Origin of the sequence: Lysobacter sp. K5869 (assembly GCF_018847975.1) — a bacterium.
GTDB lineage: Bacteria > Pseudomonadota > Gammaproteobacteria > Xanthomonadales > Xanthomonadaceae > Lysobacter.
In genome coordinates, this window is the sequence record NZ_CP072597.1 from 2,668,750 (window position 1) to 2,726,420 (window position 57,671).

Here is a 57,671-nt window from a genome sequence, read left to right on the forward strand (position 1 = left end):
AGGCTGTGGCCGAGCAGATCCAGATGGATCGCCAGCACCTGCCGCGCGCGCGCATCGCCCGCGTCGGCCTGCGCGAACACCGCGCCGGCTTCGGACGCGTCGCCGCCGAAGTGGCGGTACAGCGCGACCAAGCCGCTGCCGGAGACATAACGCTCCACGCAACCGCGCAGACCGCAAGCGCACTCGATCACCGGCAAACCGTGGCGTTGCAGCAGATGCGCCGGCACGCTCCAGTGGCCCCATTCGCCGGCCAAACCGTTGAAGCCGGCGACCAGGCGGCCGTCGAGGCAATAGCCGCCGCCCGCGCCGGTGCCGAGGATCGCGCCGAACATGCTCGGATAGCCTTCGGCCGCGCCGCCGTGCGCTTCGGACAAGGCGAAGCACTGCAAATCGTTGCCGAAACGCAGCGGCCGGCGCAGCCGCGCCTGCAGATCCGCGGCGACGGCGCGGCCGGTCAGCGCCGGCACGTTGGCGCTGAGCTGCAAGCCGCTGCGGCGGTCGCGCACGCCGGGCAGGGCGATGCCGACCGCCGCGTCCGTCTGCGCGAGTTCGGCGTCGGCGTCGGCCACCAACTGTTCCAGCGCGGCCAGGAAACCGTGGTAATCGCCCTGCGGCGTGGCGATGCGGCGGCGATGCCGCACGTCGAGCGTCTTCGCATCGCAAGCGACCAGTTCGATCTTGGTGCCACCGATGTCGATGCCGTAACCGACCGCGGTGCGCGCTGCCTCAGCCATGATGCTCAGCCATGATGGATGGTGACGCCCTTGACCACGCGGTTGACGGTGCCGTCGGGGAAGGGATTGTCCGGGGTCAGGCCGAGCGCGGCCGAACGCTGCAGCGCGTAGATCTGGGCGAAGGTCAGCCACACCGGCGCCAGCCAGCTGTCGTCGAGCGGCGGTACGCGCAGGGTGTGCTCGTCGTCGCCGCCGATGTCCGAATGCGGGCCGATCGCCAGTACCTGCCCCGCCACGCCGTCGCGGCGCAGTTCGTCGAGCAGGTCTTGTTCGTAACGGCGCGCCAACGCGTACGCGCTGCGGATCACCACCACCAGGGTGTCGCCGTCGAGCGTGGACTTGGGGCCGTGGCGGAACCCCAGCGGCGTGTTGGCGAGCGCCAGCACTTGCCCGGCGGTGAGTTCGAGCACCTTCAGCGCGGCTTCGCGCGCGAGCGGCTCCAGCGGGCCGCTGGCGAGGTAGATCACCCGGTCGAACGGACGCTGCGCCAGCGCGCCGGCGGCCGCGTCCCACTGCGCGAGGCCTTCGCGCGCGAGCGCGGCGACTTGGCGCAGATGCTCCAGACGCTGCTCCCACGGCGCGGCGTCGAACACGCTCAGCGCCGTCAACAGCATGCAGCTCAGGCTGCTGGTCATGGCGAAGGCGCGGTCGCAGCTCGCCGCCGGCATCAGCAGGGTGCAGGTGTCCTCGCGCCCGGCGGCGCGGCGCGCGAGTTCGCCGTCGGGATTGCAGGTGATGTCGAGGAAACGCGCGTGTTCGACCTGCGCGCGCACCAGTTCGACCGCGGCCACGCTCTCCGGGCTGGAACCGCTGCGCGCGAACGACACCAGCAGGGTGGGGCGGTCGCGCTGCAGGTATAGCGCCGGATGGGTGAGCAGGCTGGTGGTGTGCACCGCGCGCACGTCGGCCGGCCATTGCGCGTTGATGCGGTCGGCGACCAGGTCGGCGATGAAGCCCGAGCTGCCGGCGCCGGTGAACAGCACGCGCTGGTTCGGGTCGTTGAGGCGGTCGCCGAGGAAGGCGTGCACGCGTTCGCGCGCCTGCGCCAAATCCTGCGCCAGTTGTTCCCACAACGCCGGTTGCTGGGCGATCTCGGCGGCGGTGTCGGCTCCGCCCAGGCGCTGCCAGGCGGACGAATCGGAAAGCGGAGTGGCGTCCATGAAAGATCCCTGTTGAGCGACGGCACGATCAGCGTTTTCTTTCGGAAAGTCAATTATCGAAAGTAAAACAAAAGAAATTGGCCGAACGGGCTTCGTCTGCGAGCCGCTCGAATCAAAGCGAAAGCTGCAGCGGGTTCGGCTTTCGTTGCGGGCTTAACAGGCATTTTCAGCATGTTTAGAAAGTATTGCGCTGCACAATCTTTCGTTTTGACGAAGAAATTCTTCCTTTTTCCTTTCAATTCATTGACAGGTTTCGAAAACCTGCCCTAGAGTCGGCCGCACTCGCTTTTCGTTCTTCGGTTTTCGCCCGCAGCGCGGGCCTTGGGGGCAAGGTGGAATTCCGTGTGCGTCGTCCGCGACTGTCGAGCGCGATCCTCTCCGGCGCCGTGTCGGCCGCGTTGGCCGCGTCGGCGTTGCCGGCGGCGGCCGAGCCGGTCGGCAACCTGCGCGCGGTGCGCGCCGGCGACGGCGCGACGCCGAACTGGGAGCTGAGCACCGATACCGGCAGCGTGCTGCGCATCGAGGTACTCGCCGACGACATCGTGCGGGTGCAGGCCGGCCGCCGCGGCAAGCTCGCGCCCGCCGGCGACAAGGCCGCGCCGATCGTGCTGCCGCAGCCGGCCAGCAAAACCGAGGCCGCGCTGGAAGAAGACGCGAACGAAGTGCGCGTGCGCACCGGCGCGCTGGTGCTGCACGTGCAGCGGCAGCCGCTGAAGCTGAGCCTGGAGCGCATCGACGGCGAACGCCGCGCGCCGCTGTGGCAGGAATTGCAGCCGCTGGATCTCGACGCGAGCCAAAGCGTGCAAGTGCTGTCGTCGCAAGCCGACGAAGCGTTCTACGGCGGCGGCCAGCAGAACGGCCGTTACCAATTCAAAGGCCGCGAGTTGGAAGTCTCGTATTCCGGCGGCTGGGAAGAAGGCGACCGTCCCAGCCCCGCGCCGATGCTGCTGAGCTCGCGCGGCTGGGGCATGTTGCGCAACACCTGGAGCGACGGCAGCTACGATCTGCGCCAGCCCGATCAGGCCACGCTGCTGCATCGCGAAGACCGCTTCGACGCGTATTACTTCGTCGGCGATCTGCCGCGCCTGCTCGAACGCTACACCCGCCTCACCGGCCGCGCCGGCTTGCTGCCGCGCTGGGCGCTGTCCTACGGCGACGCCGATTGCTACAACGACGGCGACAACGTCAAGAAGCCCGGCACCGTGCCCGAAGGCTGGCACGACGGCCCGACCGGCACCACGCCGGACGTGGTCGAGAGCGTGGCGCGGCAGTACCGCGAACACGACATGCCCGGCGGCTGGATCCTGCCCAACGACGGCTACGGCTGCGGCTACAAGCAACTACCCGAAACGGTGAAGGGACTGGCCAAGTACGGCTTCCGCACCGGCCTGTGGACCGAGAACGGCGTCGACAAGATCGCCTGGGAAGTCGGCACCGCCGGCAGCCGCGTGCAGAAGCTCGACGTGGCCTGGACCGGCAAGGGCTATCAGTTCGCGATGGACGCCAACCAATCCGCGTTCAACGGCATCCTGCACAACTCCGACTCGCGCCCGTTCCTGTGGACGGTGATGGGCTGGGCCGGCATCCAGCGCTATGCGGTGGCGTGGACCGGCGATCAGAGCGCGAGTTGGGACTACATCCGCTGGCACGTGCCGACCCTGATCGGCTCGGGCCTGTCGGGCATGGCCTACGCCACCGGCGACGTCGACGCGATCTTCGGCGGCAGCGCCGAGACCTACACCCGCGACTTGCAATGGAAGGCGTTCACGCCGGTGCTGATGGGCATGTCGGGCTGGTCGTCGAACGCGCGCAAGCATCCGTGGTGGTTCGACGAGCCCTACCGCAGCATCAACCGCGATTACTTGAAGTTGAAGATGCGGCTGACGCCGTACATGTACGGCCTGACCCACCAAGCCGCGCAGACCGGCGCGCCGCCGGTGCGCGGGATGATGTGGGATTACCCGCAAGACCCGCACGCGCGCGACGAGGCTTACAAGTATCAGTTCCTGCTCGGCCGCGACTTGTTGGTGGCGCCGGTGTACCGCAGCCAGGCCGCGAGCCGCGGCTGGCGGCGCGGCATCCACCTGCCGGCCGGCCGCTGGATCGATTACTGGGACGGCCGCGCCGTGCAGGCCGGCGCCGCCGGCCGCGACCTCGACCGTCCGGTCGATCTGGCCACGCTGCCGCTGTTCGTGCGCGCCGGCGCGATCGTGCCGATGCACCCGGCGATGCTCTACGACGGCGAGAAGCCGCTCGACGAAATCACCTTCGACGTGTATCCGCAGGGCGATTCGCAGTACGCGATGTACGAGGACGACGGCAACACCCGCCGCTACGAACAAGGCGAGTCGAGCACCCAGCAAGTGCGCATGAGCGCGCCGGCGCAGGGCAGCGGCCCGGTGACGGTGGCGATCGACGCGGTCCAAGGCCAGTACCAAGGCCAGCTGCCGCAGCGCCGCTACGCGCTGCGCGTGCTGAGCCGGCAGGCGCCGCGCGCGGTGTCGCTGGACGGGCGCGCGTTGCCGAAGCTCGCCGACGCCGCGGCGTGGCAGGCCGCGGCGGAAGGCTGGTATTTCGATCCGGCCGAGCGCAAGGGCACCGTGCACGTGCGCACCGCCGCGGTCGATATCCGCAAGCCGCTGCAGTTCGCGCTCGACATCGCGGTCGCCAAGGCCGACGCCGACGACGCGTATCCGGCCGCGCCGGCCTTGGGCCGCGCGCTGCCCGCCGACAGCTTGCTGGTGGTCAACCGTCCGGCCGAAGAGCCCGGCCACGCGCTGGAAAACGCCTTCGACGACGATGCCAAGACGTGGTTCCGCAGCGTGCGCAACCAAGCCGTGCGCACCGGCGCGCACGAATGGACGATTGGTTTCGGCGAACGCAAGCTGATCGACGGCATCGAGCTGGCGCCGCGCAACGACCAACACTGGAAGCATGGTCAGGTGCGCGATTACGAGGTGTACCTGGGCGACAGCAACGGCGAGTGGGGCGAACCGGTCGCGCGCGGCCGCCTGCAGCTCAAGCAGGAGATGCAGCGCATCGACTTCCCGGCGCACGCCGGCCGCTTGCTGCGCTTCCGCGTGCTGAGCGTGCAGAACCCCGAGGGCGACGGCGCCTCCGGCAGCGACCCGATGGTCGTCGCCGCGCAGGGCGGCGCCGCGCGCGCGGTCGATGCTTTACAGCCGCGCGACGTCGGCCCGATCGCTTTGTCCAGCTTCCACATCCTCGAACACCAAGAGCCGGAGCGGCCGGCACAGCAACGCTATCTCTCCGAGCTGCCGTTGCCGGCCGCGCTGGCCACACAAGCGCGCGCCGACCGCGCGTTCCGCGGCGATGCGCCGCTGCGCATGAACGGTTTGCTGTTCCGCCGCGGCCTCGGCGTCGGCGCGAGCAGCCGCATCGATCTGCGCTTGCAGGGCCAGTGGCGTTTGCTGCGCGCGGATCTGGGCATCGACGACGCGTGCCGCGCCGCCGGCGGCCTGCAGTTCCAGGTCTGGGGCGACGGCCGCCTGCTCTACGACAGCGGCTTGGTCAAAGCGCCCGGCGTGGTCAAGCCGGAACTCGACATCCGCGGCCTGTCCGCCTTGAGCCTGCGCACGCTCGGCGCGCAGGGCAGCCAACCCGCCCAGGTCTGCGCCAACTGGGCCAACGCCGTACTGATCGGCCAGGAGGGCGATGCCGCCAGCATCCTCGCGCCATGACCACGACCCGTCCGAATCTTCGCCACCGAACCCGCTGACCCCACGACGCAACGCCGAACACGCACCGCGCAAGACGTAACACCGCTCCTCCCCCCGCCCAAACCGACTGCGGCCGACCGGCCGCGGCCCGGGATCGCTGTTGCCCTTATTCCTGCCATCCGCGCCGCAGTCATCCTGCCAGGAGAGTTCCGATGTTGTCCGCCAGCCGCCGCACGCACCGCCATCGCGCCCATTGTCGTCCCCGCATTTCCAACACCCCGCTGTCGCTGGCGCTGCTCGCCGCGTTGCTGAGCCAAGCGCCTCTCGCCGCCGCGCAGGACGCGCCGGAGGCCAAGGACAAGACCACCGAACTGTCGCGGGTGGAAGTCACCGGTTCCAACATCCGCCGCCTGGACGTGGAAACCGCCTCGCCCGTGCAGGTCATCAGCAAGCAGGACATCGAGAACATGGGCGCGCGCACGCTGCTGCAGGTGCTCGACAACCTGCCCGCGGCGCGTCCGGCGCAGCAGGATTCGCGCTCGCTGTTCACCGGTTCCGACGGCGCCTCGCAGGCCAATCTGCGCGGCCTCGGCGCGCAGGCCACGCTGGTGCTGCTCAACGGCCGCCGCCTGTCGTACTACGGCGCGCCGGCCGGGTTCCAGACCCAGTTCGTCAACATCGACTCGATCCCCGCCGCGGCGATCGAGCGCATGGAAGTGCTCACCGACGGCGCTTCGGCGGTGTACGGCACCGACGCGATGGCCGGCGTCATCAACGTCATCACCAAGCGCAACTACCAGGGGCTGGAGGTCACCGCGACCACCGACACGTCCTCGCGCATCGATTCCTACGGCGAGCATCAGGCCAGCATCACCGGCGGCTTCGGCGATCTCAACGAAGACCGCTTCAACGTCTACGGCTCGTTCAATTTCTATCGCCGCGACGCGATTCCGCTGAGCGATTTCTACGACAAGCGGCCGAACCAGTACTACCTCAACAATCCGAACTACATCAAGAACCTGCGTCTGGGCACCGGCAGCAAGCCGGGCGAGTTCAATCCCGGTACGTATTTCGCCTTCGATCCGGCCACCGGCCGGCGCGTGCAAGAGGCGGCGCCGGGCTGCAACAACGTGCTCACCGGCGAGGCCGCCGGCCCGCGTTGCATCTGGCAGACCTGGATGAACAACGAGATCGACGCCGGCGCGCAGACCGAGCGCATGACCGGCTACGTCAACGCCCACTTCCTGATCGGCGAGAGCACCGAAGGCTTCGCCGAGCTGACCTACACCGACATCGACCTGCGCGCCAACGGCGGCACGCCGCGCGCCTTCAACACCACCACCGGCAATCCGACCAGCTGGTTCTCGCGCGACACCGGCGCCACGGTCAATCAGTTCCTGTATCCGTTCCTCGGCCCGAACAACGAGTACAACCGCGCCAGCCCCGAGCTGCGCGCGATGATGGGCGGCGTGGTCGGCCTGAATTACCTGTTGCAGGACGCCGGCAAGAACTACTTCGGCCAGCGCAACACCGACCAAAGCTATCGCGCCCTGGCCGGCCTGCGCGGCAACTTCGGCGACTGGAACTGGGAAACCGCGTTCGCCACCGCCGGCACGCATTCGATCACTTACCAGACGATCAACGTCAACCTCGACGGCTTCCGCAAGGCGTTCGGCCCGTTCACCGTCGATCCGGGCACCGGCCGCGTCATCATCTCCGATCACCCCGCGTACAAGTTCGGCGAGATCAGCGAGGCCAACGCGGCGCTGCTGCGCGAGGCGTATCCGACCTTCGACATCCAGTCCTGGACCCGCCTGCACACCCTCGACGGCAAGATCGAAGGCCCGCTGGCGCAGCTGCGCGGCGGCGAGATGCGCGCGGCGTTCGGCTTCAACATCAGCCGCGAGACCTTCTACACCCCGGGCAACGAGGACGCCGCGCGCGGCCTGATCACCCAGCAGGGCGGCTCGTGGTTCGACGGCAAGCGCAACACCTATGCGCTGTTCGCCGAAACGGTCGCGCCGCTGACCGACAAGCTCGAACTCGACGCCGCGCTGCGCGTGGACAAGTACCCGAACTTCAGCGCCAACGTCGCGCCGAAGATCGGCATCAAGTACCAGGTGCTGCCGCAGTTGCTGCTGCGCGGCACCTACTCGGAAGGCTTCCGCGCGCCGAGTCTGGCCGAGGCCGGCACCGGCGGCGTGTTCGCCCAGCTCGGCGGCTTCCGCGACGAACAGCGCTGCGCCGAGACCAACGCCATCGCCAATCTGCTGCGCCAGTCGCGCCGCGGCGGCGACGTGGATCTGGGCAATTCGCTGCTCAACGCCGATTGCAGCCGCACGGTCGCGCGCATGACCCAGCCCAACCAGGATCTGAAGCCGGAGAAGGCCAAGATCGCCACGCTGGGCTTCGTGTTCGAGCCGCTGGATTGGCTGTCGGTCTCGGCCGACTACTGGTTCGTGTACCGCCGCAACGAAATCGCCGCGCCGGACTTCAGCAAGATCCAGGACATCTCCGAACTGATCCGTTCGCCGATCACCGACGCCGACCGCGCCGCGGTCGCGGCGCTGGCGGCGATGTGCGCCGACCCGGCCAGCGGCGTGGCCTGCCCGGGCACGCTGCCGGGCTATACCGTCGGCAACGTCGCCAGCGTGGTCGGCCAGTACAAGAACCGCGGCCGCACCCTGATCGACGGTTTCGACATCGACGCGCGCAGCCGCTTCTCGCTGGGCGAGTGGGGCAACCTCAACGTCGGTCTGGCCGCGACCATCGCCGGCCGCAACCGCTCCTACCTCGACGACGAAAACGGCTGGTTCTACGGCGACACCGTCGGCTACTACAACAACCCGCGTCTGCGCGCGACGATCAACGCCGACTGGAACTACCAGAAGTTCACCACCAGCGTCTTCGTCAACTACGTCGGCGGCACCAAGTGGGCGCGCGAGCGCGTGGACGAGTTGGACAATAACGAGCAGACCTGCACCGGCGGCTACCTGCCGGTGCCCAAGCCGCAGTGCGACGGCGCGCCGTCGTGGTGGACGGCGAACCTGAGCCTGAACTGGCGTCCGACCGACAAGATCAACGTCGGCGTCACGGTCAAGAATCTGTTCGATCGTCTGCCGTTTTACGATCCCAACAGCTTCCTCGGCGACTCGCCGGATTACGCCAGCATCTTCGGGCGCAGCTATAGCTTCACCGTCGGCTACAAGTTCTGACGACCCTCGGCGCGCCGGCTTCGGCCGGCGCGTTTTTTTTGCGGGAGATGAGCGTTCGGGTGCATGGCCCGGCGCGGCGGCGGCTTTATCCCGCCGCATTCGCATCGCGGTCGAACTCGCCGCGATGCGCGTTCGCCCACGCTTCGACGCCGGTCGGCGCGAAGCCTTCCAGGCCGCGCTGCGCCGCGAACGGGGCGGCCAGGATCGTCTCGGTTTCTTCGCGATGCCCGGCGAAGTAACGGAACTTGGAACCGACCCGGCGGCCGACGCCCGCGCCTAGGGCGGCGTCGATGTCGCGTTCGAATTCGTCCAGCGGTTGAGCGCGGTAGCGGATCGTCCGGCCCAGGCCGCGGCTCACGCATGCGGCGAATTCCTCGCCGCTCAGGCTGTGCGGCCCTGCGATCCGATGATCGCCGCCGAAGGCGCCGCGTTCCAACAGCATCAGCGCCGCGCGCGCGCAATCGTCGGCGCAGGTCCAGGCGACGCGTTGCGCGGACGGCAGCGGCGGCGCGAACACGCCGTGGCGAACGATGTCCGCGCGCGCCGACGGCTTCAGCAGATTGTCCAGATACAGGGTCGGCCGGACCACGGCGAAGGGCAGGGCGGAGCGTCGCGCTTCGGCTTCGACCGCATCATTGCCGACGAAGCTCGGTTCCGCGCACGGCGGCGGCCGGCTTGCGCTGGCGAGCTTGAGCGCGAAGGCGCGCACGCCGGTCGCGGCGAACGCAGCGAGCGCGTTGCGGGCGCCGTCGCGCATCGCTTCGGGCGCGCCGATGGGCACTTGCAGAACGGCGCGTTCGATGCCGACGCACGCCGCACGCAGCGAAGCGACATCGCGCAGATCGCCCTCGGCCAGTTCGACGCCGGGCGCCGCGAGCGCGGCGGCGCGCGCGCGGTCGCGCACCAGCGCGCGGACCTTGAGCCCGCGGGCGAGCGCGGCGCGCACGACGGCGCCGCCCTGCACGCCGGCGGCGAGGAAGACGAGAACGGGTTTGGACGGATCGAACACGGACATGGGCGGCTCCTGAGAAGCGGCCTGTCGGAACGGCATCGAAGTCGATGGCAACCGATCAGGCCCGGATGCGCGAGGCGCGCGGGACTGTCGGGGATCGCGCGCGGCGCGCGACCAGAGCTTTTCCGGGACGGAAAAGGGCTTGGGCCTACCCAGACCAAGCCTGCCGTTTCGACCGGGCGATTATGCCGGGAGCGGAGCGTGGGTCAACCCGGCGGCGCGCGGCCCTCGCGCGTCGCCTCGTCGCTCACGGCTTGGGCGGCGTGGACGCCTGGCCGCTGCGCCGGCGCAGCGAAATCTCGTAGGCGCGGCTGCGCGCTTGCAGCATCGGGTCGCCGGCCGCTTCGATGCCGGGCGGCAAGCGCGCGGGATCGAACATGATCGCGGCTTGGGCTTGCGGGTCGGCGACTATCCGGTCCAGGGTCAAGGTCCCCAGTTCGATGCTGCGGCGCTGCGCGGGCCACGGCGCGCTGATGTCGTCGAGCGCGTCGCCGTCCCCGGCCAGTTGCAGCATCAGCTTCAGGCGCACTCCGCCCGCGGCGATGCGCTGCGCCAGCTCGCGGCGCAGGAAATCGCGATTCAGAGTCGCGGCTTCTTGCTCGTTCCAACGCTCGACGCCGTTGGCCGGCTCGATCCACAACCGTCCCAACGTTCGCTGGCCGTCCGCGGCGCTCAGCGCCATGGCGTGCATGAAGTAGTAAGGCTGGCTGATGTAGCTCTTCGGCGTCGGCGGAATCGCGGCGAGGAAGCGCTTGGCTTCGGGATTCGCGTCGAGGTGGCGCGCGAACGCGTCCGGGTCGGCCGGTGCGGCGTTGGCGGCGCGCAGGAAGGCCAGGAAACGCTCGGGCGTGCGCGCCGGAAAGCCGTTCGCCGAGTGGCCGACGAAATCGGCCTGGACGACGTCGCCGTCGAGCAAGCGCAGGGCGAGCCCGCGCGGATTGGCGCGCGGGTCGTTGTCGGCGAGGTCGGGATCGCCGCCGAAGTTGGAGAAGCGCAGCAGCGCCGCGACCGGTCGGCCTTGCAGGATCGTCGCGCGGCTCAGCGCGCGCGCCTGCGCGGAGGCGACGAAGCGGCCGGCGAGCAGCACGCCGCGGGCGTGGTTGACGCGCTGTCCGGGGTGTTCGCCGGCGCCGGCGTACAGGGTTTCGACCAGGCGCGTGGGGATAAGGTCTTCGGTGTCGGTCATGGCGGTTCCGGCATGGGCGAGGTTGGCGAAGGCGAGCGCGCACAGCAGCGCAATGCGCGCACTCACGAGCGCCGCCCGTCGAGGCTCCAGCGCCCCGCGCCGGCGACGGCGAGCGCGAGGAAGCCGCCGGCCATGACCAGATTCTTGAGGAACATCAACTGCTGGATCTGATCGCCGAGGTTGGCGTGGAACAACAGCGCGGTGACCACGCAGAAGCCGGCCAGCAGCGCGCCGGTCGCGCGGGTGGCGAAGCCGGCGATCAGCAGCGCGGCGGCGGCCAGTTCGAACGCGACCGTGGGCCACAACAACGCGGCGGGAACGCCGCTGGCCTGCATGTAGGCGGCGACCGCGTCGGGATGGGACAGCTTGGACAGGCCGGAGATCAGGAAGATCGATGACATCAGCAGGCGCGCGAGCAGCAGCGCCGCGGGAAGCAGGTTCGGGTTCATCGGGATATTCGGAATCGTGAGGAAAAAGCGGCCGGCGCCGTGGCGGCCGGCCGAGGAGCGAAACGGGTCCGGCGCCGCGGCGCCGAAGTTCAGAGCCCGGCGCCGGTGGCGACGGTGATGTGCTTGTACTCGATGAAATCGTCGATCGCCGCCGCGCCGTTGAGCCGGCCCAGGCCGGACTGGCGATAGCCGCCTTCCTCGAATTCGTCGTAGATCTTGGCCCAGTCGTTGATCCAGACCGTGCCCGAATCCAGCTCGCGCGCGACCCGCAGCGCGCGGTGCACGTCGCGCGTCCACACGCCGGCGGCGAGGCCGTACTCGCTGTCGTTGGCCAGCTCGATCGCCTGCGCTTCGGTGTCGAACACTTGCAGGGTCAGCACCGGGCCGAAGGTCTCGCGCTGGACGATGTCGAGCTTGGAGTCCTGCACTTCGAGCAACGTGGGGCGATAGAACGCGCCGCGGGCGAGTTCGCCCTCGGCGACGGGGCCGCCGCGCACGATCGCGCGCGCGCCGTCGGCGATGGCTTGTTCGACCAGACGGTCGACTCGGGCGACGTTGGCGCGGTCGATCAGCGGACCCATCTCGCTGCGTTCGTCGGCGGCGGGACCGACGCGCAGTTCGCTCAGGCGCGCGGCCAAGCGTTCGCGCAAGCGTTCGGCGACGCCGCGTTGGACCAGCAGGCGCGACCCGGTCATGCAGAACTGGCCGGCGAACACGGTCAGCGATTTCTCCAGCACCGGCACGGCGGCGTCGAGGTCGGCGTCGTCGAACACCACGTGCGGGGTCTTGCCGCCGAGTTCCAGGCCGAAGCGCTTGAGCCGCTGCGCGCCGACCGCGGAAATCGCCCGGCCGGTGGCGGTGGAGCCGGTGAAGCTGATGACCGGCACCTGCGGCGAGGCGACCAGCAACTTGGAGCCGTCCGCGCCGGATTCGTTGAACAGGTTGACGACGCCGCGCGGCAGCGACGGCGCCTGCGCCATGATCCGCGCGACCAGCGAATTGGTCAGCGCGGTCTGGCCGGGCATCTTGATCGCGACCGTGGCGCCGGCGGCGAGCGCGGGCGCGAGCGAGCGGATCATCAGCACCACTGGCGAGTTCCACGGCACGATGATGCCGGCCACGCCCATCGGCTCGCGCAGCACGATCGACAGCGCATCGGGCTTGGGCGTGCCGCTGCGGCCGTACTCGGTGCGCGCCAGCGCCGCGTTGAAGCGCAGCTTGGACGGCACCATGCTCACCTCGAAGCGGGCTTCGGGCTTGATCTTGCCGTTCTCCAGCGCGAGCTGTTCGATCAGTTCCTCGCTGTGGCGCTCGAAGGCCTGCGCGAGTTCTTCCAGCGCCCGCGCGCGCAGCGCGGCGTCGCGCCGCCACGGGCCGTCGCGGAAGGCGCGCGCGGCGGCGTCGATGGCGGCCTGGGCTTCGGCTTCGCCGCCGTCGGCGTAGCGGCCGATGACCGCGCCGGTGGCGGGGTCGAGGGCGCCGCGGTGTTGCGGCGAATCGATCCATTCGCCGTCGATCCAATGCAATGCGGTGGGGGTATCGGTGTTCATGCGGTGCGTGGCTCTCGGGTTCAGGCGTAACGCCGCGCGATGTGTTCGGCGACGGCGATGGTGGTGATGTTGGTGGCGACCGACACGGTGTCGGGGAAGATCGAGGCGTCGACCACGCGCAGGTGTTCGACGCCGTGCACGCGGCCTTCGAGGTCGACCACGGCGCGCGGGTCGTCGGCGCGCCCCATCGGCGCGGTCGACGTGGGGTGATGGTAGGTGTCGAGCGTGGCTTTGATCGCGGCGTGGATTTCCTCGTCGCTTTGCGCCTGCGGCCCCGGCCCGAGTTCGGAATGGATCAACCCGCTCAACGGCGCGGTCGCGCCGATGCGGCGCGCGAGCTTGACCCCTTCGAGCAGGCGCGCGCGGTCGAGCGGGTCGGCGAGGAAGTTGAGATCGATGACCGGCGCGGCCAGCGGATCGGCGCTGGCCAAGCGCAGCGAGCCGACGGACCGCGGCCGGGTCAGCGCCACCGCCAGTACGAAGCCGAGCTTGGTCGGGCTGAGTTCGTGCGGGAACAGATGGGTGGCGGTGATGTGCAGGTCCAGATCGCCCGGCGCGGCGCTGGAACTGCGCGTCCACAGCTTGGCGCCGATCGCCGGCGACTGCGCGCCGATCAGCTCCGGCCGCGCGGCGTAGGCGTTGTAGTAGAACGGGTGGTCCTTGAGCCCGCGGCCGACCGGCAGGTCGGCGACGCTGGCGATGCCGAGCGCGGCGAGATCGGCGGCCGGGCCGATGCCCGAACGCAACAGGATCGCCGCGCTGCCGTAGCTGCCGGCGCTGAGCACGACCTCGCCGGCATGAATCTCCTCGCCGTCGGCCAGGCGCACGCCGACCGCGCGGCCGCCGTCGAACAGCACGCGATCGACCGCCGCGCCGCCACGGATGCGCAGATTGCCGCGCGCGCGCACCGGGTTGCTGAGGTAGGCCATGCCGGTGTTGACGCGCACGCCGTTGACGATGTTCATCGGATACGCGCCGACGCCGTGCGCGTCGGCGCCGTCGAAGTCGTCGATGGCGCGATAGCCTTGGGCGCGGGTCGCGTCCACGAAGGCGCGCTGCATCGGGGTGAGGTCGTCGCGCAGCAGTTGCCGCACCGGCAGCGGGCCGTCGCGGCCGTGCAGGGCGTCGCTGCCGCCGTCGCGGGTTTCCAGGCGCTTGAACGCCGGCAGCAGGTCGTCGTAGCTCCAGCCGGGCAGGTTCCAGTGGCGCAGGTCTTGCGGCCGCGCGCGCAGCGCGACCGCGCCGTTGATGGCCGAGCTGCCGCCGAGCACCTTGCCGCGGACCGCGTGGATCGGATGGCCGACATAGCCGGGCAGGGTGCGGTAGCCCCATTCGTGTTCGGCGTCGCCGCCGAGGCGGTCGCTGCTGGCGATGACGTTGGGGTAGTCCCAGGCGCGATAGGCGCGGCCGGCTTCGAGCAACAACACGCGGCGGCTGTCGCGTTCGCTCAGGCGCGCGGCCATGACCGCGCCGGCGGAGCCGCCGCCGACGATCAGCACATCGATGTCGTCGCCGGTGCGCTGGCGCGCGCGCGGCGCGGAGGCGGTCCGGGTCGCGGTGGTCTGGGCCGTCGCCGCGGCGGCGGGCGTCGCGCCGAGCGCCAGCGCCGCGGGCGCGGCGGCCAGGCCGGCGACGAGGCCGCGGCGGATCGTGTTCGGCGTTTCGCCGTGGTGCATGGCTGTTCTCCCGGGCGGGCCGGTGCCCGCCTCATGCGCAGCACGTTAGGCACCGCGCCGGGATCGGTACAGATGGCGCGATGCGAATCGCGGGTTCGGTTTTTCCGAACGACGACGGCGGCGCGCGAGCGCTACGCTGGCTCGCGCCGGCGCGGTTCGCTTATCCGGGTTCGCGTGGCGCGACGGGTGCGCCGCGCCGCGACGCGTTCAATCCAACGCGATCAAGCCCGCCTCGGCCAACTGCGCGTCCCAGCGCGCCGGGTGGCCGATTTCTTCGCTCAGGAACTCGGTCAGCGCCTGGATCTTCGACGGCGTGCGCGCGCTCTTGCGGTACACGGTGGCGATGTGTCCGCCCGAGGGCGCGTACTCGCCCAGCACCGGCACCAGTTCGCCGGCCAGCAAGGCGTGCACGGCGAGGAAGCTGGGCAGGATCGCCAGCCCGAGACCGGCGCGCGCGCCTTCGAGCAGCTGATGGGCCGAGTCGGCGCGCAAGCGCGCGCCGATGCGGAAGGACTGCGCGACGCCATCCACCGGCAGGCTCCACATCGCATTGGGTTCGCGGTTGAAGTAGATCAGCCCGTCGTGGTCGCGCAGTTCGTCGGGATGCCGCGGCGTGCCGCGCGCTTGCAGGTAAGCGGGGCTGGCGCAGATCAGATGGCGGTTGACGGTGACGCTGCGCGCGATCAGGTCCGAGTCGGCCAGCCGGCTCATGCGGATGGCCATGTCGAAGCGGCCTTCGCGCAGGTTGGCGAGTTTGTCGTCGGCCTCCACGTCTACGCACAACTGCGGATAACGCATCGCGAAGCGCGCCAGCAGCGGGCCGAGGTGGCAGGCGGTGAAGGCCATCGGCGCGGCGATGCGCAGGCTGCCGCGCAGGCTGGATTGGGCGTCCTGCACCGATTGCTCGGCGCGCTCAAGGTCCATCAGCAACTGCCGCGCTTGCTCGTAGAAGGCATGCCCGGCCTCGGTGGGCTGCAGCGGCCGGGTGCGCCGCAGCAACGCGGCGCCGAGGCGCTTTTCCAACTGGGTCATGCGCTCGCTGACGATCGACTTGGTGGTGCCCAGGCGCCGCGCGGCTTCGGAGAAGCTGGTCGCCTCGACCACGGCGACGAAGGTCTGCAGGTCGGAAAATTTGTTCAAGCGCGGGCCATGGTCGAAGCGGGCAGGGCGCTATCTTACGCCCGCGCCGCGATGGCGCCGGGCGCGCGCAGGCTTGCCTTGCTGCGTCGGGCGCGCCGGCGCGGCGCCCGCGCCAGCGTGCGCGTCCCGGGCGCGCGTTCGCCGGGACGCGCGCGTGCTTCAACCGTCCTTGCGTTTGACCGTGCTCTTGGCGACCTTGGCCGTGTTCGCCTTGCCCGTCGCGGCCGTCGCGGCCGTCGCGGCCGTCGCGGCCGTCGCGGTCTCGGCGGCGGCGATGGCGACGTTCTGAGGCTTCGCCACGTCGCGTCCATTGGTGTCGCGCACGCGCCCCTGCAGCAGGCCGCAGGTGCTGGTCGGATGCACCAGGCAGCGGCACGGCGTCTCGGCGGTCGGGTTGCCGTCGGAATTGGGGCCGACGAAACCCAGCGGCGCGTACTGCGGATCCTCGCCGCGCGGCGGCAGATAGCGCGCTTGCCCGGCGGCGTCTTGCGGCCAATCGATTTTGCCGGTGGTGCGCGCCGCGATCAGCCAGTAGTCGCCGGTGCGGTAATCGCCGTCGGCGAAGCGCACCTGCACGCCGTCTTCCAGATCGATCCAGCCGTAGTCGCCTTTGTCGTCGCTGACCGGAACCGCGCCGTCGCTCAGACGGATGTCGCCGTTGGCGCTTTGGTCCCAGCGCCGCACCTTGGTGGTCGCGCCGGCGAGGCGGTCCTGTTCGGCGCTGAGGATCAGGGTATTGCCCTCGACGCTGGCGATGCGGCACAGCGAGCCGGGCAGGCCGAGCAGGTCGTCGTCCTCGTCGCTGAGCTCGATCCACTGGGCGTCGCGGAAGTCGCGCGCATTCGCCACCTCCAAGCGGCTGCCGCCGCCGCCGATCCAGCGGGTCAGCACGCTGCCGTTGTCGCGCGACCATTTGAACGTGGCGGTGCCGCCGTCTTCGTTGCCGCGGTGGATCTCGACCCGGTACAGATGGTTCTCGGCACCGCGGTATTCGGCGTCGGGGCTGGTGATGCACGGGTCGTCCAAGCGGTCGGGCTGCTTGAGTTGCGCGGCCAGCGTCGGCGCGCCGTCGCGGTCGAACAGCGCCAGCGGCGCCGCGCAGCCTTGCCGGTAGTCCTCGCGCAACTGGCTCAGGCGCGTGTCGAGGTCTTGGATGCGCGCGAGCAGGCGATCGCGCTCGGTGGTGTCCTGCGTCGCATCGGCGCGTTTCTTGAGTTCTTCCATGCGCCGTTGCAAGGTCTGTTCGATCTCGTCCAGCGCCAGCGCGCGCACCTGCCACACCACCTGGGCGCGGCTGCAGGTGTCGGGGCCGCCGAGCGCGACCTCGCGCAGCGAGGGAAATTCGACGCTGGTGAGATGGCGTTCCCACACCTTCAAATAGACCCAGAAGCGCGCTTCGTCGTCGCGGTTGGACGATTCCAGCCAGCGCCGCAGGGGGTCGCCGGAACCTTGCTCCTTGCCTTGCGGCTGCGGATGGAAGTGCGGCTGGTCGATGTAGCTGCAGCCCTCGTTCTCGCACAGCAGGCCTTGCACGTAGTAGCGCCCGGCGCCGATGTCCAGCGTCAGCGCGCCGTCGTCGCCGTCGAGCTGCAGGTCGAAGCCGGCGTTGTCGACCGGCGCGGCGTACGGCCCGAACAGGTCGCGCGCGAGCGTGCGCAGGTAGTGCAGCAAGATCGCGCTTTGCTCGTTGGGATCCGCGTCCAGGGTGACCCGGCCCTGTTGCAGCAGCACCTGGCTGAAATGGTTGCGGGGGTCGAAGCTCACCCGCGAGAAGTCGCCTTTCATGGTCTGTGTCCTTTCAGGTCAGTCGGCAAGGAGAAGTCCGACCGTCATGCCGGCCGGGGTGTGCTGGTCCAGGCGCGCGCGCAGGTTGGCTTGGCGCTGGGGTTCGTAGAGGTCGTGGTAGACGCCGGGTTCGGATTGATCGTCGGCGCCGCGCAGCAGTTCCGGCGCGCAGTCGGCGGCCAGCCGCGCGTAGCCGGGGCGGCCGTAGCGCCGCGATTGGTAGCGCGGGCGCAGGCGCAGCCGTTCGGCCGCGATGAGCTCTTGCTCCACCGCCGCCGGCAGCTTGCGCGCGCGCACCGCTTCGATGGCTTCGTCGGGCTGGCAGCGGTAACGGCGCGGCGTGCGGCAGCGGCAGGGCACGTAGCAAAAGCGCATGCAGCCCAGTTGCCGGCGGGCGACGTTGAGGCAATCGTTGAACAGGCTGTTTTCGGCCAGTTCCACCGCATGCACCTCGACCATGCCGAACACGGTGCAGCGGCGCAGGGTCAGGCAGGCGTGGGCGACCGCGGCGGCGGGCGCGCCGATGGCTTGTTCGCGCGGGCCGGCGGCATCGACGATGCTGTCCTCGATCAGCAAGGGGATCGGATCGGTGCCGACTTCGTCTTCCTGCACCTGGATCGAACCGAGGATGCTGTGGCGCACGCTGACCTTGGCGCGCACGCCGTGCAGTTCCAGGCTCGGTTCGGCGGGACGCTCGGGTTCGCAGCCGCAGCCGATGCCCCAGCCGGGCACCAGCGTGCAATGGCGGATCGAGACTTCGGCGGCGCAGTTCGGCGTGCTCTGCGCGAGTTCGGCGTAAGTGCCCGGCTCGCGCGGCGCGCACACGTGCAGCGGGCGGCCGGTCAGCAGGATGCCGTCGAGGTGGAAGCGGCTGCCGATGTCGAGTTCGACCGTCAAGGCGTCGGGCAGATCGGTCTGCCAATCGATCAGGCGGATCACCGGCCGCACGCCGTCGGCCGCGCGCAGGGTCAGCGACTGGCCGGGGCGCAGGCGGATATGCAACGGCTCGACCCACACGCCGCTGTGCAGCAGTTCGATCACCGCGTGCTGCGGCGATTGCTCGTTCCACAGGCGCAGCGCGTCGCCGATGCGCGGCACGACCGGCGGCAGGTTCTCGTCGTCGCCGGCCGCGGCGGCCGCGTCGCTGTCGCCGACGCGGTACAGGACGAACTCCCAGGCCGGATCCTGCACGCCGCGCAAATACTCGCCGCCGCCCAGATCCATCGCGAAGCCGTAGCGATAACTCACCCGCACGCCTTTCTTCGGCACTTGCGACGGCGGGAACATCAACCGGCCGAGCACCGGATCGACCGCGACCTTGCCGCGCGGCGTGCGATAGCGCCAACCGCTGAGGTCGGCGATCACCACCGCGCTGGGCGGCACCGGCTCGCTGCCGTCGCGGCCGGCCCATTGCTCGGCCCAGATCGCCAGACTGGCGTCGCTGCCGTATTCCTGCGCCAGAGCGTCGCGCAGCGCGCGCCGGCTCAGCGGCAAGGGCAGATTGGTTTCGTCGGCGAGGTGGCTGGGGTCGGTCTCCGCGCGCGGCTTGCGGTACAGCGGCGCGTCCTGGCCGAGCACGCTGAAGGTGTAGCAGTGCGGGCCGGCGTCTTCCACGCAGTAAGCCGGCGTGCGCGTGACCGGATAGCTGCGCATCCGCCAGGCGAACACGCCGACGCTGGGGATGTTGTAGCGGCCGATGCGCCGATGCGAGGCGATGCGGCGCACGTCGACGCTATGGGCGAGGGTGTCGAACGGGCTGCCGCAGCGTTCCAGCGCCGCGCCGTCGCGCAGCGAGGCGGTGCCCAAGCGATCCAGGTGCAAATGGTCGATGTCCTGCGCGCGGTCGAGCAATTTGAAGAACTCGACCGCGCGCGTCGGCCAGCCGGCGACGTCGAAGGCCAGATCCTCCAGCAGCGCGATCGTGCCCTTGCGCCGGCGCTGCGCGATCAGGTGCGCGACCTCGCGCCGCGGCACCAGCGCGCGGTTGAGCGCCTGTCCGGCTTCGCCGAGTTCGCGCGAGAGCGCGCCGGCGGCGAGCACCGGGCGATAACCGAGCAGGTCCGCCAGATACGGCACCGCCCAATCGTCGGCGGTTTCCACGAACCAGTTGTCGTAGAGCCGGGCGATGTCGTCTTCGACCAGATTCATCTGCTCGGCGATGGTGCGCAGCAGCGCCTGCAGCGGATAGCCCTGCTCGGCGTCGCGGATGCGGTGGATCGCCGGCAGCAGCCGGTACAGGCGGTCGATGCGCGGCGGGGCGTGCAGCGAGGGAATGTCCATGTCGTCGCTCACTGGACCGGGTTGAGGATCAGGGTGTCGGGAATGGCCGGGGCGAAGAACGCCAGCCGCGCGGGCCGGATGCGCTCGCCCTCGACTTCGGCGCGGCCGGCGTCGACGCGCGCGGGCGGCTGCAGCGGCTCGTGGGTTTCGTCGTCGTCGTCGAAGCCGTTGCTGTCCGAGTCGCCGTCGAGGATCTCGCGCACGGTGTCGGTGATTTCGCCCTGAGTGATCAGCCGGCGCTGCTGGGAGTGGTAATCCACGACGGTCTCGGGAATCGCGCCGAAGCTGTCGACGTCGACCCAATCGATGCCGCGCACCGACTGGATCGCCGCGACCAGTTCGCACAGCAGCGCCGGTTGCGCGATCGCGCGGGCGTGGAAGCCGAAGCGGTCGAGCAGGCGCTCGCGCACGGCGGCCGAGACCGGCTCCCAGCGATAGCCGGGCAGCAGCCGCAGCTTGGCTTGCAACACCAGCGCGAGGCGTTCGCGCATCGCCACTTGCACGGTCAGCGCGGGGTCGCCGAGTTCGCGCAGCGCGGCCAGCAGATTGCGGTAGAGATCCGACTCCTCGTCGATCGGCATGTCGTCGACGCCGGCGACGGTGATGTGGACCAACTCGCGCGTGCCGTCGCCCAGGCGCACCGCGTCGGCCTTGGCGATGCCGGCGAACATGCGGGTGAAGTCGGCGTAGTCCGACAGCGACACCAGCCGGTCCAGCGCCATCAGCGAGCGCGGCGCGTTCTCGCGGATCAGTTCCAGGGTTTCGCGGTCGGCGCCGCCGGACGCGCGCAGCGGATTGACCACGTCCTTGATTCCGAGCGGGCGCGAGATCAGCAGCGAGATTTGCCCCGCGCGCACGTTGCCGGCGCCGCCGATGCCGTTGCGGTATTCCGCGCGCAGATTCTCGAAGCCGCTGGGCGGGCGCAGGCCGTGTTCGCCGTCGCCGAAGATGACCTGGGTGACGCCGTCGTCGCCGGTGAGGGTGACGAAGGCGCGCGCGTCGGGCGTCAGCGCGGACAGGTTGGCGGCTTCCTGCCACTCCACGCCGTCGACCAGGACCTTGAGCGTGCTGGCCGCGCCGGCCGCGGTCGGCGCGGGGCGGAAGGTCAGCGGCGGCTGGCGTAGCGAGAAGCGCTGCATCGGCTGGCGCGCGTCGCTGCTGCCGAGCACTTCGCGGCGGGTCTCGCCGTGGCTGGCGGGGACGACGTTGGCGTGGATGCGCAAGCCGTCGCGGTAATAGGCGTTGGCGAGCGCGGTGGCCAGATGCAGAGTAGTGTGCGGGCGATCGCCGGGCAGGTAAGGGTCGTAGCCGTGCTCCAGACCCGCGACCATCATCAGCTCGCTGGCGCGCACGCCGCGCACGCCTTCGATGTCGCTGCGCTCGCCTTCCACCACCACCCAGCGGCCGGACTGCAGTTGCTGATGCAGCGGGCCGAGTTCCAGGGTGGCGCCGGACACGTCGTCGAGGATAGGTTCCGGCACGGGCAGCAACCGCTTGCGCTGCGGATGCAGCCAGGTGCGGCGCAGCTCATGGATCTCGTCGCGGCCTTCCTTGCCGGCTTCGACCGTGCGCCAGATCGTCGCAGTGCCGTCGACGCCGAATTCCAGTTCGGTGCTTTCGCCGGAAATGCCATAAGCGTTGCGCGGACCGGTGCGCGCCGCGTCGACGGTGAGGATGCGGTAATCCGGCAAATCCGTATCGCCCGGCCGGGTGACCAACACCAGATCGCCTTTAGCCAGCAGCGGCAGCGATTTGCCGAGGAAGGCGTTGCTGTCGTTCTCGTCCTCCGCGTACAGCCAATCGCCCCAGGTCTGCACCGCCGGCACTTTGTTGTTGACGATCTCCGGCATCGGCCGCCCGGTGGCGGCGCCGAACAGCGCCTCGCCCGCGCCGAGCGAATACAGCGCTACGAGGCGCTGGGACAGGACTTGGGTTTTCACTTCGGTGCCGCGCCAGGCCTGGTAATAGTTGTCTTTCAGGCGCGGCGCGAAATCGGTGATGAGTTGCGGCTGCAGGTCGGCGCCGTAACCGAAGGCGCTGCGCAGATCGCGGCGCAGCCGCTGCGGGTTGGCGACCTGGACCGCCGGCTTGCGCAGCAGGCCCTCGACGAACTCGTCGGGCGAACTGGTGGCCGGGCCGGACGCGGACGGTTGCAGCTTTTCGATGGCTTCGTCGAAATCCTGGATCAGCTGGATCGACTCTTCCTCCTCGACGCCGCTGCCGAGCACGCCGTCCCAGTCCTGCAACGGCGCGACCTGATGGCCTTGCTCGATCTCGCCCAGCAGGGATTCGGCGTTGTCGACCGCGCGGGCATCGCCTTCGCCCTGGCCGATCCGCCATTTCAGTTGCGCGATCAGCATCTTCAGCAACGCCAGCGCCTGGGTCCGCACCGCGGCGAGCGGCAGCAGGATGCGCTTGATCGCATCGTCGAAGTCGTCCAGCGGAACCAGCGCGGCGCCGCCGACGCCCTCGGCGATGCGCTGATGCCACTGCGCCAGTGGCCAGTGCGGCGCGCCCAGGCGCACCGCCGATTGCAAGGCCTTGGACCGCGCCAGCGCGTTGGCGTTGCCGTTGCCTTGGCTCTGCAATTGTTCGAGCTTGCCGATCAGCGTCGCCAGCGGCGACAAGGCCTGCGCCAGCAGCGGTTGCATCGGCTGCAGCGATATCGCGCTGCGCTGGGCGATGAAGTCGGTCTCCACCGCGACCACGCGGCGGATCTGGTACACCGCCGCGGCGCCGGCGCCGAACTGGAACAGCAGCAGTTCGCCGGATTGCACGCCGGTGTCCACGCCTTTGACGTAGACCCGGTCGATCGACAACACGCTGGCGCTGTCGATGGACTGCGGGCGTTCGCGCCGGATCGACAGGTCGTTCCACTCGCGCCGCGCTTGCAGCGGCGCGTCGGTCTCGAACGACTGCGGGGTTTCGTCGGGTCCGGGCAGGCTTTGCGCGCGCGTGCCGACCGGCAGATCGACCGGCTCGGCTTGGTTGTCGTCGACGGTGTAGGACAAGAACACGCTCGACGACACGCCCGGACGCGGCGCATAGCCGACCAATCGCGCCATCTCCACCAGCGAGCGGCGCTCGGTGGCGGTGCGCACATAGCCTTCGTTGGCGATGCGTTCCTGATAGAAGGTCAGCACGTCGGCGACCGTGGCCCAGGCGTCGAGCAAGGCGATGGCCGGATCGGCCGGGTCGCGCGTGGTCAGCGCCTGCAGCGGCCGCAGCGTGCGCGGCGGCAGGCCGTCGTCGCCGGCGGTTTCGACCTCCATCGTCGGCAACCGCGCTTGCATGCTGGCCAGAAAACGGCCGTGGGTGCCGACGCGATAACGCAGTTCGGGCAGGCCGGGCCGGTTGGCGATGTCGACCGGGGTCGACGCGGCGATGCCGTCGCAGCAACCGCAGGCGCTGTCGCCGCAAGCGCCGCCGCCGCAACCGCAGGACTGGGAATTCATCGGCCACCTCCGACGCTGATCGCGAGCTTGCCGTGTTCGGGATAGTTGGGATCGCGGTCGAGCCGCGGGATTTCGTGCGCGCCCAGGCGCAGCACGCCGTCTTCGAGTTCGCGGTTGGGCGCGGCGTACAAGCGTTGCAGGCGGGTGACGCGCGCGCATTCGACGCCCGGCACCGCCATCGCCTCGGCGACCAGCGCGCTGACCCGCAGGTTCTGGCCGAAGCCGAGTCGGTCGGGATGGAAGTAGCCCAACCCGCCGTCGCGGCGGCGCCCGGCGCCGAAGCGTTCCAGCAGCGCGGCGTGGATTTCGCCGCGCTCGTAGCCGGGCAGGGCGCACACCTCCAGGGCCAGATCCAGCGGCACGTACACCGCGGTTTCCACGTGCAGGTCGTGGCCCATGCGGCGCACGCGTTCGAGCGCGGCCTGGGTCTGCGCGATCAGTTCCTCGCCGGCCGGCACCTGGCCGTAAGGATCGAGCGCGACGTCGGCTTCGTACCAACTGCCGGTCCACACCAGTTCGGCGTTGGCGCGCTGCACGCGCGCGTCGCGTTCGGCGATGCGCGCGTAGTCGTCGGCGGTGATCGCGCGCATCAGTTGCGTGCGGAACGCGCCGGGCGCGAGCAGGCGCGCCTGCGCCAGCGATTCGGGCTCGCTGCCGCCGGCGGCGGCGAGCGGGTTGTCGATGCTCAGGCGCAGCCCGTTCCATTCGCCGTCGCCGAGATAGATCCGGTTGATGCTGTGCGCGCCGACGTTGCCGGCGCGGCCGTTGCCGATCCGATAGCGCGCGGTGAATTCCAATCCCGCGCCGGGGCGCCGGCCGAGTTCGCCGTTGCCGAAGCGCAACCGCGCGCGGCCGTCGTTGTCGATCTCGGCGACGACGTGGCGGTCGTCGGGGCGGCTGGCGAGCAGGTCGAACACCGCGGTCCACGCGCCGCCGCCGCTGTCGACCAGGCGCAACGCGGGGCGCGCAGCGCGCGGATCCTGGGCGAGGCTGGCGCTGGCCGCGCGCGCCGGCGGCGGCGCGGCTTCGGCGTGGGTCAGCGGCGCGTCGGGCAGGCGCCAGTCGAAGCGGCCGGGTACGCGTTGCACGTCGCCCGGTTGGCCTTCGCACAGGCATTCGGCTTCGCTCTCGCCTTGCGGCACCGTGCCCAGATCGAGCGGGCCGAGGCTGCGGCCGTGATCGACCAGCACCACGTTGGCGAAGGCCATCGACAGATCGCGCAGACGCGCGCACGCCGGCGCCGGACCCAGCGCCGACAAGCACAACGGGAACGGCAGCGCGTCGTCGGCGTGCCACTGCACTTCGAGCAACGGCGTCGGCCGCGCCGGGACGTTGTCGCCGCCGGTCGCGACGGGGAACAGCGGATCTTCGCTGCGCTCGACTTGGGTCAGACGCACCGGCCACACCCGCGCGGGATCGGCGTCGACATCCAAACCGCTGCGCGGGCCGCGCACTTCGCGCAGCAGCAACACGTCGCCGGGCTTGAGGTCGAGCGCGCGCGCCTCGCCTTCGCCGTCCACCCAGGCATCGCGCAGGGTGGCGCGGGTGGCGCCGCGCGGCAGGCAGCAGTCCTCGCGGCCCCAATCGTAGAAGCCGATGCGGTTGTGCGCGGCGAGCAAACGCAGCGCGTCGGTGCCGTCCGGCAGCAGCGGCTCGAAGCGCTCGAACGCGAGCGTGGGATGCTCGTTCATCAGCGTGGGGCCGAGCACTGTCGGCAGCGCCCACTGCGGGTCGACGCCGCTGAGGAAGGCCATCGCCGCGGTCGGCAGGCTCACGTCCTGATCGGTCTCGATCGCGACCCAGGCGCGCGCGTTGCAGCCTTCGTGCAGGAAGTAATCGACCAGACGCGCGTGCCGGCGCACCGAGATGCGCTGGCGCGCGGTGCCCAGATAGGCTTCGGTGGCGACCGCGTCCTGGAAATAGCTCAGGTAATCGCCGGCGTAGGCCAGCAGTTCGGTCAGGGTCACGCCGATGTCGGGCACGTGCGCCAGCGGCCAATCCGGCGCGATCAGCGCGAGCCGGTCCTGGATCAGTCGGCGGAAGCTCGCGTAGTCCTTGGCCAGATACGAAATCACCGGCTCCGGCGGCGGCGCTTCGACGCAGGCAGGCGCGGTTTTGCAATCCAGGTCCGACGGGCAGCCGACCTTGAACGAGAACTCGGCGCTGGCGTACATCGGATCGAGCCCGGCGATGTCGAGCAGGCGCAGGCGATAGCGCGAGTGATCGCCGTAGCGGTCCAGGCGCAGCACCAGCCAATCGTCGACATCGGGCTCGTCGCTGAGGTGCGGGTCGGCGTCGAGGATGCGCAGGTCGCGGATGCGCGCGCCGCCTTCGATGCGCAGATGGCGCTCGAGCCCGGGGCCGTCTTCGCGCAGCTCCGGCGGCAGCTTGCCGAGGAAGTACACGTGCAGGGTGAGTTGATCGGCGCTGACTTCGACGAAGTCCAGGCCGACCCGGCCCTGGAAGGCGCGGACCGCATCGCGGCGCGGATCGTTGCGGCAGGAAAGAGTCATGACGGTGTCCTGGCCTGGGCGGGTTCGCCTAGAGGGCGCGGGTGAAGCTGGCGCTGAAGGGTTCGCGGGTGCGCAGCAGCACGTAGCTGAGGCTGACGGTGAGGGTGGCGTCGTCGGCGTCCACGCTGAGCTCGCGCACTTCGATCAGATCCGACAGCCAGCGCTGCAGCGCCGCGTGCAGGGTGAACTGCACGGTCGCCGCCAGCTCTGGGCTGTTGCCGGCGAACACCAACTGCATCAGGCCGCTGCCGAAATCGGGGCGGTTGACGCGCTCGCCGGGCTGGGTGAACACCAGTTGCTCGATCAGGTCGCGCACGTAGCCGGCGTGATCGGTCTGCGCGCTGCGGCCGCGGCCGTCGATGCGGAAGGGGAAGTCGAGGTGCATGGCGGGCTCCTTCGCGGCTCACATCGCCGACACGCGGGTCTGCACGGCGCCGACGATGGGCGCGCCCTGCGGAATCTGTTCGACGCTTTGGCAGATGCCGGGGCCGGTGCCGGGGCCGGGCGGCGGCGTCACCATCGCCGGCAAGCCCATGATCGTCACCCGCGCCGAGGGCATCGCCCATTTGATCGTCACGCACGGCTGCGGCTTGCCGTTGGGCAGGGTGAAGGGACAGCCCATCACCACGATCGTCGGCGCGCCCGGCGGAATCGTCGCCACCGGTTGCGCCGACACCAGCACGCGCGTTTGCACCGGCGCGATCTTGGCTTGGCCGGCGGCGTGCTGGCAGGTCATCGCGGCGTTGGCGTGGAGCAGGAATCCAGGCATGGCGGCGTCCTCAGGTAATGGCCATCGCGGTTTTGTTGAAGGTGATGGTCGGCCCGACCAGCCAGATCGACGCGCCCTTGCCGTTGTCGAGGTAGATGCCGCTGTCGTTGACCACGAGCATCGCGCCGGTGGCGCTCTTGAGCACGATGCCGCCGGTCAGCGGCGTGGGCGGCATGTCGCTGATCATCAGCATGTTCTGCAGCATCGACTGGATGATGATGTTGGGGTCCAGCGGATTGCCGAGCTTGGCCATCGCCGGCGGATCGCCGCGGGTGTCGAAGCGGCAGCCCAGCCACACCGGTTTGTCCGGGTCGCCGTGTTCGAACATCACCCACACGCCCGCGCCCGGCGGCGGCACCATGTACACGCCCATGCCCGGACCGACCGGGCCGGACAGCGGCGTGCACGGTTCGACCCAGGTGCTGGGCACGAAGGCCAGCACGTCGGGAATGGTCAGCATCAGCCGGCCGCGCATTTCCGGGTCGACGTTGATCACCACGGTGCCGCGGTAGAGGCCCGGGAACTGCCCGGCGCCGTTGGGTCCATCGCTCATGGCCGCACCCTCGGAGTCAGCGAAATCAGGCCGTCGCGGCTGAGCTGGAAGCTCTGCTTGAACTCGCCGCGCTTGATCTTGTGGGTGACGCTGTCGACGTAGTACATGCCGTCGTAGGCCAACCCGGCGCCGCGCACGCCGACCATCGCCTTGGAACGCAGCACGTGGCCGTAGCGCAACACGTCCAGCGAACCGGACACGGTGATGGCGTTGGCCGAGCCCTTGAGCAGGCGGCCGAGCACCTTCTTGACGCTGAAGGCGATCGACTCGTCGCCGCCGAGCTTCTTCGAGAACACCACTTTCGCCGGCGGCGTCGGCCGCGCGCCCAGCGGCGGCTGGAAGATGTTGACCGCGGGGATCGGGATCGGAGTCGGGATGCGCCCGGTGATCGGGTCGTCGACGGCCATCAGCATGGTTTCCTTGGCCAGCCCGTCGAGCGAGAAGCTCAGCGACTCGACGTTGGTATGCGCGTCCATGTTGATGTTCAGCGCCGGCTGCGGCACCGGTATGCGGATGTTCGGACCCATGTAGGCGATGCTCTGGCCCGGCAGCGGGCCGGGTTCGACGTAGAACACGAAGCCGTTCTCGCCGGCGAGCTTCTTGAGCAAGTCCAGATCGGTGCCGTTCTGCGACTTGATCTTCTTGTCCGAGGTCGCGACTTCGGGAATGAAGCCGGGGATCACCACCGGGATCACGCCGAAGGCGGCGTAGGGAGCCAGCGCCAGATAGGCTTTGGCGACGTCGGGCATGTTCGGGAACGGCCGCTTGAGTTCGACCAGATCCATCAGCGCGCTGAGATCCTCGCCGGTGATGGTCAGCGTCGATTGCCCCGGCTCGCTGCTCGGCGCCAGTTCTTGGCGGGTGACCACGCCGTCCATCAGCACGTGCGGAAATCCGCCGAGGGTGACGACCAGGATCACCCGCGTGGTGATCGGGTCGAAGTAGCCGGCCGGCAGCAGCACGTCGAGCAAGGTCGAGCCCTTGTCGGCGGCGAACACCAACTGGAAGCCGGCTTTGTCCTTGGCGCTGGTGATGGTCGCGCTCTGCAGCGCTTCCGACACCGCGCGCGGCACCGGTATCGGCACCGACGGGCCGATCAGTAAAGTCAGGTGAATGCCCTTGAGCATGCCTTACTCCCGTCCCGGCCCGGGCAAGCCCAGCGGCAAAGTGATGCGCACGCTCTCGCCGATCTGGTCGGTGAGTTCGTCCGGATGCATCGAGGCGTTGGCGTCGCACAGCCGCCAGAACGCTTCGGGATCGCCGAGTTCGGCGGCGGCGACATGGTCGGGCCGCTCGCCTTCGGTCACGCGGTGTTCGTGCAGCAGCACGAACCCGTCCAGCGCCGGCAGGAAGCGCCGGCGCAGATACGGCACGAGGGTGCCGTCGGGTTCGGCGCGGGTCGCGGTCTCGACGTCGTAGTAGCGGCTGGTCGGAGGGAAATCGTAATTGGCCATGATCGTGCGCTCGCTGCGGTTAGGGAACGACGGGAACGCCGGCGATGCCCAGCGCCTGGAAATCGCCGGCCGCGGCCAGACCGGCCAATTTCTCCTTGGCCAGCAGATAACTCATGAACAAACCGCCGCCCTTGCCGTCGAAACCCAGGTCGTCGACGCTGAGCACGCGCAGGCCGAGGCTGAGCTTGGCGCGGATCGGATTGAGCGCGGTGTCGAAGGCTTCCTCGACGATGCCGAGCTCGGTGATGCGCACCGGCACGATCCGGTTCGGCCCGAACACGAACAGGCACAGCGGCGCGGCGGCGGGCGCGATCTCCAGCACGCCGGCGCCGGCGGCGGCGTTGGCCGCGTAGAGTTCGCCGCTGCTGGGATGCACCAGCGCCTCGATCGACGCCAGCTGCGGATGCAAGCCCATCGTGCCGGCGGTGCCCTTGCCGGTGTCGAGGCCGTCGGTGGCGTCGATCTCGGCGTCGAGCTTGATGGTTTCCACCGCCGGGCCTTTCAGCCGCAAGGCTTCGCTGTGGCCGCCGCTGTCCGCGCCGGTGGCCTTGACCTGCAAGGTGCGGGTCATGGTTTCCGGGTTGTACTGCAGGGCGATGATGCGCTGCACGTTGCCGTTGTCCGGGTCCAGCAGGACCAGGCCGCCGCGCAGGATCTTGGGAGAACGCGGATATCCACTCATGTCGGCGTCACTTCTTGTTTCCCTTGCGGAACCAGTCGAGGTCGAAGATCGGGATCATCGGCGTGCGGAATTCGTCGGGGTACGCGTTCTTCCATTCGCGGTCGAAGCGGTCCATCGCGTTGGGGTTGTCGCGGGCGTTGATCTGGTCGAGCTGCATCGAGATGCCCAGGTTGAGCAGCCAAGGCTTGTCGATGAACCAGAACTTGAATTTGTCGTCCATGCCGAGGGTGTCGAGCAGGCGCGAGCCGCGTTGCCATTCCGCCAGGATCGACGCGCCGTCGCGGTCGTTCATCGACAAGCCGCGCGAATCGAAGGTCCGGCGCATCTTCAGCCAGTCCAACTGCGGCGGCTGCAACTGCATCGGCGGTACCAGCGGCGGCAGGCGGAACGGCGGCAGCGGTTGCGGACCTTCGGGCTTGGGCTTGGCGTCTTCGTCGGGATCGCAATGCAGGCCGCCGGGTTCGGCGCCGCCGAGCGAACTGGCCGGCACCGCGCCGCCGGCGGCGACTTGGCTCGCCGCCGCGCCGGCGCGCGCTTCGCTCGCGTCGCTGGCTCCGCCCTGGCGCTGCTGCACCACGTGCGCGAGTTCGTGCGCGAGCAGGGTGCGGCCGGGCAGGGACTCGGGCGCGTAGCGGTCCGCGGCGAAGGCGATGTTCTCGTGCTGGGTCACCGCCTTGGCCCCGAGCGAACCGGCGAAGGCGTTGGCGCCGGGGTCGGTGTGCAGGCGCACGCGGGAGAAGTCCTGGCCGTAGGCGCGCTCGAAGAACGCGCGTTGGCGCGGCGGCAGCGGAGCCGGTCGCGACGGCGGCGCGGCGGCGCCGGTGCGGCGGGCGAAGGCGGGACGTGCGCGGCTCATGGCTTGGGCTCCGACGGCGGCATATCCTTGGCCTCCGGCGCGGGCTGCAGCGACAGCGCGTCGGCCGTGGTCAGTTTCACATCGCCGAATTCGATGTCTTTGATGAACCCCTTTCCGACCCAGACGTGCAGGGTGAACTGCATTTCGGCCAGGTTGCCGACCCGCACGTAGACGTTGAACAGATCGATCGCGCCGGTCTTGCCGCCGGGGAAACCGGCGCCCTTGGCGTGGAACTGCGGCAGGAGCAACTCGACCCGGTCGCCGACGTGTTGCCAGGGAATGCGCAGCACGTTCTGGTCCGCGCGTTCGCGCTGCACGTCCAGATAGATGTCTCCCGGCCCGAGACTCTTGTCGTCGGTGAGGTCGACGCCGAGCTTGCCCGAGCCCAGACGCACTTGCGGCGCGCCGAAATTCAGGTTGCGCAAGGCGGACAGGTCGGTCGCGGTGTCGCCGCGCTTGGGCGCGGTCGGTGGCTTGGAATACAGGCCTTCGACCAGCTCGCGCAGGTCGAGCATGCCGTGCTCGCCGGCGTTGGCGTGGATGCCGGGCAGGCCGGCGAGGTCGGGGCCGATGTTCTTCTCCGGGCCGAAGTCGCCCAGGGTCAGATGGCCTTCGCGGATGTTGACCGCATACGGCGAGACTTGGTCGAAGTTGATCCGGCCGCCGCGGATCGGCAGACGCAGGTTGGGGTCCCAGGGGAGCTCCACGCCCCAGAACAGCTCGACGTTCTCGGGCTCGACCTCGGCGTCGCCGCTCATCCCGCTCAGCGGTTCGGCGATCAGTGCGTGGCTGGGCTTCTTCAGCGCTTCGCGGTAGTCGGCCATGCGCTTCTTGAAGCCTTCGTCGCTGCTGTCGATCCTGCGGTCGATCTGCATGTCCACCTGGATCTTCGAGCCGGTGGCCAGGCCGATCTTGGCCCCGAGCACCTGCAGGCCTTCCTTGGTGCCCATGCCCTTGAGGCCGACCGCGATGTCGCGCAGTTCGGCGAAGTCGATCTTGACCGTGGGGTCTTCCGGCTTGAGCTCTTTGCCGCTGCCGCGCTGTAGTTGGATGCGGTTGGCGGCCAGCGAATCCAGAGATACGGCGATGGTGTTGTTGGGCAGGAACTTCGGCCGCAGGTTGCTGAGCTTGATCGAGCCGTAGTCGTAGGCGGAGACCCGGGTGATGTTGCCTTTCTCGTCGGTGATGGTGAGGTCGGGGTTGATCAGGCCGAAGTACGAGAGCACGAAGGCGCCGTCGGTGCGGCTGCGGACGATGTCGTGCTGCTTGCCGTCCTTGCCCAGCACCGAACCCAGCACGACCGAGTCGAACACCATCCGCTCGGAGGTCAGCGGGCCGGCTTCGACATCGGTCAGCAGCTTGATCGTGGTTTCCTTGTCGCCGATGGTGTTGACGATCTTGGCGTCGAGGCCGCGCAGGCTGAACGGCTTGGGCTTGTAGCCGGCCTTCGGATCGACCTCGCCTTCGTCCAGGCTGACATCGCCCAGCGTGGTCTTGGCCGCGGCGGTGTCGTAGTCGATGCGGCCGATGCGCAGGTGCTCCATCTCCGCGTGCTTGGCGGTGACGTCCTGGGTCGAGGACTGCTCCTCGCCGGTCGCCGTGGTGCCCTTGGAACTGCCGTGGTAGATGAAGCTGTTGGCGGCGACGCCGGTGAGGTCGAGGTCGCGCACTTCCAGCGTAGTGGGGATGCTGCCGCCCTCGTCTTTCGGGTCTTCGGACTTGGCGAAGTTCTGCCGGACCTTGCCGAGCTTGACCTTGGCGATGCGGGCGCCGCCGAGCTCGAGCGTTTGCTGCAGGTTGGTGTAAGTGGTCCGGCCCAACTGGATGTCGTTGACCTCGACGCTCTCGGCTTCGATGAAATCCGGGCCGAGGGTGACCGAGCCGACCACGCTGCCGGTCAAGAATTTGGTATCGATCTTGTCGTCGTGATAGAAGCCGCGGATCTTGGAGATGCGGCCGATGTCGACGCCGAACACGCCCGGGCCCTTGACCTGGGCGGTCATGCCGGTGCCGGTCAGCGCGGCGCCGGCCTTGATCTTGCTCTTGAGCCCTTCGTACTGGGCGGTGGCCTGGTACGCGTCGAGCTTGGCGCGGCCGCCGACCACGCCCTTGCCGTGCTGCCAGTCCAAGCCCCAGACGTCGAGGTTGGTCAGCCGCAGCGGCTCGATCCGGCGCATGTGCTTGGGCAGCTTGTCCTGTTCGGGGCCGATCTCGACGCGGTGGTTCTCGTCCTGGTAGATCAGGTGGCGGGCATCGATCGAGCCGACGTGCAGGCGGTCGATCTTCAGCCGCTGCAGCGGCGGCTGCTTGCTCTGCGGCTGCGCCGCCGGATCGGCCTTGTCCGGCTCCGGCGGGAACTCGATGCGCCCCTTGACCCGCACATCGCGGATGGTGACCGGCTGATCGGCGTCGACGAAGCCGCTGGCGCCGACCTTCCAATGCAGCGCCGGCGCCTGCAGGGTTCCGAAATGCACGTCGTCGAGATCGAGCGCGCCTTTGCGGTAGGTCAGCTTGGCGCCGAGGTCGCTCAGCGAGAAGCGCGCCCAGCCGTCGGGGCCGCGCACCAGCATGTCGCTGAGGTCGAGGTCGCCGATGCTGGCCTGGATCGCGCCGTCTGCGAGCAGGCCGACGCTGATGTCTTTGGCATCGAGGCGGCCGCTGCCCGACCACGCGCCGGCCATCGCCTTGCCCACCACCAGCTTGTCGATCGAGTCGATGCTCACCGACGCGGCCCCGTCGGCGCCGGTGATCAGCGGCGAGGCCTTGTCGTCCGCGGGCAGGACCACATCGATCTCGTTGCTGCGGATGCCGTTGATCGAGCCGGACTTGATCTGCACTTCGAGCTTGCGCGAGGGCAGGGCCAGACCCAGATCCTGGCCGTAGAAGCGGCCGATGCCGGCGGTCTTGATGTGCACCGAGGCCAGGCGGTAGTCGGACAACTCGCGGCTGCCCTTGACCCGCGAGCTCAGCTTCACCGTGCCGGAAAAGCGCAGCGCTTCCAGGCCGCTGCGGCCGTCGGACCAGATCTGAACGCTGGAGGCTTCGTCGCTGGACGTCAGCACGAAACGTTCGGCGCTGAGGCTGTCGATCTCGAAAGTGGGCACCTCGATCAGGATCTCGTCGCCTTCCTTCTTGGCGTTGATGTCGAGCCGGGTTTCGCCGACGGCGAACTCGCCGGCTTCGGCCGACACGCTGCTGCCGGGCTTGTCGCCGACGGTCTGCGCGTGCTGCAGGCGCATCGACTTGAACGCGCGGTGGCCCGGCCCGCTGCCGGTGATGGCGACCCCGCCGCGCTCGAGCATCGCGATCGGGTCGAAGCCGCTGCCGAGCACGTCGGAGAGCACGTCGCCGGCGCCGGTGGCCTCGATCCCGAACTCGTCCAGGTCGGCGTTGGCCGCGCCGTACTGGGTCAGGTTCAGCGCGATCACGCCGTCGGCCTGCGCCACCGCCTCCTTGGCCGCGGCGATCTCGGCGGGGGTCTGCGCGCGTTGCAGGCTCAGATAGGCGTTGTGGCGCTGGTCGGCCAGCGCCTGCAGTTCGCCGATCAGGCCGGACAGTTCGCCGATCTTGCGCTCCAGCTCCGGCTTGTCCTTATCGGCGGCCGCGCGCGCCTTCTCGCGCAGTCCGCGCAGGCGCTGGTTGAGCAGGCCCAAGCGGGGGACCACGCCGAGTCCTTCGATGTTGAGGTGGTTCAGGCCCAGCTCGATCTGATTGCCGCGCTGCTTGACCCGCGCATAGGGCCCAGTGAGGGTGGCCTTCTCGAACAGCAGGCCGTGGTACTTGCTGCGCGCCTTGTCGATCTGCAGTGTGTCCGCGCCCAGCTCGGCGTCGCGCAGGTTCTTCTTCCAGTCGCTCCAGTCGAGCAGGCCGCCGGCCGGCAGTGCGCCGGCGCGCAGGCCCGAGGCTTTGATCTGTTCGACGGTGATGCCTTGCTGCGGCAGTTGCAGGCCGGCGATGGTGGCCTGCTGCGCGCTGAGGCCGACGTGACCGCTGGACAGGTCCAGGTCCAGCCGCGCCCGGGTCAGGTCGATGGATTCGATGATCAGCGCGGCATCGTCGGTCAGCTGCTTGCGCAGTTGGGCGAATTCTTCCAGCTCGGCCTTGCTCAGCGCGGACAGGCCCATCGCTACCATCGCCTGATAGCGCTGCGCCTTGGGCCGCAGCAACTGCAGGCTGTCGACCAGCGGTTGCAGGTGCGGGCGGTCGGACACGTCGCCGAGCTCTTCCAGTTTCTTGTCGATGCTTTCGACCGTGCGCACGCCGCCGGCGACCTCGATCCGGCCGGTGTGGACATCGCCGAGGTCGATGCCGAAATCGCCGACATGACCGGGCGTGGCCAGCGCCGGCGCGCGTTCGCCGGCCTTGGCGCGGCGCGCGGTTTCCGCGGGCGTCTGGGTCGGGCTCGACAAAAAGCCCATCAGCGCGGTGCTGCTGCCCTGGCCGTGGATGTTGTTGAGCACGATGGGCTCGGCGCTGGTGACCGTGCCTTCGATGCCCGAGGCCGCGACCTTGCCGATGTCGAGGAAGGCGCCGCCCTTGTCTTCGAAATCGAGCCGGTCCAGATCGGCCTGCAATTGCTTTTGCTGGTCCGGCGTCTGTCCGCCGGCGCGCAGCTTGGCCTGGATCGCCAGATATTCCTGCTCCTGGGTTTCGACCGCGGCGCGCTGCCGTTCCAGTTCGGCGCTGCGCGCGTCGAGTTCCTCCAGCGTCTTGGCCGCATCGGCGCGGCCTTGCAGCGCGGCCTTGCGCTGGGCGATGGACGCCAACTCGGCGCGCAGACGGGTGGCCTTGTTGAGGCCGACGCGCATCGCGAAGTCCTGAACCTCGGCGTGCGCCACGCGTTGGCCGCCGCTGCTGGCGAAGCCTTCGGCGGTGAGGCTGCCGAAGCTCATGTCGATCGCGCGGATGCGGCTGGTCAGATCGCTGCCGAAGCGGTTGTCCGGTTCCAGGCCTTGGTCGGCGAGGCCGCGCGCGCGGTTGATGCCGGTCGCCATCAAGCCCAGCGCCGCCAACTGCGCCAGCCACGGCAACACCATCAACACCAGCAGCGGGAACGGGATGTAGCGGCCCTTGCGCTGCGCCGGCGGCGCGCCGGTGGTGGAATCCACGCTGCCCGCGGCCAAGCGCAGCGCGGTCACGGTGAGGCGGGCGATGGTGTACATCGCGCGGCTCTTGGCGAACAGCACGTCGTTGGCGACCAGCGAATCCAGGCTGACCTGCGCCTGCGCGGCCTGGCCTTGGTTCTGCGAATCGTAGGCAGCGCGGATGTGCAGCTGGCGCAGATCGACCTGGCCGGTCTGGAGGGTGCTGCCGTCGCGCTGGATGTTGCTCGATTCGATCAGCAACTGCGGCAGGATCAACTCCGCCGACTTGCCCTGGCCGTCGAGCCAGCCCGGGTCCAGCAACAACGTCAGCTTGTTGGTCTGCGCGCCGACCGGCTCCTGCTTGCTGCTGCGTTTGGACGGCTTGGCCAACTGCATGCCCATGAGGTCGCCGCCCATGAACTTCTGCACGTCGTTGAGATCCAGGCGCGCGCCGATCTTGCCGTCGACGAACAGCACATCCATGTTCCACAGCGTGACCAGACCGCCCCACAGGCTCTTGAGCGAGGCGAACACGCCTTCCTCATGCCAACGCGTGCCTTTCAGCATTTCCGGTTCGTACTTGTCGCGCTTGGCGGCCGGATTCCACAGGCGGAAGTCGTCGAGCAGCGTCGCCAACTTCGGCTGCTTGCCGATCACGTTGAACGTCTGCGAGCGCTCGAACGCGTAGCGGTGCTCGGACATCGCCATCGCCATGCGCAGCGCGCCGCGCAGCGCGACTTCGTTCTCCACGGTCCAGAACGCGGGGTCGTTGAGCTGGGCCAGCACGCCGGCGCGGTCGGTGCCTTCGCGGTCGCCGACGTAGGCGTTGATGTCGCGCGCCTGCCGCATCGCCGGACCCATCTCGGCCTGGATGCGCGCCCAGGTGTCGGGGTTGTCGCGGATGAAGGCCTGACGCTCGTCGTCGGGCAGCGCCTTGACGCATTGGAACGCCAGATAGGCCTCCCAATCCTTGACCATCCAATCGCTGAACAAGCCGCGGCTGACCAGTTCGCGCGCCTGCTGGCGCACCCGCAGCGGATCGCGGGCGAGGATGATCTTGAGCGTGGCAACGCGGTTGTTCTGGTTGAACAGGAACGATTCGGGCAGTTGGTTGAACAGCTCGTCGATGAAGCCCAGGCTGTCGAGTTCGCGCAGATAGGCTTGCAGCAGGATCTCGTCGCCGGGGCTTTCGTGGCCGCGCTCCAGCGAGCCGGCGCCGAGCTTGACCAGATCGCCGTACAGCTCGACGGCTTCGCCGTCGCTGTAGATCCAGCGGCGCTTTTGCTTGAACTTCTTCACCAGCGCCTGCAGCTGGTCGCGCGCGTCGCCCTGGTCCAGGCGCTGGCGCTGCAGGCCGGAGGCGTCGTAGTAATAGGTGTCGGTAGTGCTGCGCCAGCCGCCGGGCACGCTGGCGCCTTGCGCGCCGAGCTTGAGCATGCGCTCGTACTCTTCCTTGTCGGCGGCCTTGCGGATTTCCAGCACCGGCAGTTGCAGGCCGGTCTTCTCGTCGCGCGGCAGGTTGTCGATCAGGCGCAGGTAGTACTTGCCGTCTTCGCGTTGGCGGAAACGGTACTGCGCCGGCATCGGCAGGGTTTGCAGCAGGCGGTAGGCGAACAGCGCCTCGTGGTCGCGGATCGCCCAGTCGAGCAGGTGGTACGACAGCAAGTCTTCGAGCAATTGTTCGTTCTTGTACGGCAGCCGCGTCTGCACCAGCGCGGACAGGGTCTCGCTCTGCCACGGCTGAGATTGGCCGACGAAGGCTTCCGGCGGCAGCAGTTCCAGCATCAGGTCGATCAGGCCGTCGCGTTCGAGCTGTTCGCCGATGTAGCCGAAGCGCGCGTCGTCGGCGAGTTCGGGGTAGAGCATCGCCAAGGCCGCGATCGCGTCGTTGGCGTTGGGATGGCGCGGCTGGCCGTCGGCGTCGGTCGGCGCCTGCAGGGTCTGGCGGATGCGGCCGATCAGATCGTTGGCGCCCGGGTCGTCCTTCTTCTTCAGCAGCGCTTCGCGTTTCTTCGCCAGCGCGGCTTCGTCGGCGGCGGTTTGCTTGCGCGCCGCGGCGAGCTTGGCGAGCACGTCGGGGTTCGGCGCCGGCGCGTTGACGAGGCGGGCGATGGCTTCGCCTTTTTCCGAGGCGCGCAGTTCTTCCTGCATCGGAGCCGGCAACTGGCCGAAGATGTAGATCAGCGCCTGGGTTTCTTCCAGGTCCAGGCCTTGGTCGGGCAGCGCGCGCAAGGCCTTGAGGTCGATGGCGTCGTAGCGCGAGGGTTCCAGCGCCCGGTAGCTGGCCAGCACCGAGCGGCGGTGGCGATACATATGCGGCGGGTTGATGTTGTCGGCCAGCCAATAGCGATGATCCGGCGACAGCGCGCCGACCATCGCCACCGCGACGTCGAACTCGACCGTGTCGAGGATGCGCATCACTTTGAACACATCGCCGTCGGACACCCACCAGCCGTCGAGCGCGTCGCGGATCAACTCCAGCTCGCGCGAGCGGCTGGTCTTGACCGAGCCGGCCAGCGCCGGCGCTTCGGCCGCCTCGGCGGTGGCTTTTTGGCCGTTGTCGGCCGCGGCGTTCGCGCTGCGCAGCGCCACGCGCGGACGATGCAGGGGGTCGCCGCGCGCGAACGCGGCGCCGAGCGCGTCGGCCTCGGCTTCGGCGGCGGCGAGCGTGTCGCCGGGCGCGACGGCGGCGAGCGAGCGCTGGGCCGCGTGCGCGGTCTCGTGCGCGAGCAGGTAGCGGCCTTGCGCTTCGCGCGGGCGGTAGCGATCCGGATGCAGCAGCACCCGCGCGTCTTCCTGCAAGGCGTTGGCGCCGCGCGCCTGGATGCGGATCGCGGCGTCGGCGTCGACGCGCACTTCCAGCCGCGACAGATCCAGACCGAACGCGCGGCCGAGTTCGCCGAGCAGTTGCGCGGTGAGGCGGGCGCGGGCGAGGTCGGCGTCGTGGATGCGCGGGCCGCCGCAATGGATGCGGGCGAAGTCCGGCGGCGCGTCGTCGCTGCGCAACATCGGCGGCGGCGACAGCGGCGACGGCGCCGCGAGCGGACGTTCTTCGTTGCCGCGCGCGCGCTCCGGCGCGCGCCGCGCGTTCGCGTTCGCGCGCGCCGGGGCCGTGGCGGCGGCCGGCGCGGCGGGGCGGACGGCGGCGGCGCGTTCGCTCATGCGCCGCGCGCCAGTGCGCGGTGCAGGCCGCGCGCGAGTTCGATGCCCAGGCGCACCGGGTCGGCGGTCGCGCTCGCGCCGAGTTCGGGCGCGCGCAGCCATTCCAGCGTGCCGCCGCGCGGCGCCAGCGGTTCGAGGCGGTGCAGGCGGGTCAGTTCGGCGGCGAGCGAGCGTTGCAGCTGCCGGGTTTGCAGCGGCGTCAGCGCCGGGCCGTCCAGGCGCAGCCGCTCGATGCTGAGCGTCAGCGGCGCGGCGGCGGGGGCGGGCGCGCGGCTCACCGGAACTCCGCTTCGTTGACCGGTCGCTCGAGCTTGCGCAGTTCGGTGCGCACCGCGTCGAGCAGCCGCGGCATGCCGACCGCGCCGCCGTCGCCGGCCGCGGCGAAGGCGGCGTTTAGGGCGATGCTGTGGATGTTGCCGCCGGACAGGTTGAAGCGCGCGAGGCGTTCGTAATCCAAGGTTTCGCACGGCACGCCCGGCGGCAGCGCGCCGCGCCACAGGCGTTTGCGCTCGCCGGGACCGGGGAACTGGAAATTGACCACGAAGCGCAGCCGGCGCATGAACGCGGTGTCGAGCGAACCCTTCATGTTGGTGGCGAGGATCGCCAGCCCCGAGAACGCCTCCATGCGTTGCAGCAGGTAGTTGATTTCGATGTTGGCGTAGCGGTCGTGGCTGTCCTTGACCTCGCTGCGCTTGCCGAACAAGGCGTCGGCCTCGTCGAAGAACAGGATCGAGCCGCCTTGCTCGGCTGCGTCGAACAGCTTGCGCAGGTTCTTCTCGGTCTCGCCGATGTACTTGCTGACCACGCCGGACAGATCGATGCGGAACAGGTTCAGGCGCAGCTCGTTGGCGATCACCTCGGCGGCCATCGTCTTGCCCGTGCCGCTTTCCCCGGCGAACAGCGCGCTGATGCCCATGCCGCGGTTCATGCGTTCGGCATAGCCCCACTGCTGATAGACGCGGTGGCGTTCGCGCACCTGCGCGGCGATCTGGCGCAGCAGGCCGGTGGATTCGTCGTTGAGCACCAGATCCGCCCAGCGCGCCTTCGGCTCCAAGCGCTGCGCCAGCGCGTCCAGACGCGCGGTGGACAGGTCGCGGCAAGCGTCCCAGGCGTCGCCGCCGCCGTCGCGCGGGGACGCGGCGGCGCGGATCTGGCCGAGATTGAGCTGGAAGTGGCCGGACAGCTCGGCGGCCTCGCGTTCGCGCGCGGCCTCGTCGCTGTCGTCGGGCAGATGCTCCAGCCACGCCGCGTGTTGTTCCGCCGAACTCGGCAGCGGCGCCTGCGCGCTGCAATGCGCCGCGTCCAGCGCCAGCGGCGTTTCGCGCAGGCCGAGGAAACTCAGGCCGAGCGGATGGGCGAGGAACTGGCGCAGCGCGGCCAAGGTTTCGCCGCCGGCGCCGTCGAGCGCATCGGCGTCGATGTACAGCGCGACCGGCAACAGCAGGCTTTCGCGTTGCCACAGCCGCGCCAGCAGATCGACTTCGGCGCGCGGGGTCGGCAGCGATTCCATCGGCAGCCGGTACAGATGCCGGCCCAGCGCTTGCGCGGCCTCGCAGGCGATGGCTTGGCGGCTGCCCGGATCGGGCCCGAGCAATTGCGCCACCGGCAACGACGCGCCCGGCGCGGCCGCGTGCAGCGCGGCGAGGATGCGTTGCGCGCACTCGCGCTGGCTCGCCGACAGCGGCGCCGGCGCGCACGGCGTGAGCAGGGCCGAGAGCCGTTCGTCGAGCAGGTTCAAGCCCTTGATGCAGGCGACCACGCGCTCGTCGGCGCGCAGCGCGGCGGCGGTGAGCGCGGTCGCGCCGGCGTGATCGACCTGGAGCAGATGCAGATAGCGCAGCGGCCGCTGCGGCGCCAGCGCGTCCCAGCTGGGATCGTCGAACAGGCGCAGGGCCAGGGCGAAGCTCGGCGCGCCGGTGCCGCCGCCTTGCGCGGCGGCGATCAGCGACGGCAGCGAGGGATCGAGTTCCATCGCCGCGCACAGCAGCAGGATGTCGGTCTCGAACGCGCTCAGCCCGAGCCGTTCGGCCAGCGCCGGCAACGCCGGTTGCGATTCGCCGCGCGCGGCGCGCTGGCGTTGTCCGTTGGCTTGCGCGATGCGTTCGGCCAAGGCCTGCGGCGCCGGCAGCGCGGGCGCGGCCGGCGGCGCGGCGCGGCCGAACCACTGCGGCATGCCGTGCGCCGGCGCGCGTTGCGCGGAGCCGGCGTCGGCCGGCGGCGCGGCCAGTTGCTGCAGGCGCAGGCGCAGCCAATGCAGGGACGCGGCGAGGTAATCGTTGTTGTCCTCGATCCAGCGCTCGCGCTCGTGGTAGGCGGTGTCGGGCATGGGCGCGGCGCTCCTCAAGCGATCACCACGGTTTGCTGCGGATCGAACGAGAACACGCCCTGGTCGTCGGCGACCGCGGCGATGCTCTCCACGCCGTCGACGCGCAGGATCACCGGATAGCGCCCGGCGACGGCGACGCTGGCGGGCACGGTGACGTCGATGGTCGTGGGCTGTTCGGGATCGGCCGGGGTTTCGATCTTGTCGGCCAGCAGTTCGTCGCCGCCGAAGCGTACGCGCACGCCGGCGTGCTGCTCGGGCAGCAGGCGCGGGCTGCAGGTCAAGGTCAGCGCGAGTTCGCCGGGCGCGGCGTTGAGCGGGCTGACCTCCACCCGCGGCGCCAGCATCATCGCGATGGGCGCGCTGACGATGGCCGGTTGCCCCGACGGCGCCAGCCGCAGGCGCACCGCGTAGAAGCCGGCGATCCAATCGGCCATCGCGCCGGCGTCGACGCCGGCGGTGGGCAGCTGCGCATCGAGCGCGAGCGCGCTGGCGGTGGCGGTCACCGGCAGCGTGCGCGCGGCCGCGGCGCGCGGATGTTCGAACACCAACTCGGCGTCGACGGCTTGCAGGTTGCGGCCTTCGACGCGCAAGGCGTCGCCCAGGCGCGCGGCGCGCAGCAGGTCGGACGCGGCGGGGCGGATCGATTCCAGACGCGGCGCGGCGGACGCGCGCGCGGCCGGGCCGCGGTCGTCGTCGCCGCGCTTGAGCACCGGCGGCGCGGCGCGCGCGGCCGCTTCGGTCTCCATCAGCACCACCGAGACCAGATAGGCCATCGACGGGCGATAGCGCGCCTGCATCGCGGTCCACAGCTTCGACAGTTCTTCGCCGCCGAGGTATTGCGGGGTGATCTTCAGCGATTCGATCTGCTCGGCCAGATTCAGCGCGGAGAAATCGCCGAACGGCGGATTCGGCGGGCCGAGCACGCTGCGCAGGCGCGCGCGGTCGAGGCCGGGCGTGTCGTGCAGCGCCAGCATCGCCAGCCCGAGCAAGGCTTCGGCGGCGAGATCCTGCGCGCCGTAGGCGGTGAGCAGGTAATGCAGATCCAGCGCCAGCGGCGCGCTGCGCAGGCGCTGGCCGCTGCCGTCGCGGGTCGGCAGGCTCTGGTTGCGCCAGCCGCTGTTGGGCGTGACCTGATACAGGAACAGATTGAGCTGATTGGGCTCGGTCTGTCCGGTGGTGATCCGGTCCGGTGGCGTGGCGGTGACCGAGATGCTGCCGATCGACGACAGATCCAGGCCCAGCAGGCTGTCGCTGATGAGGTCTTTGAGCGTGGCGGTCACCGCGGCGATGGCCAGTGCGTTACTCATCGACGGTCTCCGTGGCGTTGCCGCAGGTAGTCGTCCAGGCCGAGCGCGGGCGCGCCGTTGCGGCGCGGCGCGGCGGCCGGCGCGGCGGCGGGGGCGTTGGCGCGGATTTCGACCCGGCCGATGCTGACGTGCACCGGCGCGGGCGCGGCCGGCGCCGGCGCGGCCGGGGCGTTGCGCCGCGCGGGATGCGCGACCGCGGCCGGCGCGGCGTCGCGCGCGGCGAGGCGGGCGGGGACGGACAGCGGCGCCGGTGGCGCTGTGGCGCGAGTGGACGCGCTCGCGGTCGCGGGTTGCGGTGCGGGCGCGGCGACGTGCGCGGGCGTCGGCCGCGGTTCGTTCGCGCTCGCGCGCGGCGCGGCGGGCGGCGGTGCGTGTAGCGGCGCGGACGGCGCTGGCGCGTCGCGAGCGGATGGGTTCGTCGGCGCTTCCGACATCGCCGCATGCGCGCTTTCGCGACGCGGCGGCTGCGCCGTTCGCGCTTGCGGCGCCGCCGCGGCGGGCGCGGCGACGACGGTTTCGCGCAAGGTTTCGATGGATTCGATCAGGGTGACGGACGTGGTCGCGGGCGCCGGCGCGGCGCGCGGCGATGCCGCGGGTATCGTGGCGATGTCCGGCGTCGCCGCCTTGTCGGCCGCGGGCTCGAACGGAATCGCGGACGCATGCGGCGTTGCCGCGGCCGGTTCGGATCTCGCTTCGCGCGCGGCCGCGGACGCCGTCGGCGCGACGTGCGCCTGAACTTCTTCGGCCGGCTCCTGGGTCAAGTCCTGCCGCGATTCGTACAGCGACGGCCGCCGCCGTTCCAGGACCGGCGCCTGGCCTTGCGCGCGGCGCACGATGTGGCGCAGGAAGCCGTTCATGCCTGCACCAGATCGAGATAGAAACGCCGCCGCACCGGCGACAGGTCGAGGATGTCGCGCTCGCTCCAGGCGTAATGCCGGGCCAGCGCGTGGACTTGCGAGAGCAAGTCCTGCACCCAGTCGTCGAGTTCTTCCCACAGGTAGGCGCCGATATCGAACGTCGCCGACCATTCGTGGGCGCAGGCCGGGCATTGCACCGCCAATTGCAGATCGGCGAGCGGATCGTCCTGCGCCATGCGTTCGCACAAACGCTCCACCAACGCCGGCGGCAGCGGCGCGCCTGGGTCGAGTTCGCGGCCGCGGCGGCGCGCGCCGAGCACGCAGCGCCGCAGCAACGCCTCGACGGCGGCGTCGAGCGCGGCGTCGCCGCCGCGCGCGGCCGGCAGATGGCGCAGGTCGTCGCTGTCGGGCAGGCGGTAGTCGACGCTGTAATCGCGATAGTCGAAGCGTCGCGGCGCCGGCGGTTGCGGCAACTCGCGCGGCATCTCGGCGCAGACATCGCCGACGCGCAGTTGCGATTCCAGCCGTTCGCCGCAGGCCGGGCACGCGGCGGTGGTCTGCAACTGGCCGCCGAACAGCGCTTCTTGCAGCGCGAACAAGCACGCATCGCGCTGGCCGAGGCTGGCGCGGCTCCACTGCGCCGGATCGGGCTGCGGCCACACCGCCTGCAGCAGCCCCAGCGCGCGTTCGTGCGCGCCGGCGCGGTGCAGGCGTTCCCAGGCCCCGATCAGGACGTGGTTCCAGTGGCGGGCGTCGGCGCTCATGCGCGCGCTCAGGCCGGCTCGGTGAAGCTCGGCTCGGCCGGCTCGACCACGTCGGGATCGCGCTCCCAGCCCTCGTTTTCGAGCTTGAGGTGCTGGATCGCCACCGCATTGGCGTTGGCGTCCAGGTCCGGCAGCGCCTGGAATTCCGACACCCAGCAGCGGTACACGCGATAGGCGATGGCCAACTGGCCGGCCTCGTTGTAGACCTCGATGATGAGGTCCTTGCGGAAGTCCTTCAGCGAGGTCTCCGAACCCAGCCCGGAACCGTAGTTCCAGACCTTGTTCGCCCACTGCTCGAACTCCTTGTCGTGGGTGACGCCGCGTTCGAGCGTGATCGCCTCGAACTCGCTGCGTCCCGGGCTCTTGCGGCTGCTGCTCGGGTCGCCGCCTTCGCGGTGCTTGACCACTTCGGTGGTGCGCTTGAGCGCGCTGACCTTGCTGATGCCGGCCACGTACTTGTTGTCCCATTTGACCCGGAACTTGAAGTTCTTGTACGGATCGAAGCGCTGCGCGTTTACGGTGAACTGGGCCATCTCGGTGCTCCCTTTATCGAAGTGGAAGGGCTCAGACGTCGATCTGGCCGGCGATCTGCTGCAGGCGCAGGACCACGAATTCGGCCGGTTTCAGCGGCGCGAACCCGACCACGACGTTGACCACGCCGAGGTTGATGTCGTTTTGGGTGGTGGTGTCCTTGTCGCAGCGCACGAAGTAGGCGTCGCGCGGCGAGCTGCCCTGGAACGCGCCCTGACGGAACAGGTTGTGCATGAACGCGCCGACGTTGAGGCGGATCTGCGCCCACAACGGCTCGTCGTTGGGCTCGAACACCACCCACTTGAGTCCGCGGAACAGGCTTTCCTCGATGAACAGCGCGGTGCGGCGCACCGGGATGTACTTGTATTCGTCGGCGAGCTGATCGGCGCCGCGCAGCGTGCGCGAGCCCCACACCACGCGGCCGCTGACCGGCATGGCGCGCAGGCAGTTGATGCCGAGCTGGTTGAGTTCGCCGTTCTCCGCGTCGGTCAGCGGCACCGACAGCTGCGGCACGCCGACCAAGCCCGCGTCGAGCCCGGCCGGCGCCTTCCACACGCCGCGGTTGGTGTCGGTGCGGGCGAAGATGCCGGCGACCGCGCCGCCCGGAGCGAAGTTCTCCGGCGCGTTGTTGCGCAGCAGGTTGGGCTGGCGCAGGCGCGGGAAGAACAGCGCGGCGTTGCGGCTCTTGGGATCGGCGAATTCGTCGAACTTGGCCTTGGCGGTGTCCTTGTCCTTCCAGCCGCTGGGCGGATCGATCAGATGGAAGGCGCGGCGGCGCTCGCAATACGCGGTGGCGGCGGCGAGCACGATCGCTTCGGCATCGTAGGACGCGCCGTCGTCGGTCTTGTACGGCGGAATGCACAGCAGGTTGAACAGGTCGGCCTGCTCCAGCGCGTACAAGCCGAGCTTGAGCGACAGGCCGTTGTCGGGCAGGAAGCTCTGCGCGTTGAGATCGCCGCCGTCGTTGGCCGCGGCGTCGGCGGCCGCGGCGGCGGTGGCGACCGCGGCGACCTTGGCGTCGCGCGCGGTGCGCAGCGGATCGAGCTCGGATTCCGGCGCGCCGGCCTTGATCTTTTGATCGAGCGCGTCCTGCGCGGCGGCGGCGGCGCGCTCGGCGACGGTGACCGCGTCGGCGGCAGCCGAGATCGAGTTGGGCAGCGTGCCCTTGACCCGCACCAGCGAGGAATCCGCGGCGAGGATGCGGTCGATCCGGCGCGCGCTCTCGACCACGGTGAGGTTGAGATACGTTTCGCTGCCTCCGCCGGGCGCGGCGTCGCGCACGGTCAGGTTGAACAAGTCGTTCTTGTTAACGCCCAGCGCCAGAGCGATGTCGGGGTTGGGCGACGCGGTGGTTTCGCCGCGCAGCTTGCCGCCCCATTTGCCTTCCGAAGCCGCTTCCAGCTTCAGATCGCCCAGGGTCAGCGGCGCGCGCGTCGGCGGCAGCGCCGCGGCGGCGGCCGCGGCCACGCTCTGCACGGTCGCGCCCTGCAGCTTGGAGGCGTCGTCGGCGGCCTTGGCGACCGCGGCGGCCGCGCTCTTGGCCGGCTCGTCGGTGTAGGTCGCCGCCTTGGCCTTGGCCGCCGCGGCGGCGGCCGCCGCGTCGTTGCCGTCGGTGGCTGCGACGACGGCGGCCGCGGCGGCGCCGTCTGCGCCGGTCGCGAACAGGCGCACGATGATCGCCTGACTGCCGCCGTTGAGGAAGAAATCGCGCACCGCGTAGCCGAGCTGGCTGTGCAGCCACAAGCCGCCGAAGCGGCGCTCGAAATCGCCGAAGCTGTTGATGACGATCGCCTGGTTGACCGGCCCGCGCAGGGCGCGGCCGACGAAGGCGGTGATCGAGGTGGCGACGCCGGTGATGGTGCGCACGCCGCTGGGGATTTCCTCGACGTACACGCCCGGGTAGGTGAGCGCAGCTGGCATAGCCTTTCTCCTTGCTGGATGCGGTTGGGCGATCGCGGGACGATCGGTTGCGGTGCGTGGTGGGTGGCGGTGCGGTCGTTGCGGGAGCGGGTTACGTGGCCGGCAGCCGGGTCGGCGGATCGCGGCGCGCCGCGGCCAGCGCGTACAGCGCGGTGCCGTCGGGCAGCCGGCGCAGTTGCAGCACGCCGGCGGCGACCAGGCGCGAGAGCACGCCTTCGATGCGTTCGCGCGCGGTGATGTAGCGCTGCCGCGGCAGCCACCAGGCGGCGATGCCGTCGAGCGTGTCGGCGGCGCCGGGGTGGCGATCGAGATAGGCGAGCACCGCGCTTTCGACTTCGCGGTCGTCGCCGACGCTTGCGGGGTTCGTCATGGCCAGAGTCCTTCTGCGCTCCCACGGAATCCGTTCCCTCGCTGTCGCAATCGCCGTGCCAACCGTTTGCGGCAGCGTCGCCGTCGTCGGATCAATCACTTGCGTCGGCGCGCGCGGCGCGGGCCGGGTCGTCGCGCACCCGGTGCGCGCGGCGGGTGGGTGCGCGAGGTCGCGCAGTGGGTGCGCGCGGCGCGGGCGCGCGCCGGCGTATGCGCGTATACGCGCGTGAGCGTGCGTGCTTGCGGGAGCGGTTTCGGCGTCTGAGTGTGCGTTTGGCTACGCGTTCGTCAGGCTGTGCCGATCGATGCGAGACGCGTCGATGCGGGACGCGGATGCGCTGCGGCCGAAGGCGTTGCGTAGGCGCGCTGAATCGCGGCGATCAGCCGCCGTCGGGGCAATGCCGTTCGATGCCGTAGCGCTTGAGCAGCTTGCCCAGATGCCGCCGCTCGGTGCCCGCCAGTGCGGCGGCGCGGCTGACGTTGCCGCCGGCGCGGCGCATCAGCTCGGTGAGATAGTCGTACTCGAACAGTTCGATCGCGCGGCGCTTGGCCGCGGCGAAGCCGCGTTCGTCGCGCTCCGGCTCGGCGTGCGCCGCGGGCGCGGGATCGCGTGGCGGTTGCGCGGCCGCCGTGTCCCAGATCGCCGGCGCGGCTTGCGCCAGTTGCGCCGCGTCCAGTGTGCGCTCGTCGCAATGCATGCACAGGCGCAGGATCAGGTTTTCCAGTTCGCGCACGTTGCCCGGCCAGTCGTGGCGTTCGAGCGCGCGCAGCGCGTCTTCGCTCCAGTCGCGCGGCGCGTCGCCGAGGCGCCGCGTGGCGTCGTCGAGCAGGTGCCGGGCGAGCAAGCGCAAATCGCCGCCGCGTTCGCGCAGCGGCGGCAGCACCAGGTACAACGGGTTGAGCCGGTAATACAGGTCGCGGCGAAAACGCCCGGCTTCCACCGTGGCGGCGAGCGAGGCGTTGGTGGCGGCGATGATGCGCACGTCGGCGGTGCGCAGCGGGCGTTCGCCGACCGCGCGGAACTCGCCGTTCTGCAGCAGCCGCAGCAGCGCGGTCTGCGCGCGCGGCGACAGCGAATCGATTTCGTCCAGGAACAGGCTGCCGCCGCGGGCGTATTCGACCAGCCCGGGCTCGCTGCTGCGCGCGTCGGTGAACGCGCCGCGGCGGTGGCCGAACAGTTCCGATTCCAGTAGCGCGTCGGGCAGGGCGCCGCAGTTCAGCGGCACGAACGGGCCGAGGCCGCGAGCGCTGGCGTAGTGGATCTCGCGCGCGGCCAGTTCCTTGCCGGTGCCGGTTTCGCCCTCGATCAGCACCGGCGCGTTGCAGCCGGCGTAGCGCCGCAGCAGGTCGCGCACGCGGCGCACGGGCTCGGATTCCCCTACGATCGAGGCGGTCGTCGAGGCGCTCCGGTCGCGCGCCGGCAACGCATTCCTTGCGGTGAATTCGCTCATGAGCTGACGGGCTTCTCCAAGATGCCATCGAAGACCGCGCGCTATCCACGGTCCTGCCGGCCGCGTCGAGTCGGTCCATGACATCAGCCCCTGCTTAGTCCCTAACGCAGTGAACGGGGCGGGGGCGGCCACCGCCCGCTCACTGGCCCGCGCCATTGCGGACGCGAGTTGCGGCGCAGCATACGCCGCGCCGTCGCTGGCGACGGATAACGCCGTCACGTCCTCGCGTCGCGCGCGGGACAACGCGATGGAAGGCGCGCAGCGGTCACGCGGCGGTCATGAGACCTGCACGCGGTTTCGTCGCGAAAGCGCGAGTCCGCCGCGCGGCGGACTCGCTGAACGCAGTGCCGCGCGGAGCGAACGCGGTCGCCCACGTTCGCTCACCGCGATCCTGCCGACGCTCACTCCGCCGGCGAGGGATAGCCGCCGAGATCGCTGACGATGTTGATGCATTTGCCGTTGGCGTCGCAGGCCGCGTGGGCGATGTTGCGGTCGTTGCAATTGCCGTAGGTGCGCGTGGTCTGGCTGCTGGCCGGCAGGTTGCCGTTGGCGACGGGCAGGTAGAACACCGAGGACTGCGCGCCGATCACGCTGCACGAGGCGAGCTGCGAGTTGCCCTGGCTGTATTCCTCGACGAAGCTGACCGTGGTGTTCTTGAATCCGCTCCAACCGGTCGGAATCAAGATGGTCGCGACCGCGACGCTGTCGCCGCTCATCAGATCGGTCACCGTGCCGGTGACGCGGTTGGAGACGCGCACGACATCGACCTTGTACTTGTGCCCGGCCTTCCAATCCCACTTGAGCTGGCACTGCACGCCGCTGCCTTCGTGCGAGAAATTGCTGCAGTTCGCGCGGCTGGCCGGATCCCAACCGTTGGCCAGCCAGATCGAGAAGTTCAGCCAATGCTGGCCGCTGCGGTTCTGCAGGCCGATATAACCGCCGTCGCCGCCGACGAACCAGAACTGGTTGGCCCAGTAGTAGTTCGAGCGCGCGCCGCCGTCGTGATCGATCTGATCGTAGAAGGTCATGCGGTCGTAGCCGGCGGTGGCGGCGGGCCAGCGCGCGTCGGTGCTGACGATGCCGCCGACGACCACCGCCCGCGCGGCCGGCGCGGCGAGCGCGCAGGCGGCGAGCAGGGCGAACGGGATGAGTTTGTGCATGGCGAATCTCCTGCGCATGGGCGCGAAAGGGCGGGCGTGATGGCCCCGCCGGCCGTGCGAGGCCAGGCGAACCTAGCAGCGGCGCGCGCGGCGCGAAGCGCGGGATATCGTTGTCATCGCGCGCCGCCGCGGCATCCCGTCACGCTATGGACGTTCGACCGGCGTCCGCCGCGCGCGGGCGCCGCTTGCTTGCGGTGCGAGCGGCGCAGGTGGTTGCGCATTGTCCTGGCGGCGTCGAATCCGCCACGGTGAAGCCGTCATCGTTGCAAGACAACGTTATCCGCTGCATTCGCTTCGTCGCGACGGCGCCGCCGGTACTGTCCCGGCAGTTCGCCGACGCGCTGCCTGAACGCCTTGGCGAAGGCGGCTTCGGATTGATAGCCCACCTGCGCGGCGATGTCGGCGACGGTGCGGCGGCCGCCGCGCAGCAGGTCGCTGGCGATGGCCATGCGCGCGCGGCTGGTGAACTCGAACACGGTCATGCCGGCGGTCTCGCGGAAGCGCCGCGCGTATTGCGCGCGCGACATCGCCGCGAGCCGGCCCAGCGTTTCGATGCTCCAGTCGCGGCCGGGATCCTTGAGCACGGCCTGCGCGGACGCGCCGAGGCGCGCGTCGGCCAGCAGCGCGAGCAGGCCGGCTTCGCCGTCGCGGCGTTCGCCGTGGGCGCGCAGCGCCAGCGCGAGCAGGGTCTGGCTGAGCGCGGCGACGATCGCCAGCGCACCGGGGCGGCGCGCGGCGGCTTCCTGTCGCATCAGCGCGACCACCGCGCCCAGCGAGCCCGACGCATCGTCGCCGGCCAGCGACACGTGCAGCGGATCGGGTAGGGAGGCGAACAGCAATTCGCTGGCGCCGCGCACGTGCTCGAAGTGGCCGCACAGCAGGTCGGCGTCGACCGGCCCCTTGCCGGCGCGGCGCAACGGCAGCAGGCCGTCGTGGCGCATGCGCATCGGCGTCGGCGGCCCGGCCGCGCCGTCGTCGCCGATGACGTGCGCGCCGCCGCGCGGGAACAGCAGGAAATCGCCGGCCTGGGCGATCGACTCGCCGGCCTCGGTGCGGATGCGGCAGCGGCCGGCCAGCAGCAGATGGAACGGCGCGATGCCCGGCGCCGCCGGCGCATGGCCGATCTCGAACGCGCCCGACAACTGGCAGCGCAGGTCCAGCCCGGCGCGCGGGCGGGCCATGTCGATCGCCCGGGTCAGAGCATCCATGAGACGAATTCGCTAAAAATCGGGACGTTTCACTCTACAGGGTATCGGCGCGGGCGGCGCATGCTGATTCCACCACCCGCTCATAGCCGATTGGCTGAGGAGAACGTCATGCTCGACTGGACCGCTTACCGCACCGAACTGCTGGCCCGCATCGGCGAACTGGGCAGCCTGTCGCCCGACACGCTGCGCGGTTATCAAACCCTGTCGGGCGCGGCGAAGAAGAACGGCCGGCTCGATCTGAAGACGGTCGAGCTGATCGCCCTGGCGGTGGCGGTGACCGCGCGCTGCGACGGCTGCATCACCGTGCACGTCGACGCCGCGCTCAAGCAGGGCGCGAGCCGCGAGGAAATCGCCGACGCGCTCGGCGTCGCGGTCGCGCTCAACGCCGGCGCGGCGATGGTGTACTCGGCGCGCGCGCTGGACGCGGTCGCCGCGACCGCGGCGCAGGCCTGAGCCGGCGCGCGGAAGGGGAGAACGCGATGGCCGTCGCCGCTCAGACGGGGGACGCCGCCGGCCGCGGCGGCGTCCTCTCTTATTTGCCCGTGTCCTTGTTCGGTTCGGTCATGGGCTTGACCGGCCTGGCCGTCGGTTGGCGCATGGCGCACGCGCAGTACGGCGCGCCGGCCTGGATCGGCGACGCGGTCGGCGCGCTGGCGCTGGCCGCGTTCGCCGCGCTCGCGGTCGCTTATGCGATCAAGGCCGCGACCGGGTTCGCGCACGTGCGCGCCGAGTTCGCGCATCCGGTCGCCGGGCCTTTGTTCGGCACGCCGCTGATCGCGCTGTTGCTGTTGCCGTTGTTGCTGGCGCAGGCGCATTTGGCTCTGGCGCGTCTGCTGTGGAGCGTGGGCGCGGCCGGCATGCTCGCGTTCGCGTGGTGGACGGCGTTGCGCTGGATCAGCGTGCGGCAAACGCCGGCGCAGGCGACGCCGGCGTGGATCGTGCCGGTGGTGGGTTTGCTCGATCTGCCGCTCGCGCTGCCCGCCTTGGGCTGGAGCGGCGAGCTGCACGGGCTGGCGCTGTTCGCCACCGCGGTCGGGCTGTTCTTCGCGCTGCCGCTGTTCACCCTGGTGCTGTCGCGCCTGATGTTCGAGGAGCCGCTGCCCGCGGCGCTGCAACCGGCCTTGCTGATCCTGGTCGCGCCGTTCGCGGTCGGATTCGCGGCGTACACCGCCACCACCGGGCGGGTGGACGATTTCGCCGCCGCGCTGCTCCTGCCGGCGCCGTTCCTGTTGGCGGTGCTGCTGGGGCGCTTGCGTCATTTGCCGGCGTGCTGCCCGTTCCGGGTGTCGTGGTGGGCGGCGGGGTTTCCGTTGGCGGCCAGCGCCGACGCGGCGCTGAAGTACGCGCAGAGCGTCCGGCATCCGGCCGCCGATGCCTTGGCCTGGGGGCTGTTGGGGCTGGCGAGCGCGGCGGTCGCGGCATTGGCGGCGCGCACCGTGTGGGGCATCGCGCGCGGGCGGCTGCGGGCGCTTAGCGCCTGAGCCCGCGGCGACTGGTTCCCTCGATTTGGCCGCGACTGGCGTGGCGGCGCGGGCGGGCGCGGCGTTAGCGTGGCGGTCGCCGCGCCGATGCGGCGCCCCCTCACGTCCGCGAGCCGACCCGCATGTTCCGACACTTCCGCCACGCCTCGTTCCGCCGCCGGGCCGCGTCCGCCGCCGCGCGCGGTTTGCGCGCCGCCTTCTTTTGCGCCGTCGCCGCGGCGTCGTTCGCCGCCTTGCCGGCGCAGGCCGAAACCGGCGAAGACTTCGCCCGCCAGGCCGGCTCGCGCGTGCTCGGCCGCGCGCTGCCGCCGCTGACCCTGACCGACATCGACGGCGGCCGCCACGACCTGGGCGCGTTGCGCGGCCGCAAGGCCGTGTACCTGAAATTTTGGGCGACCTGGTGCTCGCCGTGCCGCGCGCAGATGCCGCACTTCCAGCGCGCGTTTCTCGGCCGCGGCGAGGATCTGGAAGTGATCGCGGTGAACATCGGCTTCGACGACAGCCTGGAGCAGATCCGCGCCTTTCAACGCGAGTACCGCATCGGCATGCCAGTGGTGCGCGACGACGGCCGCCTGGGCGAGTTGTTCGGCCTGCGGGTGACGCCGCAGCACGTGCTGATCGGCAAGGACGGCCGCGTGGCCTATGTCGGCCACGAAGCCGACGCGCGCCTGGACGCCGAACTGGCGCGGGTGCGCCGCGCGCCGGCGCCGGCGGAGGCGGGCGCGGCCGCGCCGCTGCTGGCCGCGGCGGCGCAGCCCGGCGCGGCGCCCCTGGCCGCCGGCGCCGCGGTGCCGGCCTTGGGTTTGCAATCGCTGGAAGCGCGGCCGTTGGCGCTGAGCGATCCGGCGCGCCGCCGCGCCAGCGTGCTGGTGTTCCTGTCGCCGTGGTGCGAGAGCTATTTCGCCCAGACCCGCCCGCAATCGGCGCGCGAATGCCGGCAGGCGCGTGAGTCGCTGGTCGCCCACGGCCGCGACCGGCGGGTGCGCTGGGTCGGGATCGCGTCGGGGCTGTGGGCCTCGCCGCAGGATTTGCGCGAGTACCGCGACCGTCACCGCATCCCCGCGCCGCTGGCGCTGGACCGCGACGGCGAGGCGTTCCGCCGCTTCGGCATCGACCGGGTGCCGGCGGTGTGGCTGGTGGACGCGCAGGGCCGTTTGCTGCGGCGGCTGGCGCCGGGAGAAGACGTCGCCGCCGCGGCGCTGGCGGCCGCGCCGCCGCACGGGTGAGCGAGCGTGCCGTGCGCGCGGCCGGCCGGCCCCGCGCACGGCGCGAGCGTTCGCGTCGGTGCGCACATTTGCGCTGGAACCGCGCGCTCGGACCCGGAGTGTCGGCCCCCACAAGCTGTAGCCGAGCCGTCCGCGCGCCGGCCGTCGGCGCCGGCGGCGGCGCGGGAGGCTTTACAATCAGGACTTTATCGGGCGGGCGGCGAGGGCCGGCCGCGACCGGGGCGCGCACGCCGCGCCCGGCCCGCGTCCGCGCCAGCGAACGTCCGCGCTTTCAAGGAGTGTCCTGAGTGTCCACTTGGCTCGTCACCGGCGGCGCCGGTTTCATCGGCGGCAATTTCGTCCTCGACGCGGTGCGTCGCGGGGTCAAGGTCGTCAATCTCGACCTGCTGACCTACGCCGGCAACCGCGACACCCTGGCCCCGCTGGACGGCCACGCCGGCCACGTCTTCGTCCAGGGCGACATCGGCGACGCCGCGCTGCTCAAGCGTCTGCTGGCCGAACACCGCCCCGACGCCATCGTCAATTTCGCCGCCGAAAGCCACGTCGACCGCTCCATCGACGGCCCGGCCGCGTTCGTGCACACCAACGTGGTCGGCACCCTGAGCCTGCTGGAGCAGGCGCGCGATTACTGGAAGTCGCTCGACGCCGCCGGCCGCGACGGGTTCCGCTTCCTGCACGTGTCCACCGACGAGGTCTACGGCTCGCTCGGCGACGAGGGCAAGTTCAGCGAGACCACGCCGTACGCGCCGAACTCGCCGTACTCCGCGTCCAAGGCCGCGTCCGATCATCTGGTGCGGGCGTTCCACCACACCTACGGCCTGCCGACGCTGACCACCAACTGCTCGAACAACTACGGCCCGTTCCAGTTCCCGGAAAAGCTCATCCCGCTGGTGATCGCCAAGGCGCTGGCCGGTGAGACCCTGCCGGTGTACGGCGACGGCATGAACGTACGCGACTGGTTGTACGTGGGCGACCACTGCGCGGCGATCGCGCGCGTGCTCGAGGCCGGGCGCGTGGGCGAGACCTACAACGTCGGCGGCGACGCCGAACGCCCGAACCTGACCGTGGTCGAGACCATCTGCGCGCTGCTCGACGCGCGCCGCCCGCTCGCCGACGGCCGCGCGCGCGCGTCGCTGATCGCCTTCGTCGCCGACCGTCCGGGCCACGACCGCCGCTACGCCATCGACGCGTCCAAGCTCAAGCGCGAACTGGGCTGGTCGCCGACGGTGACCTTCGAGCAAGGCATCGAGCGCACGGTCGATTGGTATCTGGACCATCAAGACTGGGTGCGGCGCGTGCTCGACGGCAGCTATCGCCTCGAGCGCATCGGTCAGGCCTGATCGTCCTCCAACCGGGAACACGCAATGAACCGCAAGGGCATCATCCTGGCCGGCGGCTCCGGCACGCGGCTGTATCCGATCACCCAGGCGATCAGCAAGCAGCTGTTGCCGGTGTACGACAAGCCGATGATCTATTACCCGCTCAGCGTGCTGATGCTGGCGGGGATCCGCGAAGTGCTGGTGATCAACACGCCGCACGAGCAGCCGCTGTTCCAGCATCTGCTCGGCGACGGTTCGCAGTGGGGCATGCGCATCGAGTACGCGGTGCAGCCGAGCCCCGACGGTCTGGCCCAGGCGTATCTGATCGGTCGCGATTTCGTCGCCGGCGAGCCCAGCTGTCTGGTGCTGGGCGACAACATCTTCCACGGCCCGGGCCTGACCGCGATCCTCAAGCGCGCCGACGCGCGGCGCGAGGGCGCGACCGTGTTCGGTTATTGGGTCAGCGACCCCGAGCGTTACGGCGTGGCCGAGTTCGACCGCGACGGGCGGGTGATCGGGCTGGAGGAAAAACCGCTCAAGCCGCGTTCGCGCTATGCGGTGACCGGCCTGTATTTCTACGACGGCCGCGCCAGCGAATTCGCCTCCACGCTCAAGCCATCCGCGCGCGGCGAGCTGGAGATCACCGATCTCAACCGCATGTACCTGGACGAGGGCTCGCTGCATCTGGAGCAACTCGGCCGCGGCTATGCGTGGCTCGATACCGGCACCCATCAGTCGCTGCTGGAAGCGTCGAACTTCATCGAAACCATCGAGACCCGCCAGGGGCTGCGCATCTGCTGTCCGGAGGAAATCGCCTACGGCAACGGGTGGATCGACGCCGCTCAGCTCACCGATCTGGCCCGCCCGCTGGCCAAGAACGGCTACGGCCAGTACTTGCTCAGCCTGATCGAACGCGGCCCGGTGCCGTAATCGCCGCCGCTTCCACGACGTACCCCACGCCTCCATGAAAATCATCGAAACCGATCTGCCGGGCTGCCTGGTGCTGGAACCGCAAGTGTTCGGCGACGCGCGCGGCTTCTTCTACGAATCCTTCAACCAGGACAAGCTCGAGGCCGCCGGCCTGTCTTTGCGCTTCGCCCAGGGCAACGTGTCCTCGTCCGCGCGCGGCGTGCTGCGCGGCCTGCATTACCAATGGCCGAAGCCGCAGGGCAAGCTGGTCAGCGTGCTGGAAGGCGAGGTGTGGGACGTGGCGGTCGACATCCGCCGCGGCTCGCCGCACTTCGGCCGCTGGACCGCGGTGCTGCTCAGCGGCGAGAACAAGCGCCATTTCCTGATTCCCGAAGGCTTCGCCCACGGGTTCGCCGTGCTCAGCGAGCGCGCGGTGTTCACCTATCTGTGCACGCAGACCTACGACGCCCAGGCCGATGCGGCGATCCGCTTCGACGATCCTGAGTTGGCGGTGGACTGGCCGATCAGCGAGCCGATGCTGTCGGCCAAGGATCAGGCCGCGCCTCTGCTGCGCGACGTGCCCGAAGAGCGTATGCCGGTGTACCGGCCGTGAGCCTGGGGCGGGTGTTGGTGATCGGCGGCGACGGGCAAGTCGGCACCGATCTGCGCCGGCGTCTGGCCGCCGACGCCGAAGTGCTGGCGACCACGCGCAGCGGCCGCCTGACTGACGGCGGCGTTTGCGAGGCGCTGGATCTGCGCGACGCGGACGCGATCGCGCCGTTGCTGCGGCGGCTGCGGCCGGACCATGTCGTCAACGCCGCGGCCTACACCGCGGTGGATCGCGCCGAATCCGAGCCGGAGGCGGCGCAGGCGATCAACGTGATCGCGCCGGAGCGGTTGGCCCAGGCCTGCGCCGAGGCCGGCATCGATTTGATCCATTTTTCCACCGACTACGTATTCGACGGCCGCGGCGAGCGGCCTTATCGAGAAAACGACGCGACCGCGCCGGTGAACGTTTACGGGCGCAGCAAGCTCGACGGCGAACGCGCGATCGCCGCCAGCGGCGCGCGGCATCTGATCCTGCGCACGGCGTGGGTGTACGCGGCGACGCACGGCCAGAATTTCCTGCGCACCATGCTGCGCGTCGGCGCGGAGCGCGAGGAACTGCGCGTGGTCGCCGACCAGCGCGGCTCGCCGACGCCGACGTGGCTGCTGGCCGACGCGGTGGCGCGGATTCTCGAACGCGGCATCGGCGCGGACGGCGGCGTGCGCCACCTCGCCGCCGCGGGCGAAACCACCTGGCACGGCTTCGCCGAAGCGATCTTCGCCGAAGCCGTCGCGCGCGGCTTGCTCGCGCGCGCGCCGCGGGTGACGGCGATCGGCACCGCCGAGTATCCGACGCCCGCGCAACGGCCCGCTTATTCCGTACTCGATACGCAGTTGTTGCGCAGCGAGTACGCGTTGGATGTTCCCGACTGGCGAGAGGGCTTGCGGCGCGCGTTCGAACGGGGCGATTCTGCGTAAACCGCTCGTGTCGACGGGCGGCGGCATGGAGGTCGGATGAGCCCGGATTTCGCGAAAATTTCCGCCGCGGCGATCATCGCCGCGACGACGGCGTTGCTGGCCTGCCAAGCGCAGACCCAGCCGAAACCGAACGCGCCGCCTGCGCGTTCCAAGCAGTACACGAATGTCGGAGCCTTGCTGACGTGGCCTTTGCAAGGGAAGCCGGGTTTCGATCGCGTGGGCGCCGAGTTGCATCGTTTGTTCGCGATGGAGCCGATGCGTCAACAACAATTCAGCGGCGACGGACCGGTGCGGCTGGAGGACGGGGTGTTGAGTTTCGGCTATATCAGCGTCACGACCCAGCAATTCGATATCGGTGTGGAGCTCGATCCCTGCTACCCCGCAGAACGCGCCGTGAAGCTGACCGGCGCCGTCGAGGAACCCGGTTATTTCAGCCTTCACGGCATCGATATCGGAAAGGGCTACAAAGCCACGGGCAACGGAATGATGGTTCGTTTCGACACGTTCCCGCAGGCGCATTCCTGCGTTAAGACCATCCATATCCATCCGGTGAGGGCGCAGTCGTGAGCGCGGTCGCTGAGAATGGTGAAGATCGCGAATACTTACGGGGACATGCGCAGTTCGGACGTCTGCCCGAGCGCCTTCAATCTTGGGTTCTGGCCTCTCCGCATGCGGTATCCGGATTCGCCGGGTTCCTTCGCGGCGGCGGCCGATTCGATACCAGCCTGCAAGTCGGTTTGCCGATGTACCTCCCCGGGGAGCCGCCCCGCATCGCGCTCGATCGCGACGAATGGAACAACATCCAGCAATACGGCCCCACCGAATACGGCCTGCTGCGCATGTTCGGCACCCTGGCCCACGAGATCGGCCACGATCGCTTCAACACCGGCGTCACTCCGTTCACGGGCGGGTCGAAGGACGATT

43 protein-coding genes (2 of these 43 only partly in view) are annotated in these 57,671 nt (G+C 70.1%); 12 read left to right on the forward strand and 31 right to left on the reverse strand.

What is annotated here, in order from left to right:
* Positions 1-734, reverse strand: the 5' portion of a protein-coding gene (locus J5226_RS11480; RefSeq protein ID WP_215840008.1) for an ROK family protein. The gene continues 199 nt to the left of window position 1, outside the view; 734 of the gene's 933 nt are visible here — the first part of the coding sequence; it begins with the start codon at positions 732-734; its stop codon lies beyond the left edge, outside the window.
* Between the two features lie 5 nt (positions 735-739).
* Positions 740-1,894, reverse strand: a complete 1,155-nt coding sequence (locus tag J5226_RS11485) for an SIS domain-containing protein (protein WP_215840009.1) — start codon at positions 1,892-1,894, stop codon at positions 740-742.
* Positions 1,895-2,226: 332 nt separating this feature from the next.
* Between J5226_RS11485 and J5226_RS11490 the strand changes: the two genes are divergently transcribed.
* Both J5226_RS11490 and J5226_RS11495 read left to right on the forward strand, forming a co-directional pair.
* Entirely contained in the window at positions 2,227-5,595 is a 3,369-nt protein-coding gene (locus J5226_RS11490) for a TIM-barrel domain-containing protein (protein ID WP_215840010.1), read from the forward strand.
* A gap of 191 nt (positions 5,596-5,786) precedes the next feature.
* Positions 5,787-8,789, forward strand: coding sequence for a TonB-dependent receptor (locus tag J5226_RS11495; protein WP_215840011.1), 3,003 nt, complete (start codon positions 5,787-5,789; stop codon positions 8,787-8,789).
* Between the two features lie 85 nt (positions 8,790-8,874).
* Here the strand turns inward: J5226_RS11495 and J5226_RS11500 are convergent, their stop codons facing one another.
* The 22 genes from J5226_RS11500 to J5226_RS11605 form a co-directional block, all read right to left on the reverse strand.
* Positions 8,875-9,804: an NmrA family NAD(P)-binding protein gene (locus tag J5226_RS11500; RefSeq protein WP_215840012.1), complete on the reverse strand. Its 930-nt coding sequence runs from the start codon at positions 9,802-9,804 to the stop codon at positions 8,875-8,877.
* 244 nt (positions 9,805-10,048) lie between these two features.
* Positions 10,049-11,053, reverse strand: coding sequence for a catalase (locus tag J5226_RS11505; protein ID WP_215840013.1), 1,005 nt, complete (start codon positions 11,051-11,053; stop codon positions 10,049-10,051).
* A complete protein-coding gene (locus tag J5226_RS11510) occupies positions 11,050-11,436 on the reverse strand; it encodes a DoxX family protein (protein ID WP_215840014.1) in 387 nt (128 codons plus the stop codon). The genes J5226_RS11505 and J5226_RS11510 overlap by 4 nt, the downstream gene beginning before the upstream one ends.
* 89 nt (positions 11,437-11,525) lie before the next feature.
* Positions 11,526-12,986 (reverse strand): aldehyde dehydrogenase family protein, encoded by a 1,461-nt coding sequence (locus J5226_RS11515; protein ID WP_215840015.1) that lies wholly within the window; start codon positions 12,984-12,986, stop codon positions 11,526-11,528.
* Positions 12,987-13,006: 20 nt separating this feature from the next.
* Positions 13,007-14,662, reverse strand: coding sequence for a GMC oxidoreductase (locus J5226_RS11520; protein WP_215840016.1), 1,656 nt, complete (start codon positions 14,660-14,662; stop codon positions 13,007-13,009).
* Between the two features lie 207 nt (positions 14,663-14,869).
* The gene (locus J5226_RS11525) at positions 14,870-15,802 is read right to left on the reverse strand and encodes a LysR family transcriptional regulator (protein WP_215840017.1); all 933 of its coding nucleotides are present in this window, start codon (positions 15,800-15,802) and stop codon (positions 14,870-14,872) included.
* A gap of 159 nt (positions 15,803-15,961) precedes the next feature.
* Positions 15,962-17,587 (reverse strand): DUF6519 domain-containing protein, encoded by a 1,626-nt coding sequence (locus J5226_RS11530; RefSeq protein ID WP_215840018.1) that lies wholly within the window; start codon positions 17,585-17,587, stop codon positions 15,962-15,964.
* Positions 17,588-17,605: 18 nt separating this feature from the next.
* The gene (locus J5226_RS11535; RefSeq protein WP_215840019.1) at positions 17,606-19,867 is read right to left on the reverse strand and encodes a hypothetical protein; all 2,262 of its coding nucleotides are present in this window, start codon (positions 19,865-19,867) and stop codon (positions 17,606-17,608) included.
* A gap of 8 nt (positions 19,868-19,875) precedes the next feature.
* A complete protein-coding gene (locus tag J5226_RS11540) occupies positions 19,876-23,322 on the reverse strand; it encodes a putative baseplate assembly protein (RefSeq protein ID WP_215840020.1) in 3,447 nt (1,148 codons plus the stop codon).
* Positions 23,319-25,835, reverse strand: coding sequence for a putative baseplate assembly protein (locus tag J5226_RS11545; RefSeq protein WP_215840021.1), 2,517 nt, complete (start codon positions 25,833-25,835; stop codon positions 23,319-23,321). The genes J5226_RS11540 and J5226_RS11545 overlap by 4 nt, the downstream gene beginning before the upstream one ends.
* 28 nt (positions 25,836-25,863) lie before the next feature.
* Positions 25,864-26,220: a GPW/gp25 family protein gene (locus tag J5226_RS11550; protein ID WP_215840022.1), complete on the reverse strand. Its 357-nt coding sequence runs from the start codon at positions 26,218-26,220 to the stop codon at positions 25,864-25,866.
* A gap of 18 nt (positions 26,221-26,238) precedes the next feature.
* Entirely contained in the window at positions 26,239-26,604 is a 366-nt protein-coding gene (locus tag J5226_RS11555; RefSeq protein ID WP_215840023.1) for a hypothetical protein, read from the reverse strand.
* Between the two features lie 10 nt (positions 26,605-26,614).
* Positions 26,615-27,157: a phage baseplate assembly protein V gene (locus J5226_RS11560; protein WP_215840024.1), complete on the reverse strand. Its 543-nt coding sequence runs from the start codon at positions 27,155-27,157 to the stop codon at positions 26,615-26,617.
* Positions 27,154-28,284 (reverse strand): hypothetical protein, encoded by a 1,131-nt coding sequence (locus J5226_RS11565; protein ID WP_215840025.1) that lies wholly within the window; start codon positions 28,282-28,284, stop codon positions 27,154-27,156. The genes J5226_RS11560 and J5226_RS11565 overlap by 4 nt, the downstream gene beginning before the upstream one ends.
* 3 nt (positions 28,285-28,287) lie before the next feature.
* On the reverse strand, positions 28,288-28,611 hold the full coding sequence (locus J5226_RS11570; RefSeq protein WP_215840026.1) for a LysM domain-containing protein: 324 nt from the start codon (positions 28,609-28,611) through the stop codon (positions 28,288-28,290).
* A 19-nt stretch (positions 28,612-28,630) separates the two neighbouring features.
* Complete coding sequence (locus tag J5226_RS11575) at positions 28,631-29,293, reverse strand: hypothetical protein (RefSeq protein WP_215840027.1); 663 nt, start codon at positions 29,291-29,293, stop codon at positions 28,631-28,633.
* 7 nt (positions 29,294-29,300) lie between these two features.
* Positions 29,301-30,149, reverse strand: a complete 849-nt coding sequence (locus J5226_RS11580) for a DUF4157 domain-containing protein (RefSeq protein ID WP_215840028.1) — start codon at positions 30,147-30,149, stop codon at positions 29,301-29,303.
* Entirely contained in the window at positions 30,146-38,395 is an 8,250-nt protein-coding gene (locus J5226_RS11585) for a DUF4157 domain-containing protein (protein WP_215840029.1), read from the reverse strand. Before J5226_RS11585 ends, J5226_RS11580 begins: the two co-directional genes overlap by 4 nt.
* A complete protein-coding gene (locus tag J5226_RS11590; RefSeq protein WP_215840030.1) occupies positions 38,392-38,673 on the reverse strand; it encodes a hypothetical protein in 282 nt (93 codons plus the stop codon). Before J5226_RS11590 ends, J5226_RS11585 begins: the two co-directional genes overlap by 4 nt.
* The gene (locus tag J5226_RS11595) at positions 38,670-40,721 is read right to left on the reverse strand and encodes an ATP-binding protein (protein ID WP_215840031.1); all 2,052 of its coding nucleotides are present in this window, start codon (positions 40,719-40,721) and stop codon (positions 38,670-38,672) included. Before J5226_RS11595 ends, J5226_RS11590 begins: the two co-directional genes overlap by 4 nt.
* 14 nt (positions 40,722-40,735) lie before the next feature.
* A complete protein-coding gene (locus J5226_RS11600; protein WP_215840032.1) occupies positions 40,736-42,028 on the reverse strand; it encodes a DUF4255 domain-containing protein in 1,293 nt (430 codons plus the stop codon).
* Entirely contained in the window at positions 42,025-42,162 is a 138-nt protein-coding gene (locus J5226_RS11605; RefSeq protein WP_215840033.1) for a hypothetical protein, read from the reverse strand. The genes J5226_RS11600 and J5226_RS11605 overlap by 4 nt, the downstream gene beginning before the upstream one ends.
* On the opposite strand from J5226_RS11605, the gene J5226_RS11610 reads away from it, so the two are divergent.
* A complete protein-coding gene (locus tag J5226_RS11610; protein ID WP_215840034.1) occupies positions 42,149-42,763 on the forward strand; it encodes a hypothetical protein in 615 nt (204 codons plus the stop codon). The two genes, J5226_RS11605 and J5226_RS11610, sit on opposite strands and share 14 nt — an antisense overlap.
* A gap of 118 nt (positions 42,764-42,881) precedes the next feature.
* On the opposite strand, the gene J5226_RS11615 is transcribed toward J5226_RS11610, so the two are convergent.
* The 7 genes from J5226_RS11615 to J5226_RS11650 form a co-directional block, all read right to left on the reverse strand.
* The gene (locus tag J5226_RS11615) at positions 42,882-43,649 is read right to left on the reverse strand and encodes a hypothetical protein (protein ID WP_215840035.1); all 768 of its coding nucleotides are present in this window, start codon (positions 43,647-43,649) and stop codon (positions 42,882-42,884) included.
* 8 nt (positions 43,650-43,657) lie between these two features.
* On the reverse strand, positions 43,658-44,182 hold the full coding sequence (locus J5226_RS11620; protein ID WP_074872293.1) for a phage tail protein: 525 nt from the start codon (positions 44,180-44,182) through the stop codon (positions 43,658-43,660).
* A gap of 31 nt (positions 44,183-44,213) precedes the next feature.
* The gene (locus J5226_RS11625; RefSeq protein ID WP_255323060.1) at positions 44,214-46,100 is read right to left on the reverse strand and encodes a phage tail sheath subtilisin-like domain-containing protein; all 1,887 of its coding nucleotides are present in this window, start codon (positions 46,098-46,100) and stop codon (positions 44,214-44,216) included.
* A 91-nt stretch (positions 46,101-46,191) separates the two neighbouring features.
* Positions 46,192-46,470: a hypothetical protein gene (locus J5226_RS11635; protein WP_215840036.1), complete on the reverse strand. Its 279-nt coding sequence runs from the start codon at positions 46,468-46,470 to the stop codon at positions 46,192-46,194.
* Between the two features lie 379 nt (positions 46,471-46,849).
* A complete protein-coding gene (locus J5226_RS11640; RefSeq protein WP_255323109.1) occupies positions 46,850-47,893 on the reverse strand; it encodes a sigma-54 dependent transcriptional regulator in 1,044 nt (347 codons plus the stop codon).
* Positions 47,894-48,321: 428 nt separating this feature from the next.
* The gene (locus J5226_RS11645; protein WP_215840038.1) at positions 48,322-49,080 is read right to left on the reverse strand and encodes a DUF3472 domain-containing protein; all 759 of its coding nucleotides are present in this window, start codon (positions 49,078-49,080) and stop codon (positions 48,322-48,324) included.
* 257 nt (positions 49,081-49,337) lie between these two features.
* Positions 49,338-50,288, reverse strand: coding sequence for an AraC family transcriptional regulator (locus tag J5226_RS11650; RefSeq protein WP_215840039.1), 951 nt, complete (start codon positions 50,286-50,288; stop codon positions 49,338-49,340).
* Positions 50,289-50,396: 108 nt separating this feature from the next.
* On the opposite strand from J5226_RS11650, the gene J5226_RS11655 reads away from it, so the two are divergent.
* The 9 genes from J5226_RS11655 to J5226_RS11695 all read left to right on the forward strand — a co-directional run.
* The gene (locus J5226_RS11655; RefSeq protein ID WP_215840040.1) at positions 50,397-50,741 is read left to right on the forward strand and encodes a carboxymuconolactone decarboxylase family protein; all 345 of its coding nucleotides are present in this window, start codon (positions 50,397-50,399) and stop codon (positions 50,739-50,741) included.
* A gap of 26 nt (positions 50,742-50,767) precedes the next feature.
* Complete coding sequence (locus tag J5226_RS11660) at positions 50,768-51,769, forward strand: C4-dicarboxylate ABC transporter (protein WP_215840041.1); 1,002 nt, start codon at positions 50,768-50,770, stop codon at positions 51,767-51,769.
* A 122-nt stretch (positions 51,770-51,891) separates the two neighbouring features.
* Positions 51,892-52,995, forward strand: a complete 1,104-nt coding sequence (locus tag J5226_RS11665) for a TlpA disulfide reductase family protein (RefSeq protein ID WP_215840042.1) — start codon at positions 51,892-51,894, stop codon at positions 52,993-52,995.
* 287 nt (positions 52,996-53,282) lie between these two features.
* Positions 53,283-54,335 (forward strand): dTDP-glucose 4,6-dehydratase, encoded by a 1,053-nt coding sequence (gene rfbB, locus J5226_RS11670; RefSeq protein WP_215840043.1) that lies wholly within the window; start codon positions 53,283-53,285, stop codon positions 54,333-54,335.
* Between the two features lie 24 nt (positions 54,336-54,359).
* Positions 54,360-55,244, forward strand: a complete 885-nt coding sequence (gene rfbA, locus J5226_RS11675) for a glucose-1-phosphate thymidylyltransferase RfbA (protein WP_215840044.1) — start codon at positions 54,360-54,362, stop codon at positions 55,242-55,244.
* 34 nt (positions 55,245-55,278) lie between these two features.
* Positions 55,279-55,836 carry a dTDP-4-dehydrorhamnose 3,5-epimerase gene (gene rfbC, locus J5226_RS11680; protein WP_215840045.1) on the forward strand — a complete coding sequence of 186 codons (558 nt, stop codon included), beginning with the start codon at positions 55,279-55,281 and terminating at the stop codon, positions 55,834-55,836.
* Between the two features lie 2 nt (positions 55,837-55,838).
* Positions 55,839-56,747: a dTDP-4-dehydrorhamnose reductase gene (gene rfbD / locus J5226_RS11685; RefSeq protein ID WP_215840399.1), complete on the forward strand. Its 909-nt coding sequence runs from the start codon at positions 55,839-55,841 to the stop codon at positions 56,745-56,747.
* Between the two features lie 36 nt (positions 56,748-56,783).
* Positions 56,784-57,314 (forward strand): hypothetical protein, encoded by a 531-nt coding sequence (locus J5226_RS11690; RefSeq protein ID WP_215840046.1) that lies wholly within the window; start codon positions 56,784-56,786, stop codon positions 57,312-57,314.
* A 176-nt stretch (positions 57,315-57,490) separates the two neighbouring features.
* Positions 57,491-57,671, forward strand: partial view of a hypothetical protein gene (locus J5226_RS11695; RefSeq protein WP_215840047.1) — the beginning only. Its footprint extends 728 nt past the window's final position; the window shows 181 of its 909 coding nt (coding positions 1-181); it begins with the start codon at positions 57,491-57,493; its stop codon lies off the right edge, out of view.

What these genes read in the sequence shown, in the direction of transcription:
- J5226_RS11485 (WP_215840009.1), bottom strand. Translation starts at nt 1,894, where the DNA reads ATGGACGCCACTCCGCTTTCCGATTCGTCCGCCTGGCAGCGCCTGGGC.
- J5226_RS11495 (WP_215840011.1), top strand. Translation starts at nt 5,787, where the DNA reads ATGTTGTCCGCCAGCCGCCGCACGCACCGCCATCGCGCCCATTGTCGT.
- J5226_RS11500 (WP_215840012.1), bottom strand. Translation starts at nt 9,804, where the DNA reads ATGTCCGTGTTCGATCCGTCCAAACCCGTTCTCGTCTTCCTCGCCGCC.
- J5226_RS11510 (WP_215840014.1), bottom strand. Translation starts at nt 11,436, where the DNA reads ATGAACCCGAACCTGCTTCCCGCGGCGCTGCTGCTCGCGCGCCTGCTG.
- J5226_RS11515 (WP_215840015.1), bottom strand. Translation starts at nt 12,986, where the DNA reads ATGAACACCGATACCCCCACCGCATTGCATTGGATCGACGGCGAATGG.
- J5226_RS11520 (WP_215840016.1), bottom strand. Translation starts at nt 14,662, where the DNA reads ATGCACCACGGCGAAACGCCGAACACGATCCGCCGCGGCCTCGTCGCC.
- J5226_RS11530 (WP_215840018.1), bottom strand. Translation starts at nt 17,587, where the DNA reads ATGAAAGGCGACTTCTCGCGGGTGAGCTTCGACCCCCGCAACCATTTC.
- J5226_RS11535 (WP_215840019.1), bottom strand. Translation starts at nt 19,867, where the DNA reads ATGGACATTCCCTCGCTGCACGCCCCGCCGCGCATCGACCGCCTGTAC.
- J5226_RS11540 (WP_215840020.1), bottom strand. Translation starts at nt 23,322, where the DNA reads ATGAATTCCCAGTCCTGCGGTTGCGGCGGCGGCGCTTGCGGCGACAGC.
- J5226_RS11545 (WP_215840021.1), bottom strand. Translation starts at nt 25,835, where the DNA reads ATGACTCTTTCCTGCCGCAACGATCCGCGCCGCGATGCGGTCCGCGCC.
- J5226_RS11550 (WP_215840022.1), bottom strand. Translation starts at nt 26,220, where the DNA reads ATGCACCTCGACTTCCCCTTCCGCATCGACGGCCGCGGCCGCAGCGCG.
- J5226_RS11555 (WP_215840023.1), bottom strand. Translation starts at nt 26,604, where the DNA reads ATGCCTGGATTCCTGCTCCACGCCAACGCCGCGATGACCTGCCAGCAC.
- J5226_RS11560 (WP_215840024.1), bottom strand. Translation starts at nt 27,157, where the DNA reads ATGAGCGATGGACCCAACGGCGCCGGGCAGTTCCCGGGCCTCTACCGC.
- J5226_RS11565 (WP_215840025.1), bottom strand. Translation starts at nt 28,284, where the DNA reads ATGCTCAAGGGCATTCACCTGACTTTACTGATCGGCCCGTCGGTGCCG.
- J5226_RS11570 (WP_215840026.1), bottom strand. Translation starts at nt 28,611, where the DNA reads ATGGCCAATTACGATTTCCCTCCGACCAGCCGCTACTACGACGTCGAG.
- J5226_RS11575 (WP_215840027.1), bottom strand. Translation starts at nt 29,293, where the DNA reads ATGAGTGGATATCCGCGTTCTCCCAAGATCCTGCGCGGCGGCCTGGTC.
- J5226_RS11580 (WP_215840028.1), bottom strand. Translation starts at nt 30,149, where the DNA reads ATGAGCCGCGCACGTCCCGCCTTCGCCCGCCGCACCGGCGCCGCCGCG.
- J5226_RS11585 (WP_215840029.1), bottom strand. Translation starts at nt 38,395, where the DNA reads ATGAGCGAACGCGCCGCCGCCGTCCGCCCCGCCGCGCCGGCCGCCGCC.
- J5226_RS11595 (WP_215840031.1), bottom strand. Translation starts at nt 40,721, where the DNA reads ATGCCCGACACCGCCTACCACGAGCGCGAGCGCTGGATCGAGGACAAC.
- J5226_RS11600 (WP_215840032.1), bottom strand. Translation starts at nt 42,028, where the DNA reads ATGAGTAACGCACTGGCCATCGCCGCGGTGACCGCCACGCTCAAAGAC.
- J5226_RS11610 (WP_215840034.1), top strand. Translation starts at nt 42,149, where the DNA reads ATGCTGACGTGCACCGGCGCGGGCGCGGCCGGCGCCGGCGCGGCCGGG.
- J5226_RS11615 (WP_215840035.1), bottom strand. Translation starts at nt 43,649, where the DNA reads ATGAGCGCCGACGCCCGCCACTGGAACCACGTCCTGATCGGGGCCTGG.
- J5226_RS11620 (WP_074872293.1), bottom strand. Translation starts at nt 44,182, where the DNA reads ATGGCCCAGTTCACCGTAAACGCGCAGCGCTTCGATCCGTACAAGAAC.
- J5226_RS11625 (WP_255323060.1), bottom strand. Translation starts at nt 46,100, where the DNA reads ATGCCAGCTGCGCTCACCTACCCGGGCGTGTACGTCGAGGAAATCCCC.
- J5226_RS11635 (WP_215840036.1), bottom strand. Translation starts at nt 46,470, where the DNA reads ATGACGAACCCCGCAAGCGTCGGCGACGACCGCGAAGTCGAAAGCGCG.
- J5226_RS11645 (WP_215840038.1), bottom strand. Translation starts at nt 49,080, where the DNA reads ATGCACAAACTCATCCCGTTCGCCCTGCTCGCCGCCTGCGCGCTCGCC.
- J5226_RS11650 (WP_215840039.1), bottom strand. Translation starts at nt 50,288, where the DNA reads ATGGATGCTCTGACCCGGGCGATCGACATGGCCCGCCCGCGCGCCGGG.
- J5226_RS11655 (WP_215840040.1), top strand. Translation starts at nt 50,397, where the DNA reads ATGCTCGACTGGACCGCTTACCGCACCGAACTGCTGGCCCGCATCGGC.
- J5226_RS11660 (WP_215840041.1), top strand. Translation starts at nt 50,768, where the DNA reads ATGGCCGTCGCCGCTCAGACGGGGGACGCCGCCGGCCGCGGCGGCGTC.
- J5226_RS11665 (WP_215840042.1), top strand. Translation starts at nt 51,892, where the DNA reads ATGTTCCGACACTTCCGCCACGCCTCGTTCCGCCGCCGGGCCGCGTCC.
- rfbA (WP_215840044.1), top strand. Translation starts at nt 54,360, where the DNA reads ATGAACCGCAAGGGCATCATCCTGGCCGGCGGCTCCGGCACGCGGCTG.
- rfbC (WP_215840045.1), top strand. Translation starts at nt 55,279, where the DNA reads ATGAAAATCATCGAAACCGATCTGCCGGGCTGCCTGGTGCTGGAACCG.
- J5226_RS11690 (WP_215840046.1), top strand. Translation starts at nt 56,784, where the DNA reads ATGAGCCCGGATTTCGCGAAAATTTCCGCCGCGGCGATCATCGCCGCG.